This is a genomic window from Microcoleus sp. Pol11C3 (assembly GCF_036701485.1).
GTDB lineage: Bacteria > Cyanobacteriota > Cyanobacteriia > Cyanobacteriales > Microcoleaceae > Microcoleus.
In genome coordinates this window covers 1-57,671 of record NZ_JAUBQW010000010.1, presented here as the reverse complement: position 1 = coordinate 57,671, position 57,671 = coordinate 1, and the positions used below count along the sequence as shown (strand labels likewise).

The 57,671-nt window shown below is 45.3% G+C and carries 50 protein-coding genes (1 of these 50 running past the window's edge); 29 read left to right on the top strand and 21 right to left on the bottom strand.

Annotated features, from left to right (window positions below; translation table 11 throughout):
* On the top strand, positions 1-83 hold the end of the coding sequence (locus QUA40_RS04770) for a calcium-binding protein (RefSeq protein ID WP_333122207.1). The gene continues 1,582 nt to the left of window position 1, outside the view; 83 of the gene's 1,665 nt are visible here — the last part of the coding sequence; the start codon falls outside the window, past its left edge; its stop codon occupies positions 81-83.
* Positions 84-150: 67 nt separating this feature from the next.
* Here QUA40_RS04770 and QUA40_RS04765 read toward each other — a convergent pair whose 3' ends face one another.
* Complete coding sequence (locus tag QUA40_RS04765; RefSeq protein WP_333122205.1) at positions 151-513, bottom strand: hypothetical protein; 363 nt, start codon at positions 511-513, stop codon at positions 151-153.
* A 401-nt stretch (positions 514-914) separates the two neighbouring features.
* Here QUA40_RS04765 and QUA40_RS04760 point away from each other — a divergent pair, with 401 nt between their 5' ends.
* Entirely contained in the window at positions 915-1,757 is an 843-nt protein-coding gene (locus QUA40_RS04760) for a photosystem II manganese-stabilizing polypeptide (protein ID WP_333122203.1), read from the top strand.
* 463 nt (positions 1,758-2,220) lie between these two features.
* Entirely contained in the window at positions 2,221-2,994 is a 774-nt protein-coding gene (locus QUA40_RS04755; RefSeq protein WP_333122201.1) for an RNA polymerase sigma factor SigF, read from the top strand.
* Positions 2,995-3,088: 94 nt separating this feature from the next.
* Here the strand turns inward: QUA40_RS04755 and QUA40_RS04750 are convergent, their stop codons facing one another.
* Positions 3,089-4,255 (bottom strand): pyridoxal phosphate-dependent aminotransferase, encoded by a 1,167-nt coding sequence (locus QUA40_RS04750; protein WP_333122199.1) that lies wholly within the window; start codon positions 4,253-4,255, stop codon positions 3,089-3,091.
* A 237-nt stretch (positions 4,256-4,492) separates the two neighbouring features.
* On the opposite strand from QUA40_RS04750, the gene QUA40_RS04745 reads away from it, so the two are divergent.
* From QUA40_RS04745 to QUA40_RS04715, 7 genes are all read left to right on the top strand, one after another.
* Positions 4,493-5,005 carry an adenine phosphoribosyltransferase gene (locus QUA40_RS04745; protein ID WP_333122197.1) on the top strand — a complete coding sequence of 171 codons (513 nt, stop codon included), beginning with the start codon at positions 4,493-4,495 and terminating at the stop codon, positions 5,003-5,005.
* A gap of 251 nt (positions 5,006-5,256) precedes the next feature.
* Positions 5,257-6,297: an ABC transporter permease gene (locus QUA40_RS04740; RefSeq protein ID WP_333122195.1), complete on the top strand. Its 1,041-nt coding sequence runs from the start codon at positions 5,257-5,259 to the stop codon at positions 6,295-6,297.
* A 118-nt stretch (positions 6,298-6,415) separates the two neighbouring features.
* Entirely contained in the window at positions 6,416-8,986 is a 2,571-nt protein-coding gene (locus tag QUA40_RS04735; protein WP_333122193.1) for a leucine-rich repeat domain-containing protein, read from the top strand.
* A gap of 181 nt (positions 8,987-9,167) precedes the next feature.
* On the top strand, positions 9,168-10,121 hold the full coding sequence (locus tag QUA40_RS04730) for an ABC transporter ATP-binding protein (RefSeq protein WP_333122192.1): 954 nt from the start codon (positions 9,168-9,170) through the stop codon (positions 10,119-10,121).
* A gap of 140 nt (positions 10,122-10,261) precedes the next feature.
* Entirely contained in the window at positions 10,262-10,843 is a 582-nt protein-coding gene (locus tag QUA40_RS04725; RefSeq protein WP_333122190.1) for a hypothetical protein, read from the top strand.
* Between the two features lie 223 nt (positions 10,844-11,066).
* On the top strand, positions 11,067-12,158 hold the full coding sequence (locus tag QUA40_RS04720; RefSeq protein WP_333122188.1) for a hypothetical protein: 1,092 nt from the start codon (positions 11,067-11,069) through the stop codon (positions 12,156-12,158).
* A 567-nt stretch (positions 12,159-12,725) separates the two neighbouring features.
* On the top strand, positions 12,726-14,888 hold the full coding sequence (locus QUA40_RS04715) for a DUF4394 domain-containing protein (protein WP_333122187.1): 2,163 nt from the start codon (positions 12,726-12,728) through the stop codon (positions 14,886-14,888).
* A 204-nt stretch (positions 14,889-15,092) separates the two neighbouring features.
* Here QUA40_RS04715 and QUA40_RS04710 read toward each other — a convergent pair whose 3' ends face one another.
* On the bottom strand, positions 15,093-15,833 hold the full coding sequence (locus tag QUA40_RS04710; protein WP_333122185.1) for a hypothetical protein: 741 nt from the start codon (positions 15,831-15,833) through the stop codon (positions 15,093-15,095).
* Positions 15,834-16,017: 184 nt separating this feature from the next.
* On the opposite strand from QUA40_RS04710, the gene QUA40_RS04705 reads away from it, so the two are divergent.
* The 6 genes from QUA40_RS04705 (at position 16,018) to QUA40_RS04680 (ending at position 21,631) form a co-directional block, all read left to right on the top strand.
* Complete coding sequence (locus tag QUA40_RS04705; protein ID WP_333094178.1) at positions 16,018-16,305, top strand: hypothetical protein; 288 nt, start codon at positions 16,018-16,020, stop codon at positions 16,303-16,305.
* 208 nt (positions 16,306-16,513) lie between these two features.
* Positions 16,514-18,940: an LAGLIDADG family homing endonuclease gene (locus tag QUA40_RS04700; RefSeq protein WP_333122183.1), complete on the top strand. Its 2,427-nt coding sequence runs from the start codon at positions 16,514-16,516 to the stop codon at positions 18,938-18,940.
* A gap of 244 nt (positions 18,941-19,184) precedes the next feature.
* Entirely contained in the window at positions 19,185-20,252 is a 1,068-nt protein-coding gene (nrdJ, locus tag QUA40_RS04695; protein WP_333122242.1) for a ribonucleoside-triphosphate reductase, adenosylcobalamin-dependent, read from the top strand.
* 291 nt (positions 20,253-20,543) lie between these two features.
* Positions 20,544-20,744, top strand: coding sequence for a helix-turn-helix transcriptional regulator (locus QUA40_RS04690; RefSeq protein WP_333122181.1), 201 nt, complete (start codon positions 20,544-20,546; stop codon positions 20,742-20,744).
* A gap of 23 nt (positions 20,745-20,767) precedes the next feature.
* Entirely contained in the window at positions 20,768-21,139 is a 372-nt protein-coding gene (locus tag QUA40_RS04685; protein WP_333122179.1) for a hypothetical protein, read from the top strand.
* 9 nt (positions 21,140-21,148) lie between these two features.
* Positions 21,149-21,631, top strand: a complete 483-nt coding sequence (locus tag QUA40_RS04680) for a hypothetical protein (RefSeq protein ID WP_333122178.1) — start codon at positions 21,149-21,151, stop codon at positions 21,629-21,631.
* Between the two features lie 216 nt (positions 21,632-21,847).
* Here the strand turns inward: QUA40_RS04680 and QUA40_RS04675 are convergent, their stop codons facing one another.
* Complete coding sequence (locus QUA40_RS04675; protein WP_333122176.1) at positions 21,848-23,134, bottom strand: Glu/Leu/Phe/Val dehydrogenase; 1,287 nt, start codon at positions 23,132-23,134, stop codon at positions 21,848-21,850.
* A 328-nt stretch (positions 23,135-23,462) separates the two neighbouring features.
* Here QUA40_RS04675 and QUA40_RS04670 point away from each other — a divergent pair, with 328 nt between their 5' ends.
* The gene (locus QUA40_RS04670) at positions 23,463-24,074 is read left to right on the top strand and encodes a DUF4126 domain-containing protein (RefSeq protein ID WP_333122174.1); all 612 of its coding nucleotides are present in this window, start codon (positions 23,463-23,465) and stop codon (positions 24,072-24,074) included.
* A gap of 201 nt (positions 24,075-24,275) precedes the next feature.
* Here QUA40_RS04670 and hemH read toward each other — a convergent pair whose 3' ends face one another.
* The 4 genes from hemH to QUA40_RS04650 form a co-directional block, all read right to left on the bottom strand.
* Positions 24,276-25,439 (bottom strand): ferrochelatase, encoded by a 1,164-nt coding sequence (gene hemH / locus QUA40_RS04665; RefSeq protein WP_333122172.1) that lies wholly within the window; start codon positions 25,437-25,439, stop codon positions 24,276-24,278.
* Positions 25,440-25,950: 511 nt separating this feature from the next.
* On the bottom strand, positions 25,951-27,075 hold the full coding sequence (locus tag QUA40_RS04660; RefSeq protein WP_333122170.1) for a hypothetical protein: 1,125 nt from the start codon (positions 27,073-27,075) through the stop codon (positions 25,951-25,953).
* Positions 27,076-27,461: 386 nt separating this feature from the next.
* Positions 27,462-28,160, bottom strand: a complete 699-nt coding sequence (locus tag QUA40_RS04655; RefSeq protein ID WP_333122169.1) for a GDYXXLXY domain-containing protein — start codon at positions 28,158-28,160, stop codon at positions 27,462-27,464.
* Between the two features lie 99 nt (positions 28,161-28,259).
* Entirely contained in the window at positions 28,260-29,663 is a 1,404-nt protein-coding gene (locus QUA40_RS04650) for a DUF2157 domain-containing protein (RefSeq protein ID WP_333122168.1), read from the bottom strand.
* Between the two features lie 191 nt (positions 29,664-29,854).
* Here QUA40_RS04650 and QUA40_RS04645 point away from each other — a divergent pair, with 191 nt between their 5' ends.
* From QUA40_RS04645 to QUA40_RS04635, 3 genes are all read left to right on the top strand, one after another.
* Positions 29,855-30,448: a Uma2 family endonuclease gene (locus tag QUA40_RS04645; protein ID WP_333122166.1), complete on the top strand. Its 594-nt coding sequence runs from the start codon at positions 29,855-29,857 to the stop codon at positions 30,446-30,448.
* A gap of 470 nt (positions 30,449-30,918) precedes the next feature.
* Positions 30,919-31,293: a response regulator gene (locus QUA40_RS04640; RefSeq protein WP_333122164.1), complete on the top strand. Its 375-nt coding sequence runs from the start codon at positions 30,919-30,921 to the stop codon at positions 31,291-31,293.
* A gap of 239 nt (positions 31,294-31,532) precedes the next feature.
* A complete protein-coding gene (locus QUA40_RS04635; RefSeq protein WP_333122162.1) occupies positions 31,533-32,858 on the top strand; it encodes an ATP-binding protein in 1,326 nt (441 codons plus the stop codon).
* A gap of 513 nt (positions 32,859-33,371) precedes the next feature.
* On the opposite strand, the gene QUA40_RS04630 is transcribed toward QUA40_RS04635, so the two are convergent.
* Together QUA40_RS04630 and QUA40_RS04625 are read right to left on the bottom strand one after the other, a co-directional pair.
* Positions 33,372-34,082 carry a DUF547 domain-containing protein gene (locus QUA40_RS04630; RefSeq protein ID WP_333122161.1) on the bottom strand — a complete coding sequence of 237 codons (711 nt, stop codon included), beginning with the start codon at positions 34,080-34,082 and terminating at the stop codon, positions 33,372-33,374.
* A 97-nt stretch (positions 34,083-34,179) separates the two neighbouring features.
* Entirely contained in the window at positions 34,180-34,362 is a 183-nt protein-coding gene (locus QUA40_RS04625) for a pentapeptide repeat-containing protein (protein WP_333122240.1), read from the bottom strand.
* Between the two features lie 269 nt (positions 34,363-34,631).
* On the opposite strand from QUA40_RS04625, the gene QUA40_RS04620 reads away from it, so the two are divergent.
* Positions 34,632-36,110, top strand: a complete 1,479-nt coding sequence (locus QUA40_RS04620; RefSeq protein WP_333122159.1) for a bifunctional orotidine-5'-phosphate decarboxylase/orotate phosphoribosyltransferase — start codon at positions 34,632-34,634, stop codon at positions 36,108-36,110.
* A gap of 219 nt (positions 36,111-36,329) precedes the next feature.
* Here the strand turns inward: QUA40_RS04620 and leuB are convergent, their stop codons facing one another.
* The gene (gene leuB / locus QUA40_RS04615; RefSeq protein WP_333122157.1) at positions 36,330-37,415 is read right to left on the bottom strand and encodes a 3-isopropylmalate dehydrogenase; all 1,086 of its coding nucleotides are present in this window, start codon (positions 37,413-37,415) and stop codon (positions 36,330-36,332) included.
* Positions 37,416-37,534: 119 nt separating this feature from the next.
* Here leuB and QUA40_RS04610 point away from each other — a divergent pair, with 119 nt between their 5' ends.
* Together QUA40_RS04610 and QUA40_RS04605 are read left to right on the top strand one after the other, a co-directional pair.
* Positions 37,535-38,377, top strand: a complete 843-nt coding sequence (locus tag QUA40_RS04610; RefSeq protein ID WP_333122155.1) for a Uma2 family endonuclease — start codon at positions 37,535-37,537, stop codon at positions 38,375-38,377.
* 128 nt (positions 38,378-38,505) lie between these two features.
* Positions 38,506-39,711 (top strand): DUF4336 domain-containing protein, encoded by a 1,206-nt coding sequence (locus QUA40_RS04605; protein ID WP_333122153.1) that lies wholly within the window; start codon positions 38,506-38,508, stop codon positions 39,709-39,711.
* 295 nt (positions 39,712-40,006) lie between these two features.
* Here the strand turns inward: QUA40_RS04605 and QUA40_RS04600 are convergent, their stop codons facing one another.
* The gene (locus tag QUA40_RS04600) at positions 40,007-41,800 is read right to left on the bottom strand and encodes a metallophosphoesterase family protein (RefSeq protein ID WP_333122152.1); all 1,794 of its coding nucleotides are present in this window, start codon (positions 41,798-41,800) and stop codon (positions 40,007-40,009) included.
* Between the two features lie 320 nt (positions 41,801-42,120).
* Between QUA40_RS04600 and QUA40_RS04595 the strand changes: the two genes are divergently transcribed.
* Positions 42,121-43,098 carry an acetamidase/formamidase family protein gene (locus tag QUA40_RS04595; RefSeq protein ID WP_333122151.1) on the top strand — a complete coding sequence of 326 codons (978 nt, stop codon included), beginning with the start codon at positions 42,121-42,123 and terminating at the stop codon, positions 43,096-43,098.
* A gap of 155 nt (positions 43,099-43,253) precedes the next feature.
* Entirely contained in the window at positions 43,254-43,538 is a 285-nt protein-coding gene (locus QUA40_RS04590; RefSeq protein WP_333122149.1) for a hypothetical protein, read from the top strand.
* Between the two features lie 253 nt (positions 43,539-43,791).
* Here the strand turns inward: QUA40_RS04590 and galT are convergent, their stop codons facing one another.
* The 3 genes from galT to QUA40_RS04575 all read right to left on the bottom strand — a co-directional run bounded on the left by galT (position 43,792) and on the right by QUA40_RS04575 (position 49,386).
* Complete coding sequence (gene galT, locus QUA40_RS04585; protein WP_333122148.1) at positions 43,792-44,814, bottom strand: galactose-1-phosphate uridylyltransferase; 1,023 nt, start codon at positions 44,812-44,814, stop codon at positions 43,792-43,794.
* 246 nt (positions 44,815-45,060) lie between these two features.
* Entirely contained in the window at positions 45,061-48,030 is a 2,970-nt protein-coding gene (locus tag QUA40_RS04580) for a WD40 domain-containing protein (protein ID WP_333122147.1), read from the bottom strand.
* 9 nt (positions 48,031-48,039) lie between these two features.
* Complete coding sequence (locus QUA40_RS04575) at positions 48,040-49,386, bottom strand: AAA-like domain-containing protein (protein WP_333122145.1); 1,347 nt, start codon at positions 49,384-49,386, stop codon at positions 48,040-48,042.
* A gap of 278 nt (positions 49,387-49,664) precedes the next feature.
* On the opposite strand from QUA40_RS04575, the gene QUA40_RS04570 reads away from it, so the two are divergent.
* On the top strand, positions 49,665-49,874 hold the full coding sequence (locus tag QUA40_RS04570) for a hypothetical protein (RefSeq protein WP_333122143.1): 210 nt from the start codon (positions 49,665-49,667) through the stop codon (positions 49,872-49,874).
* 21 nt (positions 49,875-49,895) lie between these two features.
* Here QUA40_RS04570 and QUA40_RS04565 read toward each other — a convergent pair whose 3' ends face one another.
* The 5 genes from QUA40_RS04565 to lepA form a co-directional block, all read right to left on the bottom strand.
* Positions 49,896-50,231: a hypothetical protein gene (locus tag QUA40_RS04565; protein ID WP_333122141.1), complete on the bottom strand. Its 336-nt coding sequence runs from the start codon at positions 50,229-50,231 to the stop codon at positions 49,896-49,898.
* A gap of 286 nt (positions 50,232-50,517) precedes the next feature.
* Positions 50,518-50,649, bottom strand: a complete 132-nt coding sequence (locus QUA40_RS28940) for a hypothetical protein (RefSeq protein WP_445301122.1) — start codon at positions 50,647-50,649, stop codon at positions 50,518-50,520.
* A 23-nt stretch (positions 50,650-50,672) separates the two neighbouring features.
* On the bottom strand, positions 50,673-50,930 hold the full coding sequence (locus tag QUA40_RS04560; protein ID WP_333122138.1) for a hypothetical protein: 258 nt from the start codon (positions 50,928-50,930) through the stop codon (positions 50,673-50,675).
* An 86-nt stretch (positions 50,931-51,016) separates the two neighbouring features.
* Positions 51,017-51,241 (bottom strand): hypothetical protein, encoded by a 225-nt coding sequence (locus QUA40_RS04555; protein WP_333122136.1) that lies wholly within the window; start codon positions 51,239-51,241, stop codon positions 51,017-51,019.
* A gap of 362 nt (positions 51,242-51,603) precedes the next feature.
* Complete coding sequence (gene lepA, locus QUA40_RS04550; RefSeq protein ID WP_333122134.1) at positions 51,604-53,418, bottom strand: translation elongation factor 4; 1,815 nt, start codon at positions 53,416-53,418, stop codon at positions 51,604-51,606.
* A 328-nt stretch (positions 53,419-53,746) separates the two neighbouring features.
* Here lepA and QUA40_RS04545 point away from each other — a divergent pair, with 328 nt between their 5' ends.
* Both QUA40_RS04545 and QUA40_RS04540 read left to right on the top strand, forming a co-directional pair.
* Positions 53,747-53,974, top strand: a complete 228-nt coding sequence (locus QUA40_RS04545) for a type II toxin-antitoxin system CcdA family antitoxin (protein ID WP_190740850.1) — start codon at positions 53,747-53,749, stop codon at positions 53,972-53,974.
* Between the two features lie 563 nt (positions 53,975-54,537).
* The gene (locus QUA40_RS04540) at positions 54,538-56,436 is read left to right on the top strand and encodes an ATP-binding protein (protein WP_333122131.1); all 1,899 of its coding nucleotides are present in this window, start codon (positions 54,538-54,540) and stop codon (positions 56,434-56,436) included.
* A gap of 470 nt (positions 56,437-56,906) precedes the next feature.
* On the opposite strand, the gene QUA40_RS04535 is transcribed toward QUA40_RS04540, so the two are convergent.
* The gene (locus QUA40_RS04535) at positions 56,907-57,062 is read right to left on the bottom strand and encodes a hypothetical protein (protein ID WP_333122129.1); all 156 of its coding nucleotides are present in this window, start codon (positions 57,060-57,062) and stop codon (positions 56,907-56,909) included.
* Between the two features lie 18 nt (positions 57,063-57,080).
* Between QUA40_RS04535 and QUA40_RS04530 the strand changes: the two genes are divergently transcribed.
* Positions 57,081-57,629, top strand: a complete 549-nt coding sequence (locus tag QUA40_RS04530; RefSeq protein ID WP_333122127.1) for a transposase family protein — start codon at positions 57,081-57,083, stop codon at positions 57,627-57,629.
* Positions 57,630-57,671: the final 42 nt, after the last annotated feature.

Here is a 57,671-nt window from a genome sequence, read left to right as displayed (position 1 = left end):
TGCCGATGCCCGGCCAGACGCCGCTATTCCCGACGGCGGTGCCGAACCCCATACCGGTACCTCCTACACCTTTTGGGTTCTAGGCGCGATCGCGCAGCTCAGTGATGAGTGATGAGTTAATGTAAAACTCACTAAACTCATCACTCAAAACTATTTAACGTCTTGGGGAGTTTCGGCCGAGTCTTGTGGCGACTCGGCTGGAGAATCTTCTAGAGGAGATAATTGTTGGGTGTACCCCAAGAGCGATCGAAGTTTCATGCGGTGGATGTAAGGCCAGCCACCATTGGCTTCAATATTCTTGAGTAGTTTGTAAAGTGCTTGGCGGTTGTCGGGAAAAGACGCTTGAAACAAACCGTCCCGAATTTCCCGGTGCGAAGCTTCCAGCGTCCGCAGCAGGGCCAAAAGCAGCAGACTGTCTCCCTGACAACTTTCGGCTAAAGTCCGAATCGCCTCTGTCAGCGATCGCATTTGAGACTGCAACTTTTCTGACTCTAAATCTTTGCCGTTGTCCATACCGCTGCTTCCTTTGAAATCTACAAGGCGTTTGTCCCCAGCCTTTTGGTCAGCCGACTAATCGAGCTAGTCGCGATCGCCATTCGGGGTCATAAGCAAAGTAACTTAAGTAGGTTGACTTAAGCAATATTAATTTGCAGCCCAAGTCAGGAAAAGAGCACAACCCGTCGTACCATGTGTATTGGGCTGCGATCCGAACATGATTGAGAAATCATAAGTTCATGCTTATTTTCACGGCGCACTAGCTTGATTTTTTGAGTCAATGCCAATGTCGGTGAAGCGAGCGATCAGGATCTAAATGCTGCCCTAAGCGCTGGCCTAGCCTGCCGGCGGGCAATTATATTTTGCTCGAAGTAGGGCTTTTTCTTAATATAATCCGATGTTGGATATTGAGGTTTGCAATGAAATATCGTGCTTTAATTGTTGCACTTTTAGCATTTTGCATGAGTGCGCTGGTTGCTTGTTCTTCTGCTTCTGACACGACGGTGGCGACTACCGAGTTGCTCACCTACGACGAGATTAGAGGTACTGGATTGGCTAATAACTGCCCTAGCTTGGCAGAAACTTCTCGGGGATCGATCCCCCTCGAAGGGGGCGGCACATATAAACTGGCGGGTTTGTGTTTGCAGCCTACAACTTATTTTGTGAAGGAAGAACCAGCAAACAAACGTCAAGAAGCGGAATTTGTGCCTGGTAAATTGCTGACACGGTTCACGTCGAGCATTGACCAAGTTCAAGGTACGCTTAAGGTCGGTACTGACGGAACTCTGACTTTCACAGAAGAAGACGGCTTGGATTTTCAAGCTATTACGATTCAATTACCGGGCGGAGAGCAAGTACCTTTCTTGTTTACCATTAAAGAATTAGTTGCCAGTTCCGATCCCGGAGTGGTTGCTATCAATACTTCCACCGATTTGAGAGGGGAGTTTAACGTTCCTTCTTACCGCAGCGCAGGCTTTTTAGACCCTAAAGGTCGCGGCGTATCGACTGGCTACGACAATGCTGTAGCGCTTCCAGCTACTGACAATTCCAAACTGAATCGCTCTAATGTAAAGCTGGCTGACACCCGCACTAAGGCGGGCAAAATTTCTCTCCAAGTTGCTAAAGTCAACAGCGCCACTGGCGAAGTAGGCGGGATTTTTGAGAGCACGCAGCCTTCTGATACAGATTTGGGAGCTAGACCGGCTCTGGACGTGAAAATTCGGGGTTTGTTTTACGCTCGCATTGAGCCTTCTGTATCGTAAAATTGGCTTTCTGGATTGATCGAACTTGAGTAGTTTTTCACCCTAAAGGTACTGCTCGCTCTTCATTAGCCAACAGTCTTGAGCAACATAACTTAGGACTGTTGACTAATGACTAAATTTATGATTTAATTGTGATCATTGACAAGTTATGAAGTAGGAATTTTTTATTAATTAAAGTATAGTATTCAAAGCGCTTTCAGCTTATAATATTTTTTTTTAAAAAACCTGGTTAAATTGGGGATTGTGCCGAAGGCCTTCTACTTGGTAAAAGTCTGCCTTATGCCGAAAACCTTCGGATAATCCCGCTAAATCCGTTCAGGTTCCGAAAGTTAAACTGGTGTGTCCGCTATCACACCTATTAAGTGCTAGGATTACACTAGCTAAAAGTGAATTGTTTTAGACTAGATTAGAAGCTAGATCTAAAGCAACCTCAGTCCTCTGCTCTACCAACCCTTATGTCACCATGTCTACCACACTGCCGAACGAGCTAAAAAGCGAAAATTTGCAATTGTTGCGCGAGTACCAACTTTCTCGATCGAATGAAATCCGCAATCAGTTAGTTAAACTGAATATTGGACTCGTCAGAAAAGAAGTTTACCACTGGATCAACCAGTGCGGCGAAAGCTACGACGATTTGCTGCAAGTCGGATGTATTGGGTTGATCAGGGCGATCGAGCGGTTTGATGTGTCGAAGGGACACGCTTTTAGTTCCTTTGCAATTCCATACATTCGAGGCGAAATTCAACACTACTTGCGGGACAAAAGCCCTTCTGTGCGATTTCCCCGCCACTGGCAGTCCCTGGAACGCAAATCAGTAGGAGCGATCAAGGATTTGCAGGTGCAGTTAAACCGCAAACCTACGGATGCTGAAGTAGCAGCAGTTCTTGAGGTTTCTTTAGAAGAATGGCAAGAAATTAAGTTGGCCCATCTCAACAGATCGCCTCTGAGCTTGGACGCGCCGGTGCAAGATGAAGATGAGGGGGCTACTTGTCTGGGAGAATTGGTGCCCGATACTAAGTATCGGAGTTTTCAGTTAGCGCAAGAGGATCAAATTCGCGTACAGCAAGCTTTGGCTATGTTGGAACAACGGACTCGCGAGATATTGGAGTTTGTTTTTCTCTACGATTTGACGCAGAAAGAAACGGCTGAACGCTTGGGTATCAGTGCGGTGACTGTTTCTCGGCGAGTTAAGAAGGGGCTGGATTTGCTCAAAGAGATTATGACTAAACAGCTTTAGTTATTAGTCAGCAGTCAGCAGTCAGCAGTCAGCAGTCAGCAGTAAGCTGCTACCGATAACAAATAACAAATAACCACTGACTACTAACTAATTTTTAGATGCTGCGGACAAATTTATCGAGCCTTTCTACGGCTTTTTTAATTGTGCCTAAATCGGTGGCGTAAGACAAGCGAATGTGGTCGTCGGCACCAAAAGCAATCCCCGGAATAACTGCTACTTGCTGCTGTTCTAAGAAAGCGTCGCAAAATTGCAAAGAATTCATTCCAGTCTTGCTGATGTTGACAAACATATAGAAAGCACCGTCTGGTTTGATGCAGCTAATTCCAGGGACAGCATCGAGTAATTCAAATATTACCTGACGCCTTTCGGCAAAAGCTAGACGCATTGTTTCGACAGATTCTTGGCTGCTTTCCAAAGCTGCGATCGCGCCGTACTGTGCAAAAGTACACACGTTTGAGGTACTGTGACCTTGAATGGTGCTGGTGGCTTTGATTAATTCGATCGGCCCGGCCAAATAACCGATTCGCCAGCCTGTCATCGAGTAAGCTTTAGCAAAACCGCTGCTGATCAGAGTGCGAGCGAAAATTTCTTTGCCCAGGGAACCGATGCTGACGTGTTGGGCGTCGTCATATATAATTTTTTCGTAAATCTCGTCAGCAACGACTAAAATATCTCGATCGACTATCACCTCGGCCAAGGCTTTGATTTCCGCCCGAGTGTACACCATTCCCGTCGGGTTAGAAGGCGAATTCAGTACAAATAACTTGGTTTTGGGAGTAATCGCTCCACTCAGTTGTTCCGGTGTAATTTTATAGCCTGTAGAAGCGTCAGTCCGTACAATTACTGGCTTGCCGCTAGCGAGTTTCACCATTTCTGGGTAGCTCAGCCAGTAGGGAGCCGGAATAATTACTTCATCTCCAGGCTCGATCAGAGCCATCATCAGATTGTAGAGGGAATGTTTGCCGCCGTTGGTGACAATGATATTTTCTGGTTGATAGTTGAGATTATTGTCATCGCGGAGTTTACGGGCGATCGCAGCTTTTAACTGCGGTTCCCCAGCCACAGGGCCGTACTTAGTCTTCCCCGCGTCTAAAGCTTGTTTTGCCGCTGCTTTAACGTGTTCGGGGGTATCAAAGTCAGGTTCTCCCGTACTCAAACTACAGACATCAATCCCTTCGGCCCTCATGGCTTTAGCCTTAGCGGCGATCGCCAAGGTTATAGAAGGAGAAACCTCACCCACTCGTGCTGCCAACTTAATCATTGGATTTTAGATATTAGATTTTTGACTTTCGATCATAGGGTGATAAATGTTGATATTCAACCCTGTTGTTAGGGAATTATGACATTTGTTTACATACTACGTAAAGGATTAAGCAATTAAAGAATAAAACTTAAAAAAGTTCTTAGTTTTAATTTTTATTTTAAAATTTTAAAATTTTCACGTTATTATTGTAGCATTTTTGATGCCTCGTTACCATCAACGCCGATCGGCAAGCTTATGGATATCAAATCTCTGATTCGCGACATTCCTGATTTCCCCAAACCGGGAATTATGTTTCGAGACATTACAACTTTGCTGCGCGACCCGCAAGGGCTGAGCTACACCATTGACAGCTTAGCCGAAAAATGCTCTGCAATGTCCGTTGACTATGTGGTGGGCATGGAATCGCGGGGCTTTATATTTGGCGCACCTTTGGCTTATAAAATGGGAATAGGCTTTATTCCTGTCCGCAAACCGGGGAAACTGCCCGGTGCGGTTCATTTTGCTGAGTACGAGTTGGAATACGGTGTCGATCGACTGGAGATGCACCGAGATGCGATGACAGCCGGCAGTCGCGTGCTGATTGTGGACGATTTAATCGCGACTGGCGGAACAGCGGCGGCGACGGCTAAATTGTTGGAGCAAGCTGGTTGCGAGCTTGTCGGTTTTGCTTTTATCATCGAATTGCAGGCTTTGGGCGGCAGGCAGAAATTGCCGGATGTGCCCATCGTCACGCTAGTTGAATATTAGTTATTAGTCATTAGTCATTAGTCATTAGTTATTAGCCTAATTTTTGCACATAATAACTAATATAGGATGTGTGCAATCCGAGGCTTAGAAACCGGGTTTTTTACGAAATCTACAGGCCCGAACGTGTCTTTTCGTCGTAAAAAACCCGGTTTCTCGTCCCCCATGCGTAAGCCCTATAAATGACAGTGCCGACTAATAACTAATGACTGATGACTGATGACTGATGACTAATAACAAATAACTAATAACTAATGAATTCTATTAAATTGAATCGAAATTGGCGAGGGTTGAGTTCTCTGTTTGGTGGCGAGACATTTACTTATGTTTTTAAGCGACTGTTGCAGGCACTTTTAACGCTATTTTTGGCATCGGCTCTTTGTTTTGCAATTATTGAGCTAGCACCGGGAAATTACTTGGATACTTTGAGCCAAAATCCGAAGATTTCGCCGGAGACTCTCAAGCAACTCGAACAGCAGTTCGGCTTAGATAAACCAGCGATTGTGCAGTATTGGCTGTGGCTGCAACAAATTGTGACGCGGGGGAATTTTGGCACGAGTTTTGTGTATCAGCGATCGGTAGCTTCGCTGCTGTGGGAACGGGTACCGGCGACGCTGTTGATGGCGATCGCATCTTTGATTGTGACATGGGCGATCGCCATTCCCTTGGGAATTGTGGCCGCCGTCAATCAAAACCGCACAGTCGATCGAGTTTTGCAAGTAGTCAGCTACACCGGACAAGGATTTCCCAGCTTTATCACAGCCTTGCTGCTGCTATTTTTTGCTCAGAATACTTCGCCTCTGTTTCCCGTCGGAGGAATGACAAGTATCGACCACGCAGACTTACCTTGGTGGGGCCAAATCCTCGATTACGGCTGGCACTTAATTTTGCCAACAGTCGCCCTCAGCCTTACTGGTTTTGCGGGTTTGCAAAGATTGATGCGCGGACAATTGTTGGACGTACTGCGTCAAGATTACATCCGAACAGCACGGGCTAAAGGTTTGCCGGACGATCGAGTAATTTACATTCATGCTTTGCGGAATGCTGTTAATCCGTTGATTACGCTATTGGGTTTTGAGTTTGCTAGTTTGTTGAGCGGTGCGTTTATTGCGGAATTTTTCTTTAATTGGCCGGGTTTGGGAAAGCTGACTTTGGAGGCGGTGAACAATCAAGATTTGTATTTAGTAATGGCAAGTTTGATGATGGGTGCGACCATGTTGATTGTGGGGAATTTGTTGGCAGATTTGCTGCTGAAAGCTGTCGATCCTCGGATTAAGCTGGAAGATTTGAAATAGAAGAATTAACTCAGTAACAGAAGGTACGCAAGGGCAATTTGTAATAGTCAACAGTCAACACTATTCCGATTATCCATGTCCCATGCCCCATCCCTCATTACCCATCTCGGAGTGTTTTATGTCAGAAAAACCACCAAACGAGCCAATGAGTTTTAGTCGCTTTGCAGACTGGTGCAGGCATATTGACAGTCTTTCAGAAGAGGCAAGGCATACAGTTAAAGTGTTGTTAAAAACGGCTGGCACTGATGACGCACAAGCAGCGGAGCAGATACTTTCAAGCATGACAGAACTGGATCTCAGCCACAATAGCATTACCGACATCAGATCGCTCAAATCGCTCACCAATCTGACCACACTCAATCTCAGCGGCAATAGCATTACCGATATCAGCATCCTCGGCTCGCTCACCAATCTGACAACACTGAATCTTGGCAGGAATAAAATTACCGACATCAGATCGCTCAAATCGCTCACCAATCTGACCACACTCGATCTCACGCACAATTATGGAATTACCGACATCAGCTCCCTCGGCTCGCTCACCAATCTGACCACACTGAATCTTGCCAATAACATTACTGACATCAGCTCCCTCGGCTCGCTCACCAAGCTGAGGAATTTGGAGATCAACAGCAATCAAATTACCGATATCAGCGCGTTGCGATGGCTCACTAATCTGAAAACACTGCATCTCTACTGCCAGAGAATTACCGATATCAGCTTCCTCGGCTCGCTCACCAATCTGACAACACTGGATCTCCGCACCAATCAAATTACTGACATCAGATCCCTCAAATCGCTCACCAATCTGACAACACTGTATCTCGGCAACAGTTACATTACCGATATCAGCGCCTTGCGCGAGCTCACCAATCTCACCAATCTGACCACACTGAATCTTGGCAGGAATAAAATTACCGATATCAGTATCCTCGGCTCGCTCACCAATCTGACCACACTGAATCTGACGCACAATGAAATTACCGACATCAGCTTCCTCGGCTCGCTCACCAATCTGACAACACTCGATCTCACGGACAATCATCGAATTACCGACATCAGCTCCCTCGGCTCGCTCACCAATCTGACCACACTGAATCTTGGCAGGAATAAAATTACTGACATCAGATCCCTCAAATCGCTCACCAAGCTGAGGAATTTGGAGATCTACGGCAATAAAATTACCGATATCAGCGCGTTGCGATCGCTCACCAATCTGACCACACTCGATCTCCGCTTCAATCAAATTACCGACATCAGCTTCCTCGGCTCGCTCACCAATCTTACAATACTGCATCTCGGGGGCAATCAAATTACCGACATCAGCTTCCTCGGCTCGCTCACCAATCTGACAACACTGGATCTCTCCTGTAATCAAATTACCGACATCAGCGCCTTGCGATCGCTCACCAATCTGACAACACTGGATCTCTCCTGTAATCAAATTACCGACATCAGCTTCCTCGGCTCGCTCACCAATCTGACAACACTGCATCTGAGGCACAATCAAATTACCGACATCAGCTTCCTCGGCTCGCTCACCAATCTGACAACACTGCATCTCGACAACAATCAAATTACCGATATCAGCGCCTTGCGCTCGCTCACCAATCTGACAACTCTGACAACACTGAAGCTCGAGAACAATCAAATTACCGCTCTGTGCCTGTTAGGCGAACTCGCACAGAAACGTCTTACTCTCTCGACTAGGCCAATTGATGCTCAAAAAGCCACAGAAGCAGTCAAAGTTGCCTATGCCGCTATTGGCTTAGAAGAACCCGAAGTTATTGTTGGCAGCAGTCCCCGCGACGCTTATCTCCAAATCTTCAACTTGCTCGAACGCGACTCACAAAACAGCAATAGATGGGGGAAAAATCTAGACTGGAAATGGATGTCCCCTGTGGGAGACTTTGCAAGTCGGGCGGTGTGGCAGTATGAGCTCGATAGCATGACGATCGAGTCCGAAGCAGACAGCACACTGCGTTCGCTAATGAACGAATTGCTTCGCAGCTATCAGCGAGAATTGCTTCACAGCTATCAGCGAGCGGAACCAAGGATGTGGTATGTTTCTGAAACCCCCACGAGTTTGTGTAGAAAGATCTATGTGACTGAACTTTATATCTCTTCATTAGGCGTCAATCTCTCCCAAAAGGCACAAGAAATACTTCGCTGCCAAAAGCTGCTTTTCGAGGATTGCGGTTGGATATTTCCCTCTGAAAAGATGTGCGTGGTGTGCGATCGCCCCCGCCACCTGCGCTTTGACAGTCAAAACCGCTTGCACGCGGAAGGAGAACCTGCTATTGAGTTTGCGGATGGATGGAATTTTTACTATTATCACGGCGTCAAATTGCCTGAAAAATACGGTCAAATACACCCGAACCAATGGCAATCCCAATGGCTGTTATCAGAAGATAATGCCGAACTGAAGCGAGTGTTAATTCAAGGAATTGGTTACGAGCGCATAATTCAAGAATTGTCAGCAAAACAAATAGATAGTTGGCAGGAATATGCACTATTACAAATAGATAACGGCTCGGATTGGGAGCCGATTTGTTTGTTAAAAATGACTTGTCCGAGTACGGGATTCATTCACGCTTTGAGAGTGCCGTTTTATCTGACATCTGCTAGGGAGGCAATTCGCTGGGTAAATTGGGGTATCGATCCAGAGGAATTTTCCGTGCAGACTTGATATATAGCCTTTCTCAGGTAAATTAGATGCTCGTGGGCATCGGGCATAGCAGATATAAAAGCGTTTGAATTTTTAATTTCAGAACGGGGCTGACAATTCCTTGAAGAACGGGCTAGGCTAGTTGTAGATTTCTATTTTCATGCCAGGAATGCACCGATAAAACTTCATTCACCCTCCAAACATGGCAAAACAACTAGCAATAGAAACTCGCGGACTCACGAAACAATTCGATCGCCATATAGCAGTCAATGACATCGATTTGCAAGTAGCAGCAGGCGAAGTATGCGGGCTCATCGGCCCTAACGGTGCTGGGAAAACTACTTTGCTGCGGATGTTGGCGGCGGCTGAAGAACCGACTATAGGGGAAATATACATCAATGGCGATCGGTTATTGCGCGATCGATCGCACCCAATTCTCAAACAGCGCATCGGCTTTCTTCCCGACGACTTTCCCCTCTACGACGACTTGACTGTTTGGGATTATTTAGACTATTTTGCCCGACTCTACAACCTCCAGCAACCGCGCCGCCGAGAGCGAATCAATTCCGTGTTAGAACTCGTGCAACTAACCAACAAGCGCAACAGCTTAATTTCCACCCTTTCGCGGGGGATGAAACAGCGCCTGAGTTTGGGGAGAACTATTATCCACGAACCGCTGTTGCTGTTGTTAGACGAACCCGTTTCTGGCTTAGATCCGATCGCCAGAATGCAGTTTCGCGAAATTATCAAAACCTTGCAATCAGTCGGGATGACCGTAGTCATATCATCTCACGTCCTCAGCGACTTAGCCGAACTTTGTAGCTGGGTGGGCATCATGGAACTCGGATATCTGGTCGAAAGCGCACCTTTACAAGAACTTTACAAACGTCTGAGTCGCCAGCAAATTTTCATGTCAGTTTTAGGAGGCAATTTAGAAGCACTAACATCCGAATTAAAAAAAATTTCTTGGGTAGAAAGTTGGGAAATAGTACCGGAAACTCAACAGGTGTGCGCTCACTTTTCAGGAAGTCGAGAAGATGCCGCCAATTTATTACGGGAACTCGTCGCGGCCAAGATTCCGCTAACAGAGTTCCACTGCACTCAAGAAGATTTAGAAACCATTTTCCTCAAAATGGGACACCAGCAAGCTTCCTAATTTGCTCGTTTTTTCTTTGCCGGAATCAACGGTTAATTACATCCTTGACGGTTGGATGGGGATGATTTAACCGCAGAGAGCGCAGAGGGCACAGAGGAAGAGAAGGGAGAGAATTACCAATAACTAATCACCAATAAACCATGATACTCAACTTACTCGACCAAATCGGCAACTGGAATCCTCAGTTATTTCGAGAAATCAAAGGCCGCTGGAAAATTGGCAATATGGCACTAGCCTCTGCCCTTTCCCTAAGCGGTCAACTACTGCTGTTCATGTATTTCAGAGCCCAGATACCCGTTCCCCCTGCTAATGGGGAGTACACTAATCCCATCTATCACAGATTTTGCACTTTAAATGAGGCGGCCAATTCCTATGAAAAAATCTGCGTCAGAGATGCCTTCAGCAACTTTGTCATTAACTGGCGGGAGTGGTGGCTAGAGATATTCGTTTGGCTGAGCATATTTAGCGTCTTAGCTTTATTAGTAGCAGGGACTTATCTACTTGTCAGTGACTTAGACAAGGAGGAACGCCGTGGCACGCTCAACTTTATTCGCCTCAGTCCCCAGTCTGCCAAAACAATTTTTCTAGGCAAAATTCTTGGCGTACCAATTTTACTTTATTTAGCAACAATTCTGGCCGTACCCCTGCACCTGTACGCTGGATTAGCTGCTCAAATACCCCTGAATGAAATTTTATGTTTCTACATAGGGCTTGCTGAATAAGTCCACAAATCGAATCTAAGTGCCAAACAGCTTTAAAAATGGGAGATTCGGAGATGGGTGTCCCAAATTTACTCCACAATTTTCCACCGAAATCCAAGGATTTTGAGCCGACAAACGTCATAACCTTGCACTTTTTTGGGTTTAAAAGTCTTGAAACCCCTGGCAGTCATAGCTTCTAGTTTTATTCAGCAAGCCCTACATAGCGGTTGCAGCTAGCTGTGCTTTGTTTTACAGCAGTGCGATGCTATTTGGATTGACAACCAGTTGGTTGGGAGGATTTCAACCTTGGTTGGCTAGCGCTACGGTTTTTGTTGTGTTTGGGATGTCGGTGATCCAGTTAACGCGAACTGCTTGGGATTTGCTAACATTTTTGTCTCCCATTCCTATCCTGAGATATCTGCTTTTTGGAGTTGGTGTTAATAACAATCATGCTTTCAATTGGTTAGTTGCAAATTTAGACAAGTTGCAATGGTTTTACTCGCCAGTGGGTACAAATATTGCGAGTGTTCTTGCTTTGTCTCTCTTGGTTTGTGGTACAGGAACCTATTGGATGTGGCAGGGATGGCAGCGCCGCTTTCCAAATCCCACTGCTACAGTTTTGAGCAAGCGACAAAGTTATTTGGTAGTTATCTGCTGTCAGCTAATAATTTTAGGGTTTGGACTCCAATCAAGTCTCGCATCCTACGGTAATAGCAGCGGTTTACTTGTCGTGAATTTGCTGATGTTCTTAACTTTAATTGCAGCTTTAACATCTGAGAGACAATCTTTGTACGATTGGGCAAGGTATAGGCAACAAATCGTTCCCAGCAGTCAGAAGTTGTGGCGACGCTACCCGCTACTCGATTTAATTTGGAGCGAAAAAAGTCCGGCTGGAGTTGAGATCGCGATTAATCTCCTCAGCTCAGTCATCATTTTAACACCTCTGACGCTGTTTCACAAAATTGAGGCAAAAGAATTTTGGGGCGTAATTTGCTGCCTTAATCTCATTCTAATTTACGCAGCCATCACCCAACTATTCCTATTTACAAAAACCCGAAATCAGGAAATTTGGGCCGCAGGCACTGTCGGTAGCGCTATCTTGTTGCCTCCTCTGATTTTATCTATGCTCTTGCTCACCCCAGAAAAAGCTCCTATTTTTTGGTTTTCTTCAACATTTGCTAGCTTTTGGTCTTCGTCGTCTCTCGTAGCGTCAGGAAATACCATTTTGTTTTCTATACTCAGTCAGTGGACTGTGTTGGTGTTGCTGAATCTAAAATTGCGATCGCAACTAAAACTCGCCGGAAAATCTGCTTCTAAAGCACTGCTGAAAGCTTGAAAAAGCAGCGGAAACTTGAAACTCCGATTCAGGCAGGGATTTAAACCCCTGCCTGAAAGCTTAAGTCATCTGAAAACGACTGTTTAACTAACTTATTATGCCAATTTCGCATTTATAATCCACTTTATATTGAGCGATGGTGGTCGCCGCTACACACACAAAGCCCACCTTGGGAGGCTTTAAGATTAAAGTTGAAAAATAATTTTTGACTGTACAGATCCAAAATTATAGAGTCAGCGTATATTACTAATGAACGCAGTACAAAATTTCATAGGTTCGCACCGCTCAAAATTTCAGCTTGCCTGTTTGCAGTTGAGCTGCGATGGCGCTTGGCTACACACCCAATTATAAAATATGGCTAAGTAATCTGTATTTAGGAGTGAGTTTATTTGAATCCGGGGGCGGGTTTATATATCATTTTAGCTGCGTGTAATACTTTTATGGCAACCCACCCCTACAGCAGAAAATAATAAAAACTATCCTAAAAGTGCGAATTTGTGATATTTTGACTGAGAATACCGCCGCCGTTAGGCCACGTAAGTATCAAATTTAGAGGGTGATTAGAGCATGGCAGAAATTAGAGACACCGCACAAGCAAACTTGCTAGCAGGATCTTCAGAAGATGACCTAATATTTGGTTTGATGGGCAATGACACCATTGCCGGAAACTCTGGTAATGACAGCATTTTTGGAGGTAAGCAAAGCGATTTAATTGATGGCAATTCGGGTCAAGATTCGCTTTTTGGAGATTTAGAGAACGACACTATTAACGGCGGAGAAGGTAACGATTTTTTAGTGGGTGGAAAAGGCAGCGACTCCATATCGGGAAACTCCGGCAATGATGTTTTGTCGGGCGATCGAGATACTGATATCCTGATAGGCGGAGACGGGGCAGACGTATTTGTTTTGAGGCGCTATGCTGAGGCAGATCCTGGTCGTACCAGCGGCGGTGCTAATTTCGCAAATGCTGACGCGATCGCCGATTTTGCAGCGGGTACAGATTTAATCGGTTTGGCTGGAGGTCTTAGTTTTAGCGACTTGAATATTCAGGAAGCTGGAAACGATACTGTTATTCAAGACCGAGTGACTGGAGAATTTCTCGCTACTCTCAGAGGGGTGAGACAAAGTTCGATTAACCAGGCAAGTTTCACTAATAATATTGGCAGCGTTGTTCCCAACCCCCCGCCTTCAGCGCGGACAACGGCTTATGCTTTAACTCCTGCTAATCGGATTGTCGGTTTTAGTCTTTCCAATCCGGGAAGTGTCATCTCAGATTTCCCCGTGACTGGATTGCAAGCGGGAGAAAGTTTGCTGGGGATTGATTATCGGCCGGCTAACGGTTTGCTTTACGGTGTGGGTTCTAGCAATCGCTTGTATACTGTCAATCCGATGACTGGGGAAGCAAGTCCAGTCGGTAACGGGCAGTTTGCTGTTCCTCTAACTCCGGGGGCTGCGGGTTTTGATTTCAATCCGACAGTCGATCGAATTCGGTTTGTCAATCAAGCCGATCAAAACGCCCGCCTCAACCCGGATACCGGGGCACTTGTGGATTTTGACACGCTGGCGGGGGGAATTCAACTCGACGGGAATTTGGCTTACCGGGAGGGCGATCGCAATTTTGGGTCAAATCCAGCGGCTGCTGGGGCTGCGTATGTGAATAACTTTGCAGGGGGAACTTCCACAACGCTGTTTGTAATTGACAGCGATTTGGATATTTTGGTGCGACAAGATCCGCCCAATAATGGAGTGTTGAATACGATCGGATCTTTGGGAGTTGATGCTACTAGCGTTCTCGGCTTTGATGTCAGGAGTATTGGTGGCCGCGATGTCGCGGTGGCAGCGCTGGAAGTTGGTGGCATTTCGGGCTTGTACAATATCAATTTAAGTAGCGGTCAAGCTTCCTTTGTCGGTCAAATTGCCGACGGGAGACAGATTAACGGTTTGGCTTTGCCTCTGCCTACAGCTTACGCTTTAACTGTCAGAAATGGCGCTGAAACAATTGTCGGTTTTAACGAGGCGGGACCGCGGGCGATTCTCAGCGACGTGGCAGTTACAGGGTTGCAGCCGGGAGAAAGTTTGCTGGGAATTGATTTTCGCCCCGCTAACGGTTTGCTTTACGGTGTGGGTTCTAGCAATCGCTTGTACGCGATTAATCCGGTGACTGGGGCTGCAAGTCAAGTCGGTAGCGGGCAATTTGCTGTTCCCCTAACTCCGGGGGCTGCGGGTTTTGATTTCAATCCGACAGTGGATCGAATTCGGTTTGTCAATCAAGCCGGTCAAAACGCCCGCCTCAACCCAGATACCGGGGCAATTGTCGATTTTGACACGCTGACAGGGGGAATTCAACTCGACGGGAATTTGGCTTATGCTGCAGGCGATCGCAATTTTGGCAATCCCGGCGCTGCTGCTGCTGCTGCGTATGTTAATAACTTTGCAGGGGCAACTTCGACAACGCTGTTTGCAATTGACACCAATTTAGATGTTTTGGTGCGGCAAGATCCGCCGAATAATGGAGTGTTGAATACGATCGGATCTTTGGGAATTGATGCTGGTAACGTTCTCGGCTTTGATGTCAGGAGTGTTGGCGGTAACGAGACGGCTTTGGCTGCGATCGAGGTTGGCGGAGTTTCCAGCCTATACAATATCAATTTGACGACAGGTCAAGCTTCTATAGTCGGTCAAATTGGTGACGGGCGAGGGATTAAAGGTTTAGCACTAACTTTGATTTAGATGTTATTACTGGCAAATCTGGGATAGTATAGCAATCCTAAATGATTCAGATAAATTTGTAGGGGTAGTGCCCCCGTGCCTACCCCCTATCTATCGGGCAACCACGGGGGAATTGCCCCTACAATAATTATGCAAATGATTTAGGATTGCTATAGTAAGGTACGCAATACGCACCTTAAAAATAGGGTTGAGGCATAAGTCCTGTTAGTCAAACAAGTTTTGGAAAGCATACCAACCATCGCCGAGATAAAAAATATTTTGATCGCCGTTGTTGCTACCGGGCGCAAAGCTAAAATTTATCGCCTGGAAACCACCGGCTTTGCGAGATAAATCCCGAACGAATCCCTGATGCGCCCACTTACCCTCTATCTCAATTGACGTGACATTGGTTGTTGTCGGCAAGATTGCCAGATTATCTGGGGCAGGTTCAGATTGGTCGTACACTCTATAGACACCAAGAATCTCAAAAATTCCTATTTTTTGACTCGGATTAAACTCCAATACTTTGTTTTGAGAGGTTGCAACTTTTACGCTATCGGCTATTTTTTCTAATGCCGGCTTATAAAGCGTAAAATTGAACCATAATAAAAGATGTGTTGCCCAAATTAGTGAAAGAATCCATGCTAGCAATGGAGTAATCCACCAACGAAACTGTTTCAGCCATAGACGTGCATTGATGAGACTGTACGCCCAAATTAGCAAGATTGACAGCCACAGCAACCAAGCTAAACTATCCCAACTCCAATTAGAGAATGAAAATAATAGAATTAAAGGAAGGTACAAAATTAATTTGACAGGAGCTAGGATAATGTTAATTATATCTATAGGGTCAAGAATTTGATAGCTTGGCGACAAAAAGCAGCATAAGGTAGTAGCGAAAGAGAAAAACGCTATGCTATTGAAAATCTTCCCGCTTGATACTTTTAATCTTGAAATAATTTTCACTTTTTATTATTCCTGAAGTTGTTGATATTTTCTCTATTTTAAACTATAATAAATTTAGGAGTTACGCACAAACTCTATCTGTAGGGCTGGCCATAAGCACTTTACCCCCTACAAATAGTGCAAAAATTGCACCTTTGCGTAAATCCCTACTATTCATCGCCAATCTGAACAGCTAAAACATAAGATGTTATCTCAAGTTTTTTACTTGCTGCGTTCTCGTGCTGACGGCAAATATATTAGCGCTTGTCCCAATCCAGATTCGGCAGTGAGTTACCTGCTGATGTTTCGCGAAGACTATGACGCTTTGAGCTATCTCAACGCCCACGCTGCTGATGTTGCTGATCGATTCGGAGTAGAATCGATTTCCGGTTCTCAGGTAAAAAAGCTACTCGAACGTTGGGGCTTTAACGGTGTGGGGGTTGTTCAAGACCCGCTGTTACCCAATATTGAGTTTTTATTGACAAAGGATTGACACTTGACAAGATTTGCGCTTCACCCGGTTTCAGGAAGAAATCGGGTTTTTTCGTCATGTTTTTAGGATCTCGCCCGATCGAGCTTGTACAGTTCTGTGCCCCATATCTAGTGCAAATTGTCAAATATATTAACCTTTTACCCTAAATCTGAATCCTGTTGTATATTCGTAGTCTGTTGATTTATTCCGACACGTCAGTACACAACCTATGGTTCGAGAATTAGAGCGATCAAGTGCCAGCGAGAAACGCAACCTGTCCGATTTCCCCGAAACAGCACCCGCAGCCAATCCAGTATTTTTTAGGACTTACAGCCGCCGTACCGAGACGGGAAGGGAGACTTGGGAGGAAGTGTGCGATCGAACAGTCCAGGGGCTCCAAAAGCTGGGAAACCTCACCCCCGAAGAAACACAACTGTTGCACCGGATGCAAAACCAGCTCAAAACCCTCGCTTCAGGCCGCTGGCTGTGGGTAGGTGGCAGCAAATGGATCGAGCAACCAGAGAATTTTTCCGGCGCATATAATTGCTCCTCAACAAATATTCTCGACTGGCGTTCCTTTGGTTTGTTGATGGATTTGGCAATGATGGGCTGCGGCACCGGGGCAGTCTTGGAACCACAATATATCAACCAACTGCCGCCGATCCGCAACCGCTTAACCCTAACCATGCAAGGCGAAATCGGCTCTACACCCGCCCAGTCGCGCCGTCAAGAAACAGAAGTAAAAATAGCAGAAAAAACCGCAACTATTTATGTCGGAGATTCTCGCCAAGGTTGGGTAAACTCCTATCAAACTTTGCTGGAATTATCCACAGATGAAAGATTTGCAGGAGAAGTTCAAGTTTTCATCGATTTGAGCGACGTTCGCCCGGTGGGAGAACCTTTAAAAGGTTTTGGCGGAGTAGCAAATCCGGTGAAATTGCCCGACCTTTATCAGCGCTGCGCCGCAATTTTGAATAAAGCTTTAGGGCGGCAGTTAAATTCAGTTGAATGCTGCGTCTTGATTGATGAAGCAGCGGTCACGATCGTCGCCGGCAACATTCGTCGATGTATTGCTTACGGAGCAAGAGTTTCAGCCATTTCAGGCATGAAGCCAATCCAAGATATTCAGATTGGGGAGTTGGTGTTAACTTCATCTGGTGAATATCGTCCTGTACTCAATAAATTTATCCAAGGCAATCAGGATGTTGTAGAAATTCGCACCCCAGCAACTTCAATTCGGTGTACTGCAAATCATCGCGTTGCTGTCTATGACGGACTGCGATCTTATACTTGGAAATATGCAGGCGAATTGCAAAAGGGCGATCGGCTAATATCCGTCCCTCACTCGAAAGGACTGCCTAACTCTACAACAGATTGGGCATGGCTTATCGGTTTTTTTATTGGCGACGGTCACGCCGATTTAGAATCCACTAAAAGACGAAATGGTGGTGGTGGAGTTGTTAGCTTTGCCATTTCAACCCAGCGTTTGCAGGGAATCTTAGGAGAGAAGATTCTCAGAATTCTCAGCAATCTTGGGTACTCTCCAACCTTGAATATTCAAGGCAGTCACGCCAATATCAATGTTTATCGCAAAGAATTTGCGGAAACTCTCGGACAGTACAAGAAACCTTGGCAATCTCCGATAATTCCAGAGTTTGTCTGGCAAGGAAATCGGGAAATCCGAGCTGCTTTTCTAGCAGGATTGAGTGATGCAGATGGTACTCCTTCCCGAAATGTTTTGGTCAACTCTAACAAGTTAGAATTTTTACGAGAAGTGCAAAAGCTAGCCCTCTCCTTGGGAATTGCTACTACCTTGCATGAGCGCGAGCCAAAAACTTTGAAAGGCAGAGATAAAATCTATGACGGTTGCCACTGGATTCATATTCAAGGCTTGCAATCTCAAGCTGTAACTGTGGGTTTGGTGAATCAATTTGCAGTACGTGATGGCTTTACTATCCGTCAAGGTAAAAAGAATGGATTATCCTTACCTTATCAGTTAATTCAACAAGCCTCTGCCGCAGGTTGGAAACCTTTTGTAAAATCTCATGCCTCTCGGTTAATTGCTCATCCAACGGGACGAGGACATAGAGATGCAAATTGGGATGCTTTAATGGCAGAGGATGCGGTAAATCCTCACTGGTTGCCCATAGAAGTTCTGTTTGTAGCACCGGCTGGTGAAGCTGAAACTTTCGATATTGAAGTCGAAGGCGATCATGAGTTTATTGCTGATGGCTTGCTAGTGCACAACAGCGCCGGAATGCGTCAGTTTGAATCGGGTGATGAACTAGGCGCAAATGCTAAAAACAATTTGTGGCAACAAGATGAAAGTGGAAACTGGAGAATAGATCCAGAACGCGATGCCCTTCGTATGGCAAACCATACGCGAGTTTTCCATACCAAACCTACACTAGAAGAATGTATTGATGCTGTCCGTAAACAGTATTACAGCGGCGAAGGTGCGATTCAATGGGCTGGGGAAGCTGTAGCTCGATCTAACGTTGATTTACTTTCAACACCGAGTCTTAGAAGTGAGTTTTTGAAAGCTTACGACGAAGGAAAAGCTAAAGAGTGGTTGCAGGAACGCCATCCTAATATGACTGCTGGCGAGTTAGAGCATCGGTTAGTCCGTGTGGGCTTAAACCCGTGTGGTAAGTAATTTTGCCTCACGTAAAAAACCTCGCAAAATCGGAGAAGACTGAGATGTTAACTCCGAGGTAAGTAAGGGAATTAAAAATCCTTTACCACCGTAGAGCGTACCGGGTGAACCTTCTTTTTTGAAGAATATAATCCTGGCAAGAGTGCGGGGCATTTACAACTACAGTAAATGAAAAAGTACGCCGAGCTACAGGGAAAACGGAATCTGTAGAACTAGAGGATAAAAAGCCTTTAGGGTAACAAAACTGGAAATCATCGGCTCTAATTTCCATTGTAATTTGGCGGAGGTTCACCTCAATCAAATTGACCCTTACAATTTCAAAGAACAGGAGGAAGCTTTCAAGGCTGCGGCTCTATCTGTCGCGGTACTTCTCAATCACAAATTTCTTGAGCCCCGCTATCAATACAGCCGCGAACTAGACCCGATTGTCGGCGTATCTTTCACGGGATTGTTCGATTTCTTTGTTCATGCTTTTGGCGTTGAGTGGCTGCGCTGGTGGGTGGAAGGCCGCCCGCAAACTCCGCAAGGAATCGCTTTTAAACAGCGGGAAGAAGAGTATTTGAGTGGTTGGCGCGAGATTGTCGATCGGGTAGTATGGGATTATTGCGATCGCCATTCCTTAAAACGCCCAAATCGCTGCACAACTGTTCAACCATCGGGTACTAAATCTCTGCTGACAGGTGCTTCTCCCGGCTGGCATCCGCCGAAAGCCCAGCGTTTCATTCGCCGAATCACTTTCGGCAAAAACGACCCCGTAGCCCTCGCCTGCATCGACTACGGATACAACGTGATTCCGTCTCAATCTGACAAGGATGAAAACGGCAATTTGCTGAACAATCCCTTCGATGAACGCTGTACAGAATGGCTGGTAGAAATACCTGTTGCGGTAAGTTGGGCTGACTTGCCCGGTGCTGATGAAATTGACATTAACAAGTTCTCGGCTGCCGCACAAATGGACTTTTATATGCAGGTGCAAAAGTTCTATGTCAGACATAACACTTCGGCCACGATTGAACTGCGAGAAAATGAAGTGGAAAGTTTGGGTACGCGGATTTATGAAGCGATTCGCGATGATGAAGGCTACATTTCCGCAGCGCTTTTGGCTCGGTTTGATGCTCTTGAAACTTTCCCGCGTCTACCCTTTGAACCGGTGAGCAAGGAAATTTACACCAAGATGGTGGAAGAAAGTTTAGCGCGCCGCCAAATAGATGTTTTTCATGCGGCACTAAGTCGCTATGACTTGGGTGAAATGATGGATTCGGGGCCGGCGGGCTGCGATTCCGATAAGTGTTTGATGCCGGAGACTAAATAGATTTAGCGATCTTGGCTTAAGTATGAGAAATCCCCAGGCTTTGGGGATTTTTTTTTTTGAGTTGCACAAAAATTATAAAGCCTTGATTGAGGCTGTTCTGGACATTCCTAAACGTAACTGGCCTAATTAAGTAGGGTGCTTCAGTGAGTAAAACCATAATTTTTCGTAACAACCTAAAAACTGACGCACCTTAAAAGTTAAGAGAAATATGACAGTTGCGTAAGTCCTCGTCAGAGGATAAATTTTGGTTAAATAAAGTTAACCATAGGAATTCTGAAATCGGTACAGCGAATGAGTAGTGTGGGGGGAAAACTCAAACAGCGACGCCAATCGCTGTCTTTGAGGCAGCAGCAAGTTGCTGATGAATTGGGCGTGACTGTAACCACTGTGAAAAATTGGGAAGCGGGCAGACATATTCCAAAGCTGTATCTCGAACAGACGAAAGCATTGTGCGACCTCTTGAAACTTTCCTTAGATGAACTGGTAGATTAACTTGCGGTTGAAGAAACTGCTGCGTGAAATACCAGTATTGTATAATTAAATTAGCCTGGTTTTTAGAGTTTGTAACTAATAGCAGCATGATCAGAGGCGCGCTTCCAGATGATATTCCCACCAATTTACAAGAACAAATACTGCTGCAAGACGCTAAGGCTCAACCTGCCATCATGATTCAAGGTGGCTCCAGGAGACCGCTAGGAGATGCTCCCAGATTGGTTGCCAACTATGGCGGTCAGCCTGAAGATTGGTATAAAATGGCTAGTAACCAAACCGCTATTATCGAGGGATATGTCGTTGAAATTCATTGGTATAGAAATGCCTCCACACTGCAAAATGTGGAGTACAAAATTAAACGTACATACCCTAAAATAGCACCTAAAAACCAGTGAGGTTAATATATGAAAATTCGCTGCATTGCCAACAAAGGAGCTGACCTGCCGGAAAATTACCTCAATCCACCGCTAGACATTACCAAAGAAACTGAATTTAAATTGACAGTCGGTAAAGAGTATACTGTCTATGCTATCTCTGAATGGAAAGGAAATTTAGGGTACTATATTTGCGATGAGCGCTATACTTATTATCCTCTAGAGAATCCAGCGCCGTTATTTGAGATAATTGATGGCAGATATTCTCGGTACTGGCAAGTGCAATTAGCAACTAACGGTTTGTTAGAGATTGCTTTTGAGCATTGGTTTTCGATACCTTATTTTTACGATAAGCTAACTGACGGGGAACCAGAAGCAGTTTTGATTTTTGACAAAATAAAAGAACTCATGGACTCTGAAGCAGCAATTCCTCAACCCCAACCTTTCTCTGTTGAGGAATTGCTGGCGATGCCTCCTTTGTCGCCGGATAAACTAGCAAAAGTTCCTGGTTGAAACAATCTCGGTAAGGTGCGCCGAGGGACACCCTACATTTATTTGAAAATCTCTTTTCTCTTTTGCGGTACTAAGGTTGCGGTTAAATAAACTGTGGCGTGCAGACCTAAAATTCCCCAATTCCGAGCTAAGTTTTGCCAAGTCAGTTCGTAGACTGCACTCTTCTCGAATAACTGCGGTAAGATTGTGCGATCGCACAATCTTACCGCACTTTTCTCAACCGTTTATGTAATAATCCCGCGTTCCCTTCGCATTCATCGCTTCTCCGAGTCGATTTAACCCGTAGACATAAGCAGCAGTTCTCATGGAAACTGACAATTCCTGAGATTTTTTCCAAATTGCCTCAGTTTCTTCGACCATTTTATGATTCAACCGCTGGTTGACTTCCTCCAGCGTCCAATAAAGTCCGCTGCGGTTTTGCACCCACTCAAAATAACTAACCGTTACGCCTCCGGCATTGACTAAAATATCAGGGATTACCTGAATTCCCCTGGCTTCTAAAACCACATCAGCAGCAGAATCAATCGGCCCGTTAGCTACTTCAAAAATAAACTTAGCCTTAACATCATTAACATTGGCTTCTGTTATTTGATTCTCCAAAGCTGCTGGAACCAGCACGTCTACATCTAATGCTAAAATTTGCTCATTTGTCAAGATTTCGTGTTCGATAATATTGCAAACAGAACCTTCGCAGTAAACAGCTTTGATACCTTTGTTAGAGTCTTTAAAGCTTCTAATACTGGGGATATCCAACCCTTGTTTAGCATAAATTCCCCCTTGGGAATCGCTGACTGCAACAACTTTGTAACCTGCTTTCCAGAGCAGTTCTGCTATTTCGGCACCGGCATTACCAAAACCTTGTACTGCTACAGTTGTATCTTGAGGATTTAGCTCAAATTTGGGTAGAAGAGTTTGTACTACAAAAAAAGCACCCATTGCGGTTGCGGTATCTCTGCCCAAACTGCCACCAATTGTCACTGGTTTACCAGTCACTACCGCTGGAGAAAGCTGTCGCTTAATAATATTGTACTGATCCATCATCCAACCCATAATCATGGGATTGGTGTACACATCCGGCGCGGGAATATCGACATCCGGGCCGATGAAATCTGCGATCGCATCAACATAGCCCCGGCTCAACCGTTCCAATTCCAGTTTGGACAATTCCTTGGGATTGAGAGTAATTCCGCCCTTAGCTCCTCCGAATGGCAAGTTCAAAACTGCACATTTAAAAGTCATCCAAAATGCTAAGGATTGCACTTCATCAAGGGATACTCCCGGATGATAGCGGACTCCTCCTTTAGACGGGCCTCTGGTATTGTCGTAGCGCACCCGATAACCTTGAAAAATTCGCAGGGAACCGTCGTCCATCCGCACGGGAATCGATACAATTAAACTGGATTTGGGATATTTCAGCCGTTCGATCGTATCCTCGGAAAGCGACACATATTTTAAGGCTCGTTCTAATCGGCGACTGGCATCGGCAAATAATGAATCAGACATAAGAAGTTAGTTGTTAGTTGACTGTTGACTGTTGACTATTGACTGTTATCAGAGAGAAGAAGGCTTCGGGTGCTTAAGCTAATTTAATCACAATCCAGGTTGAATTCTGTCAACTGTCAACTGTCAACTGTCCACACACTGCCTTGTGTCGATCGACTTTTCGAGCAGTCCCAAGCAGCGATTAAGCAGATACACTTACAATAGAGGGTGATATTGAAGCTAAAGGCGCACTTTGAGTTCGATCGCTCAAATCAGTGCCAGCCATCAGGGGAATTAAATTTTGAAATAGATCGAGGCTTTAGCTGACGTTAGAAACTGAATTATTATTATGGTTGGACTCCTAGCCGCACTCTCTGCGTCTGCGGCAGGGGGTATGAGAATTGCCATGCCCCTGCTGTTAATTGGTTTGTTGCGGATTGACAAACTTTGGTCGGAAATACCTCTATTATCGGGGGTTCCCCCCCAAGTGGCTATCACCATCTTGGTGAGTTGGTCGCTGTTAGAGTTATTTGCTTCTAAAACCTTTGTAGGACAGCGGGTACTGCAAATTGTGCAAATTATTTTCAGCCCCATTGTAGGAGCAATTATGGGAATTGCGATCGCTCAGGTAAGTTTGATCGAGGAAATTATTGCTCACCCTTGGATGCTGTGGATAATTGGTATTGTCGGAGGTTTGTTGGCTTTAGTGCTGCAACTGGTACAAGCTGGATGGTTTTATCGGCTGCGGGGTTTGCCGATTTGGGTGATTTTCCTCCAAGATGTTCTGTGCATTTCCTTGGTTTTGTTTGCCTTTGACGCACCACGGCAGGGAGGGTTAGTTGCTATGATCCTGCTGTGGCTGGCAATTCGCAGTTCTAAAGAGTGGTATCGCTGGTACAAAAGTCAGGGAATACCGGGCGATAGGGGAAATCCCCGCCGCCGCAAGCGCGATCCTGATTAATTATTGATTAGTTATTGGTGATTAGTCATATCGTTTAGGGTTGTTTCGGAATGATTTACCGCAGAAACCGCAGAGGGCGCTGAGTCTCCAGAAGAGAGAGATGAATAATTCCGATACCAACGGATTTGATATCATTAGTCATTTGTAACTACAGTCAACAGTCAACTGTCAACAGTCAACTGTCAACAGTCAACTGTCAATTTAAAGCAATCCGATCGAATGTAGCGGGCCCTGACCCGTAATTAACTCCAGCAATAGTGCCACAAAACCAATCATCGCCACACGACCGTTCCAGACTTCCGCCCCCGTGGTCAAACCCCACTCCCACTGCTCTTGAGGGTACATTTTCACTGTCTTGGAAGGGCGTATAACATCCGAGAATTTAACGCTGGGAGATTCGATCGACTCGATGACTAAATCGGCCAAGGCTTCAATAAACACCGGATGAGTATTGAGGGCAGGCACTCGGTAGAAATTTTCAATCCCCGATTCTTCTGCTAATTCTCGATACTCCATATCAATTTCTTGCAGAGTCTCGATGTGTTCGGAAACAAAACTAATCGGAACTACCAACAAATCTTGCACTCCATTTTCTGCCAATTCGGTAATGGCATCTTCGGTGTAAGGCTTGAGCCATTCCACCGGGCCAACCCTACTTTGATAAGCTAGAGTGTGTTCGTTCGATCGATCCAAATGTTCCATAATCAGACGAGTGCAATCTTCAATCTCGCGCTGATAGGGGTCTCCAGCCTCTTCTACATAGCTGAGGGGGACGCCGTGGGCGCTGAAAAAGATGTGAACTCGATCGGGATTCGGATTGTGGTCTAGTTCTTGGGCTATCAGTTCCGACATTGCCTGAATGTAGCCTGGCCGCTTATACCAAGAAGGAATCGCGGTATATTCGATATCCTTGAGGGCTGGATCTTTGCCCCACATTTCTTCTAGCTGCCGGAAGCTAGAACCGCTGGTGCTGATGGAAAATTGAGGATACAGCGGCAAGATTGTCAAATGTTCAATGCGATCGCGCTTAATTTTGGCGATCGCCTCTTCAGTAAAAGGATGCCAGTAGCGCATCCCCACGTATACTCGAGCATCCTGTCCCTTTTCTTGCAAGAGTTCTTGCAGCGAAGCCGCTTGTTCCTCGGTAATCCGCCGCAAAGGAGAGCCGCCCCCGATTTGGCGGTAGTTTTCCTGGGATTTTTGAAAGCGCAGGGTCGAAATCAACCAGGCGAGCGGTTTTTGCATCCACGGAAACGGAATGCGAATGATTTCCGGGTCAGCAAACAAGTTGAACAGGAAAGGACGGACATCCTCGATTTGATCTGGCCCGCCCAAGTTTAATAGCAATACTCCCACACGACCCATAGCGGTTACAGCTCTCCCATCGTCTCAGTTCTGTTACTTATCTTTATCATATTACTTAATAATATCTTAAGTCGATAGCAAGGTATACATAATTTTGACTTTGGCAAAAATTTTGAGAGATTTAAGTTATCAGTATCAGTGGCTGTAAGATGCGATCGCGCGTCTGGCTGCTTTGAGCGTAGGTGGCGATGCTCGTTTGGATCAGCGAGCTTTAGATTTTAGAGGCGACCCCACGGATGAATCCGTTTGCAGGTCATCGGATGCGGATTTAGTCAATTGCGATCGACCAAATTTTGTAGGGGCGAGTTTCACCAACAATAACTGCCTAAAACCAACAATCTTATAAACTCGCCCCCACCCAACGGATCGTCTACATGAACTCTGACTTCGATCGAATCGGAAAAATGTACATTTCGATTTACGGTTGGGTAGGGGCGGGTTTTATATATCTTCAATCATTGGCAATTATGGTTGGTGAAACCCGCCCCTACAGCCACCTAATGACTAATGACTAAAAAAACTTTTTTGCTTCTGCCAAAGCCGCCTCAAACTTGAGCAATACATCCTTTTCTGTGTGAATAACTTTCTCTTGTTCCAGCAGCGGGCGGCCAAAGCGAAAAATGCCGTCCTGTTCTACGTGGTCTACATAAGGCAGCGTTTCTGGATGCGGCAAAAATTTTCTGCCGATTGTGTACGGCGTGTGGAAAGAAAAACTAAAATCGGGAAACTTGTCGCTCTTGATTTCCAGGTAGTACAGCGAGTAATAATCTTTGGTTTCGGAGTACACGCATTCGCGGCATCTATTTACCAGCTTGCGGTTCTGATAGAAAAAATCCCACTTATCCCAATAGTAGTCATCTTTCATCATTTCCTGGTGGTCGTCGCACAGTTCGAGATATAATTTGTCAGCATCCGCCGGACGGTAGAAGTAAAGCATGGCGTAAGGCATTTCAATCAGTAACTTGACTGCTTGATTTTTTCGCTGGTACCATTCCTGCTGGTGAGTTTCGTAGATTTCCTTATATTTATTAATTGCTTTAAAGCTGTTGAGCTGATTTTCTTTGGCCCAGCGCGACGCCCAAACAGTCCAGTAAGCTAGCTGGAAAGTTGCTGAAATTTCCGCAGAACCTTGTTCTTTCCAGTCGGCAATGATTTTTTCCCACTCGGAACTAAAAGCTACTCGTGATTGTTCGTTTTCTTCGGGCTTTTCTGTATTAATTGGGGTGGGTATTTGGCGATTATTTTTAATCAGCCCTTTGGGTTCTTTGCGCCAATTATTAATATCGGTTTGCGTGAGACTTAAGATGAATCTTCTGTCGTGAACGGGATATTCTAAATGGATTCCTGATTTGCGGAAAGAGCGGTATTCTAGAACAGGGAGTTTGTCTTGTTCGATCCACTGCTGGCGTTCTGCTGGCGAACACTTGAGTATTGTTTCTAATTCTACGGGATCGACTGCTAATTCACTTTTGAAGGTCTCCCAAAATCTTTCTTGTTCGGCTGGATTTGCTTCTAGGAGGGATACAATTCGATTGACGAGATGATCGGTTTGGTCTTGGCAATTGTCGGGAAGTCCTAAGAAGTCGAGGAGTTTGGTCTTGAGTATGCGTCTGGCTGAGATTAGCTCGGCTAACATGAGAAGCTCCAGTAGAGTCATGACTTGCGCCCTTGAACTGGCAAGATTTGCACAAGTCTTATATATCTTAATAGATTCTCCTGGGTTGTCGGCAATTGAAATTTTCGCGCGAGGGAAGCTATCCCGCGCGTGCGAGCCCGTTGCGGTAGGGAATCGCCCAACAGCAGCCCCCTCCCTAAGCTAAAATACTCAAAGCTAGACCAAAAAGCCGATTCCCTACGGGATAGCTACGCTTCACGACCTTTTGGCCTGATTGGCTAAAACTCATATGTTGCACCATTCTCAATTACTTGTTTAGGAACCGGCAAGATGCCTGTTCCACAAGAAAATTTATATTTTGTGGAACAGGCATCTTGCCTGTTGCTGACAATGGTGCAAAATATCAGCTAAAATCGATAATTGCGATCGCGCACCCACAAACTCACAGGCACAGCATGGCCTGTTTTGTCAACCTTTACTTCTACCAAAAAAGATTGTCTCTGCTTCCTTTGAGCTTCGCTAATCTCCTGATTGACTTTTTCCCTTTCATCCTCTGGCATATAATAAGTTTCTAAGCCGTATTCCATCCGCCAACTGTTATATTTGCCCTTAATTGCGATTTGGTTGGCGGGCAAATTGCCAGGATTTTCTAGACTGACGCGGACGGGTTTCCAAGCTTGGGGGCGACCGGGATTAGTCGCAGCTTTTGGCGCTTCTAAGATTACATAAAAACTGGTTTGTGCCTTGACATTGTGTGTATTTTGTGGACAAGCAGCCCCGGGCGGACAAGGTGTGTTTTCGGCAGGTAAATCTTTCCAGCCGGGGAGTTTTTGGAGATTTGTGCGATCGGAAATATCATATCTCAAAACTTGGTAATATCCGCGCAAAAAGTCGTAAGGGTCTACTGGTGCTGTTTGCAGGACAACTGTTTTGCCAGTCATAAAAGTGTAAACTGCGGGAGCGGGTACGGCGGCAATTAGTCCGATTTGCAGCAGCAAAGGAACCCACAGCCGCCAGGCGGGAAGGCGTTTTGCTTCTGGGGGAAGCTGAAACACATTTGTTGTATCTGGATTTTCAACTAATAAGTCAATGTTGTTTCTGTTCATATTAGGTATGGGTTATATTGTTTAGGGTTGTTTCGGAATGATTAAACCGCAGAGAACGCAGAGGGCGCTGAGTCTCCAGAAGAGAGAGATGAATAATTTCTATTCATCGGGGATTTTTGCGAAGTGGCGCTCGAACCACAAACCCGCAGCAATAACACCGATTCCGCATAAAACAAATACAAAAGATTTGAGCAACAATTCTGTGTTATATTCAAATACTCGGCTGATGATTTGCAGGGTGATTAATACCATGCCTCCCCAAAAATTCTTGCGGTTTCCTAATGCTAAACCTTCTCGGATTAAGCCGACAGCGAGCAGAAAAGATAAAACATTAAACAGGAAAGTCGCTAATTGCGGAATGGGAGTAAAACTGAGGTGAAAAAACGGTATTAAGGCGCTGGCGAGGATAAAAATGCCGATCGCACTTGTGGTCAAATCCACTCGTTTTTGTTTGGGACGGCGGAGTTCCAAACGTCCCAAGCGCAGCCACTCAAACACCGTGAAACCGCCCAAAACAGCCACATTTGCCAGCAAAACCCCATCTGGCTGAATTTGCTCAGGATTCGGCGAATCTTGCCAAAACCAGTGGAAAGAAAGAACATAAAACACACCGGCGAGAAACAGCAGTGCTAAACTGCGGGCGGTAGGTTGAAACAGCTTGCTGCGTACCTTCGGCCAGATTGCATCGTCGTATCCCCACAGCAAAGCGGGCGGCAAAGCACAAAAAATTGCAGCAGCCCAGCTTGGATTTAACCCTTGGACAATAGAAACTTGTAGCGAAAAAATTATCGCGATCGCACCTAGGGCAAAAATAGCACGCGATCGACACCAATAAGCCAGCGGCACAAACATTATACTGGCGGCTATCGGCATTTGTCGCACCAAAACTTCCAGCCAAGAAAACTCGACTTTGGAAGACCAATCTAAGACAGCAAGCCAATAGCCCAAACCGATTAAAAGTGCGGACAAAACGCCCAAGGAAGTCAACCGCAAACTGTAAGCCATTCCGAGCACACCGATTCCCCAAGCAACGAAAAGTCCGTAGGAAGAACCGCCAATATGGAACATTTGCGCCATCAATGCCATATTTGCTCCTAAAATCAGAGCTCCTAACAGCAACAATCCTTCACCTAGGAATTTGTTTCGCCCTTTTGTTGCGGGCAAAATATTTGGATTTGAGCTTTGGCTTCGGGATGGGGGAATTCGCCACAGATAGAAACCCGCTGCATTGACTGCGACGAAAAGACTTAGCAGCAGTGCGACTCTCACTTCGCGCGACCAAACTTGCCAGTTTGCGGCTACAAAGGTGATGACTCCTATACCGAGGAGAATGCCGCCGAGACTCATCAGAATGCTGAGGAAACGGTTGCGGGAGGCGGTTTCGAGTGTGTTGAATTGGTAGCGTTCGGAAAGTTGTTGGTAGAATAAAGTGTCGATGAGTCCTTCTGCTTGCCAGAGTTTGGCTTGATCTCGCAACTCGCGCCGAAATTTATCTGAAATCATTTTTAATATTCCAGAGGATTTGAACTGTGATAGTTTTTAATATGTCACTTGTCGGTTGATTGTCGATGGAGGCTGGGACACCTGCTAAACTAGCACAGCAGATTTGATTGATATCCTGCGGCTGTTGAAACCGTTTCTACATAAACAAACTCCCAGCCGAAAGGAACGAATAAATCAAGGAATCTAATATTATGGTACAAGCTCAATCTAAAAAATTAACTTTTGACGAGTACCTTAATTACTCAAATGATACGGGTCAACGCTATGAGTTAATTGATGGGGAGTTAATAGCTTTGCCACCAGAATCTGAACCTAATAATTTCATTGCTAACTATCTATTTTTCTATCTGGCTAGCAGCGGGCTAGTGCCACTTAGACTGATTAAAACGCATAATTGCGAGGTTCAAGTTGCCGTTTTGCGATCGGAAGATGCCGCCAATCGCTACCCCGATTTGATAATTCTGGAACCTGAACATATTCCGCTGACAGCAATCAGGCTAACTATCACTTTCGATATGCTGCCTCCTCGGTTTGTTGTGGAGGTAGTCAGTCCGGGTAGAGTGGGCAGGGATCGGGATTACGATCGCAAACGAGCTCAGTACGCAGCGCGGGGCATTGTAGAGTATTGGGTTATCGATCCAATAGAAGAATTGGTGACGGTTTTGCGGCTTGAGGAGGGGCAATATGTTGAGGTTGGGGTATTTCGGGATGGAGGGGCGATCGTATCTCCGATGTTTCCACAGCTAAGTTTGACGGTTCAACAGATTTTGAGTGGAGAGGTTTAAGGGCGGATCAATAGCTAATTGGTTAGCATTCATCTAACCACCTACCGATTAGTGAAAATCTCCACTCTCAACCTGATTAAGGCTATGTTTCAATCCCTAATAGAGTTTTAGTTTGATTGCGGCAGCGCTCGATTTGCGTCGAGATGCAATTTGGAGTAACCCGTTTCAATCCCTAATACCAATTTTTTATGAGGCCCCGTAGAATCCGATCACCCTGGCGCCCCCCGCGTCCGGGGGGGGACAAGAGTCCGATCTTTCGTCCCCCTACTATCAGGGAGATGCGAGGGGGATCGAGATATGTGCAACTTCACATTAAATTAGTATAACCGCTCGTAACTGTCCATCGTTTTGCTGCCTAGTATTTGTAAGCAGCAAAACCTGAGCGGAACCAAGACGATTTACCTCTCAAGGTAGATGTCGGTGAATCGTGTCTTTGAGATTCTGAATGTGAAATGTAACTATTTATACTAATGCCGCATCTTTTGTTGGTAGACGACGAAGCCCCACTCTGTGAAAGCCTTGCTTACTCACTGAGAAAGGAAGGCTATGAGGTCACTACAGCACCAGATGGACACAGCGCGATCAAACAATTCCACAAGCAAGTACCCGATATCATTCTGCTCGATCTGATGATGCCAGAAGTTGATGGGATGGAAGTGTGTTGGCGTATCCGGGCTTTTTCTAATGTGCCTATACTGATGCTAACGGCTAAAGACCAAGATATGGATAAAGTGTTGGGCTTAGAGGCAGGGGCAGATGATTATGTGACCAAACCCTTCAATACGCAGGAATTGCTCGCACGGATTAAAGCTTTGCTGCGTCGCCATCATCCGGAATCTGCTTAAAAGCGGTTAAGGCATCCTTCAAGGGTTTGATAGCTCGGTTGGCTCAATCCGTGACCAATGGCGCTAGGTTAGGATCACTTGCAACGGATACACCATTTATACCAGCCATGTTTGAGCGGATGAAACTTTTTGCCCAAGACTCCTTCACGAGCAGATGGTTAGCATCTCTTCGGTGGAATTCAATCCACACGAAGCTCTTGGCTACCTACCTGCTCCTGATCGTCTTAGGAACCTCGCTTATGTCTGGTTACATCCTATGGACGTTTTATGCCTTTTTCATGCAGTCTCGTCAGACAGATTTAGAAAACTGGGCAACAGCACTGAGCGAGAGTGTTGCAGATGTCCTCGAAGAAAAAGATACGCAACGGGTGCAGATCATTGTCCGGCGCTATGGGGCACCCGCCAATATCACACTCCGTGTCTTTGATGCCCAAGGTTCGCTGCTAGCAACCTCTGACCCTCAAACAGATCGACAAATCACCAATTGGGTGCCGATACCTGGCGTTTCAGAAGCACTAAACGGTCATTCGGTGCAGGGCATTGCTAAAGGGGTTGTATCAACGGACGATCGCCTCTATATTGCCAAACCGATGACTCGCAACGGTCAGCGGTTGGGGATATTACGCATCTCGATTACTTTAGAACAGTTTCAGAAACAGTTTGTAAGGGTGATCTGGACAATTTTAGCCGCCCTTGGCATTACCATTCTTCTCTGTACCTTGGTCAGCGATCGATTAGCCCGGAGTCTCTCTAAACCCATTGAGGTGATGCGAAACTTTGCGATTCGTGTGGGTAGAGGACAGTTTGATGACAAACTCGTGATTCGTCAAAGCAATGAACTAGACCAACTCGCAACGGAACTGAATCGTATGAGTGAACGGTTGAAATCATTGGACAACGAACGCAGAGCCTTCCTAGCGAATGTTTCCCATGAACTGCGGACTCCTGTGAGTAATGTTCAGGTCACCATTGATGCGCTGGAGCGTGGCGCTGTGGATGAGCCGGAGTTGCGCGATCGCTTTTTTCAAACCATTAAAGAGGAGACGAAGCGACTTTCGGGCTTGATTCACGATTTGCTCGATTTAGGACGCTTAGAAGCAGGTGTCACGCTATTAGAAATCCAAGCCATTGCCTTAGAAAGTGTCATCAGCCGTGCGATTAGAGCAATGGAAGTTCGTATGCAGGCTAAAAACGTGACTATAGAAGTTGATATTGCTGACCTTCGGATTATGGGCGATTCGGAACGCTTATTACAGGCTTTTTTGAATCTCTTAGACAATGCGATTAAATACTCTACCCCCAATGCTCGTATTTTCATTGCTGCCTCTGGCAACAAGCAACAGGCTCGGATTTCAATTCGAGACCAGGGAAGCGGCATTCCTGAAACCGATTTACCTCGCATTTTTGAACAGTTTTACACCACGAGTCGCTCTAGTAAGAATGGGGTAGGTCTGGGTCTAGCGATTGCCAGACGCATTATTGAAGCGCATGGAGGCAGCATTACAGCCAGTAGTAAACCCGGTCAAGGGGCTGTATTCACCTTTTCTCTACCCTTAGAATCATAAGTAGTTGATCCCGTTGTCTGGTTCCGTGTCACTTCTTCCACCTGACTCACAGCAGTATTAGTCAAATGGATAGGAAAACCCGACTCTGCCAAATCAGACAATCTAGATTTAATTATCTTTTTATTTAAAGAAAAATGTTGTGCTAATTCTTTGTCAGGACATTTGCATTTTTTATAATTATTTAGTAGTCTCTAATTTAATGTGAAGTTGCACATATCTCGATCCCCCTCGCATCTCCCTGATAGTCGGGGAACGAAAGATCGGACTCTTGTCCCCCCCCGGACGCGGGGGCGCCAGGGTGATCGGATTCTACGCGGCCTCATAAAAAATTGGTATTAGGAGTTAACTTAGGCACACCGTGATTCCTTGATACGTTCGCCGAAACTGTTTTTAAACCGACTATTTATTTTCCCACGAATATGGTCTGTTTATTTCCGCCGTGCTGTCCTACGCAACTGATGCAGCCGAAAAAAATTACCCCATCAAAAAAACACCTATCCACTTCCGCAAATTTTATCCATCAACCCGATTCAAATTCCAGTCGTAAGGCAAAAAAACGAGCGCCCATCCATCACCCACAGCCGCCTCCGGCCCCAAATAACCGCCCACATACTCAGCCACCGAACCCGCCGCCTTTACAAAATCCTCGCCGTACCACTTAAAAATCTTGCTCAAATAAAGCGTCTTTTTCTGGGCATCATATCGCACCTTATCAGGATTGTGAATAAAACGGCTCGCATCCGCTTCTAGTTGAGTCCGTACCGACTCCGGGAAATAAGCCCCCCGGCGCAGCAGCGGGCACCCGACAGAAGCGCAAACTAATGCAAAATGGATGCGCGGTTCCGCAAATTCCGGCCGCAAAATTGCGTGTTCGATTTGATTGAGACTGTACTTTTTGCCGCCAATAATCGTATTTGAACGAGTGAAAAAATCCAAAAAACTCAGCCAGTTGGGAATTCCCAAAACTTTGGGACGGATGGATGCGATCGGGTATACTTCCAGAACTTGAGAAATTGCGATCGCATTGTACGCATTCAGCCACAAGGCCAGCCGCGCATCCGCATCAGTACCATCCGCCAAATCCACATCAGCCAAACTTTCCAGCCACGCCCTCAAAACATCCGCCCCCTCAGTTGTCCAGCCCCGATAATTGACGCGGCCCAAATCGTCAACATAGCGTTGCAGCAACTCGTCCCAAATCGTAAAGTCGATCGTACCGGTCATTTATTACTATCCATAATATAAGGCGGGCATGGCTTTAGCTTCTGCTTCTATTTAATACTACCGTCAACCCAAATAACACCTGCAACGGTAGCATTTTTTAGATTAGCCCCGTCAAACGGGATCTGGTTAAATTAGCATCGCTCAAATTAGCGCCTTGTAAATTAGCTTGTCGCCAAGCAGCCCCGCTCAAATTTGCCCCGGATAAATTAGCATCTCTAAAATTTACTTCTCTCAAATCTGCCCCTGGCAAATTCGCATTTGCTAAACTCGCCTGCTGCAGGGAATGCCGATAAAATCCCCGCCCGGAAACTGGTTAGTTTACCACAACTAATTGACTTGCTGCAGCTTAGCTGCAATCACTGGTCTAGCCAACCCGACAATCATTCCCCATGAAACTGCTCCCAAAGTTACAGATTTCCTGCTCTTTACATTCTACAATCTTAAAAGATTCTTAATTTCAATTTCAACGGGGATCGGTTTCTTCCGGCACAACACCAATCCCACTTTGAGCTGCAATTTTTTTAATTCCCCTTACCTTCCTAACAAATTATGACGGATCGAACCGACTTTTTCGATAAACTGTTAGCGGCTGTTGAAAGCAATCAAAGTTTGCTGTATTTAGCCCTCGACCCCGACCCGGAAACCTTGCCCCCGCTGGTTTCGATGACTGGGGAGGAAACTCAAATTTTTGTAACTGATTTGTTTGACAAGCTAAAAAGTGCGATCGACCAAACAGCAGATTTAATCTGTGCCTGCAAAATCACCCTCGGTTTTTACCAATCTCTCGGTATTCCCGGTTGGGCATTGCTGGAACAAATTTTAACAATTATTCCCCCTCACCTGCCAGTAATTTTAGATGCCAAACACTGCGATTTAAATACCAGCACAGTATTTGCCAAAATTGTATTTCAAGACTGGCGAGTTGACGCTATTACCTTAAGTCCCTATGCCGGATTCGACCAAGTAGCGCCTTTTTTGTTATACGCCGGAAAAACTGTTTTTGTACTCTGTGCCACCGCCAACCCCTCAGCCGAGGCTGTGCAAGAATACCCGACGCCCGAAAACCCTTTGTACTTGCAATTAGTCCGACTCTCTCAAACTTGGGGAACTCCCGAAAAACTCGGTTTAGAAGTAGGAGTAATGCCGGATATGTTGGCGCGCATCCGCCAAGCGGCTCCTGAACGCCTAATTTTAGTCGAAGGAGACATTCCCGTAGAAAATGACCTCACAGAAGAAAACGACCTCGCACAACTGCTGGCGGCCGGTTTAAGCAAGAATGGTGAAGATTTATTGTTGCCAGTCCCCCCGAATTTATTAGCGGGGAAAGAGCCGCGCCGAGAAATTGAGAAATTGCGGGATAGTATTAATAAACAGAGGCTGCAGGCGATCGAAGGTAGTCCGACTTGCGAATTGTGGCTGCCCGATGTTTGCTTTTTGCAACCGGAACCTCACCGCGATTTAATCTTGCAACTTTATGACATCGGCTGCGTAGTTTTTGGCGACCACGTACAAGCATCGGGCGCCGTATTTCCATATTACATCGACTTGCGGAAAATTATCTCAATTCCTCAGATTTTCCATCAAATTGTCAGCGCTTATGCAGACATTCTCAAGGATTTAAAATTCGATCGCATAGCGGGAATTCCCTACGGTTCTTTACCCACAGCAACCGGTTTAGCATTGCGGATGGAACGCCCGATGATTTTCCCCCGCAAGGAGGTGAAAACTTACGGTGCGGGCAAATTAATTGAGGGGCATTTTAATGCAGGAGAAACGATTGTCGTAGTCGATGACATTTTGATTAGTGGCAAAAGCGTGATGGAAGGCGCGGCTAAGTTAAAATCGGCTGGGTTGAATGTGGAAGATATCGTGGTATTAATCGACCACGAACAGGGAGTTAAAGATAAGATGCAGGCTAATGGTTATCGCGCCCATTCTGTGTTAGCGCTTTCGGAAATAGCTGAAGTTTTGTATCGAGCAAATCGCATTGATACCGAGCAATTCAATCTTTTGACTGCGGAACATTAAACCCCAATTCCTGTAGGGGCGGGTTTTACCAACCATAATTGCCAAAAATTAATAATCTTATAAACCCGCCCCCACCCAACGGTAAGCCTCAATGTACATTTTTTACCTGCGATCAAAGTCAAGGTTGATATAGGTTATTAGTTGTGTGGGGGCGGGTTTATGAGGTTGTGTGTGTGCGTCGAATATTATTCGTAAAACCCGCCCCTACCAGACCATCAATCAACCTTGCAGAACTTCAATTAAAGCATCGCCCATCGCCCGACAGCCGACGAGTTTCATGCCTTCTGACATGATATCACCAGTGCGATAACCTCGATCCAAAACTTCGACAACTGCTTGCTCGATTTTATTAGCAGCTTCCGGCTGATTTAAGGCGTAACGTAGCATCATTGCTGCGCTTAAAACTTGGGCGATGGGATTAGCTTTATCTTGTCCGGCGATGTCTGGTGCGGAACCGTGCACGGGTTCAAAAACTCCCGGCCCGGTTGCTCCCAAACTAGCAGAAGGCAGCATCCCAATACTACCAGTTAGCATCGCCGCCGCATCGGAAAGAATGTCGCCGAATAGATTGCCGGTGACAATTGTATCGAACTGTTTGGGCCAGCGAATTAACTGCATGGCTGCGTTGTCAACATAGAGGTGAGAAAGTTCGACATCAGGGTATTCTGAAGAAAGGGCAATAATACGATCGCGCCACAGTTGCGAAACATCCAAAACATTCGCTTTATCAACGGAACACAGCCTTTTCCCCCGCTTCCTGGCAGTCTCAAACGCAACGCGCCCGATTCTGTCAATTTCTGACTCGGTGTAAGCCATCGTATTAACACCGCGTTTTTCGCCTGTTTCCGTCTCAAAAATGCCTTTCGGTTTGCCGAAATAAATCCCGCCTGTGAGTTCGCGGATGACCATAATATCCACCCCTTCGACAACTTCCCGTTTCAAACTAGAAGCATCAACTAATTGCGGTAAAATAGTCGCAGGACGCAAATTTGCAAACAATCCCAATCCGGCGCGCAGTCCTAATAATCCCGTTTCTGGGCGCTGTTCGCGGGGCAAATTATCCCACTTGTAACCGCCAATAGCTGCTAACAATATTGCATCGCTGTTGCGGCATTTTTCCAGAGTTTCTTCGGGCAGCGGATTACCTGTTGCGTCAATAGCAGCGCCGCCCATTAAAGCTTCTTGAAATTCAAAGCCGATGTCCAATTGTTGACCGACAAGTTTCAGGACATCTACCGCCACAGCGATAATTTCAGGGCCGATGCCGTCTCCTGGTAAAAGAGTGATGCGGTAGTTTTGAGTCATATCGATTTAGGAGTTTTGATTTGAGATTTGAGCTTGAGAGTTAATGGGAATTCTTTGGAAATGCAAGACATTCTCACAAGGCTATAATCATATCAGGATAAGCAACCTCAGAATTCATTATGACATTCCCGACTTACCCGCCTGCTCAAGCTGAACCGCCTCTAGACCCCCGGCAGAGTTTGCCAACAATGTATGATTTACCTAGCGAAGACCCAAAGGAGCCCGGTTTGCCAGATACGTTTCATTTAGATCAGCCGCAACTCTTGGAATTCACGTTTTTGCCGCCGGGATGGGATGCGGAACAAGTCTTTACAGCCAGTGATCTAAATTTGTATTACGATGCAACACAACCGCGCTGGCATAAACGCCCGGATTGGTTTGCTGCGGTGGGTGTGCCAAGGCTTTATCAAGGGCGCGATATGCGTTTGAGTTATGTAGTTTGGCAAGAACGGGTAAATCCGTTTGTGGTGGTGGAATTGCTATCGCCGGGAACTGAGGATGAAGATTTGGGGCGGACTGTTCAGCAAGTAGGGGAACCGCCGACTAAGTGGCAAGTTTATGAACAAATTTTGCGGATTCCTTACTATTTTGTGTTCAGTCGCTACACGGATGAATTGCGAGCTTTTCATCTTGTAGGAGGCCACTATGAACCGGCAGAATTAATTGATGGGCGGTTATTTATTCCTGAGTTGCAGTTGAGTTTAGGTTGGTGGCAAGGCAGTTATAAGAGTATGAATCGGTTGTGGTTGCGGTGGTTTACGGCCCAAGGAGGGTTGATTTTGAGTCCGGGTGAAAGAGCGACGGCGGCGGAACGGCAACTGATAGAATCTCAACAGCAAGTAATTGAAGCTCAACAGCAACTCACAGAATCTCAACAGCAACTGACAGAATCTCAACAGCGCGAGGAAAGACTAGCGGCGCGGTTGCGGGAACTAGGCATCGATCCTGAACAGTTGGTTTAATAGTTTTCGTACCCAGCAGGCCTGGTGAAACCCCTTTTCAACTCCTCGAATCCGTGCCACAAGATTGAAATAAGATAAAAATAGTTCGATCGCACGCACGTACAAAAAAATCGGCAAGGAGTCGCGCAGTGGCAGAGGGCGAGGGCATACCAACATCAGCACAGATTGATTCTCGGGACTATTCTTGGGCCTTTTGGCCAGTCGTCCCCCTCTATCCCTACAGCAAGCGGCGCACCATCCGCAAGGAAATAGTTAAGGACACAATCTGGACTTTTGACCAACTACAAGGCATTTTCTACGTTGTCGTCCCGATTCGGATGACAGTAATTAAACTAGAACCCGAAGGCCTTCTCGTCTACGCCCCCGTTGCACCGACTCCTGAGTGCATCCGCTTGGTAAAAGAGTTAGTAGCAGAGCACGGCGAGGTGAAGTACATCCTGCTGACAACGGTTTCCGGCATCGAGCACAAGGTTTTTGTCGGCCCCTTTGCGAGGTGTTTTCCCGAAGCGCAGGTGTTTGTCGCCCCGCAGCAGTGGAGTTTCCCCGTGAATTTGCCGCTGAGTTGGCTGGGTTTGCCCGCCAAACGCACCTCTGTACTGCCCTTTGACAGCAGCAACACCCCCTTAGCCGATCAATTTGACTGGGCAATTCTCGGCCCCCTCAACCTTGGTTTGGGCAAATTTGCTGAAGTTGCCTTATTTCACAGGCGATCGCACACGCTGATGCTAACAGATTCCATAGTTTCCATTCCCGAAAATCCGCCCGCGATCGTCCAACTCGACTCGTACCCGCTGCTGTTTCACGCCAAAGACAGCGCCTCGGACACGGTGGCAGACACCCACGAAAATCGGCGCAAAGGGTGGCAGAGAATCGCCTTATTTGCCATGTATTTTACGCCTAGCGTGCTGGAAGTGCCACCGTGGTCGGAGGTATTTGCCAGCGCGCGCAAAGCGCCAGAACGCTCTAGAAAAGCTTATTTCGGGTTGTATCCGTTCAAGTGGAAAACACATTGGGAGCGATCGTTTGAGGCTTTGCGGGGAGGGGGGCGGTTGTTTGTCGCGCCGATTTTGCAGACTTTGATTCTCAACCGCGCCCCGAGGGAAACTCTCGATTGGGTGGATAAAGTGGCGAGTTGGGACTTTGAAAAAATTGTACCTTGTCACTTCGATGGTGCGATCGACTCCCGGCCGCGTGAATTTCGGCAAGCATTCTCATTTCTGGAAAAACACTCGCCTGTTAATTCCTTACCCGAAGACGATTTTAAATTGCTCAGGCAGATTGATGCGGGTTTGAATAAAATTGGTGTTGTACCACCGGCTAAAGACAAGATTTAATCTTACATCTTGTACCATTGTTAAGAACAGGCAAGATGCCTGTTCCACAATAAAATTGAGTTTTGTGGAACGGGCATCTTGCCCGTTGCTAAACTGCTAATTAAGAAGGGTGCAACATCTCAGTTTAATCTTACATCTTGCACCATTTTCAAGAACAGGCAAGATGCCTGTTCCACAAAGAATGAATTTCTTTCTTGTGGAACGGACATCTTGCCCGTTCCTAAACTGCTAATTGAGAATAGTGCAACATCTCAGTGGACTCACATATCTGTAGGGACACGGCAATGCCGTGCCCTTACCCGTCGCAATTAAACTCATCAAACTTCACCACTTCCGACTCCGGTTTCCGCGTATCAAAATAGTAGCTGCTAACCGTACCCTCCCCCGTATCAAAAATAGTAAAAGCCGTAATATCATTGCTATCAATATACGGCAGCGGCCGCCCGTCTTCTCCCAACAAAGGTGCAACAGTCGGCACCACAGGTTCCAATCCGTTCGGATCTCCAATAGCGCTGTAATCTTCCCGATATGCAGGCGGAACAAATCGGCGCTTTTCCCCCGCAAAAGCACCGTAACTGTTGCCCACATTAGAAGTTTCCAAAAAGTGCATCCCGCTGGAACTTACAAATCGATTCCACAAGTGCGAATGTCCGTAAAATACCAACTGCACCCCCGCTTTTTCTAGTAGCGGCACTACATCCCGAATCAGATAATCTTGCTGTTTCGGATACTCGTAACGCACCATTTTAATCTCGCCATCGAGAGCGCGATCGACTATTTGCACTGGATCAGTATAAGCAGGTACAATATTGTCACCCAGAGAATGCGGCGGGTGGTGAAACATCACAATTTTATATTTTGCCTGCTGGAATTCCGCACTCTTTAACTCTTGTTGCAGCCAAGTATATTGAGCGCTGCCCTTTACAATCGGCTCAAAAATATGCTGTCCGTATCCCCATTTTTCGGGATCATTAAAATCTTCGTCTCGTTCGCGATACCTGCCTCTGGCACCCGGATCTAAATTCGGAGTCCGCCAGATATTCGTAACATACAAAGTTACTAACCGCACGTCCCCAAAAGTCACAGCATAGTAATTTTTCCCTCCCGGTAAATTGAAAATTTCCTCATAGGTATCGCTATTAAAACTATTGTTTTTTAGCCATATTTCCCGCACTGAAGAGTCATTATTGGGATTTAAAGATGCAGCACGCTGAGCGTATATTTTCTCGGCATCGGCGCGGGGAAAAGGATCATTAAATTGGTCACCGAGTAGGCTGTTGGTTGCAAAGCGACCCATAATTTCGTGATTGCCAATGGCGGGGAATAAAGGCGCGTGTTGGATCAGTTCGCCTCCGCTGTAAACGGTTTTGATGCCGTTTTTCTCCAGTTCGGAAAATGCGCGACCTTGCATAGCGGGAAAGAAGGCGCGGCCTCGGTAGTCGTCGAACCATTCAGAAGCGCGATCGGGTATATTAACTAAATCCCCAGCCATGAAAACCGCGTCAACTCTCCCAATTGTTTCAGCTACTTTCTGGAGATTTGCCGCTGTCATCGGCATCAATTGATGGTCGGAAGTGAGGAGGATTTTAAGCGCAATTCCTGCTGCTGGTGTCGGAGAAAGAGTGAAAACTTTACTGCTGACAGATGCGCCGTCTTTCCTTTCGCTGGTGACTCGATAAGGAATGCGAACACCGGGCATTAAATTGGAGACTTCTGCTTCGTGGCGCCAGATGTCGCGGACAATTGGATTGCTGTCAATTATGTTGTGTTTGATTTCATCGGAAATGCGCGAGTCTTTGTCTTCGCGAGTGCGGCTTAACTTGGTAGTATTTGCCGTCATAACTTGATTCAAATTTTCGCCGTAAGCAACAGTGTTGCGACTACCAGCAAACTCGGTAAACCAGACAACTCGCACCGAGTTTGCTGTTGGGAGTTGCAGAAACGGATCGGTTAAAAGCTGAGGTTTGTTAAGGTAATATTGCATCATGAAACCTAGCAATAGGACAATCAAAATCAAAACAGCAAAAAACCAGGGATTGCGAGAATAACCTTGACAATTTTCTACTTTATTGGGCAAAGGTGTTAACATAAGTCATTAGTCATTACTTGTAGGGGGGGTTTCACCAGCCAAACAAAACTCCCCCCAAATACAGATAAACCCGCTGCGCCAACTTTAAATTTTAAACTACCAACGTTATCAAAAAGTTAAGAAATTAGTAAAAGATCTCACATCTAACAAACTTCAACCATTTTTTAACATCTTCCGATCTCTCCATTCTCTTTCTCTGCGCCCTCTGCGCCCTCTGCGGTTAATAAAAAAAAATTCTCAAAAATAATTGAGACTTGCGATATAACATTCTTAACACCCTTCCTTCAATCTAAAATCTAAAATCTAAAATCTAAAATCCCATGACGCGCCACCTTCTCAAGGCTAACTGCAAAACCGTACACTTGGGCGGTTTCTCTCCGAATATCGAACCTGCTTTAAGGGTGGATTCGGGCGATCGCATCGACATCGAAACCTATTCAGGATATTATGTTGCTGACAAGGCGCCGCCGGAATTTCTGACGCCGGAATTTTTAGATATTTGTCAGAATTTGCCTCCCCACCGCAAAGTTGGCCCGGGGCCGCACTTGCTGACAGGCCCGATTTATATTAACAATGCGGAACCGGGAGACGTTTTAGAAATTCACATTGAGGATGTTTACCCAAGTTTACCAGTCGGATTTAATGCAATTCGCGCCGGATGGGGAGCATTACCTGACTATTTTCCCGAACCTAAATTGCGGTTTATTCCCCTAGATTTACAGCAAAAAACTGCGGAATTTCCCGCAGGTAGCCGCCTTGGGATTCCCCTGCATCCTTTTTTTGGAATTATCGGAGTCGCCAATGCAGAAATTAACCGTTCTTCTATTCCTCCAGAGCGCTACGGCGGTAATATGGACAATCAGGAACTCCAAGCAGGAACGCGGTTATTTTTACCTGTTTTTATGCGCGGCGGTTTACTGTCCATCGGCGACGGACATTCGGCACAAGGAGACGGTGAAGTTGACGGTACTGCCATTGAAACTTCGATGAACGGGACTATTCAAATCATCTTACGCAAGGATTTATTTCTGATATTTCCGTTTGCAGAAACGCCCACTCATATTGTGATTATGGGATTCGGTAGAACATTAGATGAAGCCTTTGAGATGGCGGTCAAACAGACGGTTTATTGGCTGCAAACTTTTGCGGGTTTCAAAGAGGAAGATGCTTATGTTTTGTGTTCCCTGGCCGTAAATTTTCGGATAACGCAGGCTGTCAACAATCCTCAAAAAGGAGTTCACGGAATGATTCCCAAGTGTATTATGCTCGATGTGAACATTATTGACCACCGAGCTTGAGGTAAAATGATAACACGCGATCGACAAAAAAATTAGGATCGCGATCGCACAATCTACACAAATTTGTCACTGCTGTTGTAGATCAGGATCGCAATGCTGTTGACAATTAAGCTTAAAATGGATAAGTTACCAGTTCTACCTAAATCGGACTCAACATGAAAAACCAGACGGACGATGTTGCCAAAAAAGATTTAGTCGATCAAGCTTTTGAGAATACAGCAATCCCCGATCCGACAGCGTGGGTGCACGAACATTATTTTCTGGCTAATTTCGCCGATACTCTGGCCCACATCCAAGAACATATGTCTGAAGACAGTTGCGAAATCGGCGAGAATAGTGACTCAGGTGAGGGGATATTATCGATCGATGCCAAAATTAGAGATATGTTGAGAGCTACTTTTAGCGACGACGGCTGGCAGTATGTCGAAAGTTTATTGTGAGTTTGGTACAATCCCTAAGTATTTGTACCTTCATAAGTTGAGCTCGTAAATGATACCACTTTCACAAAAGAATGCAACTGTATCCGGGTGATCTAAACCCTTAGATCATTCTTGATCCCCAATTTTTTAATCTCAAATATCAAATCTCAAATAATATCACTTTCCTCCCCCAAGACAGACTCGCAATTCAGACTGCCTGCGTGTATTTCCACCCCAATTTGAAGTAAATTTGACTGTTGTGATGTAGGATACTTTAGATGGGGGGGAAATTACTGTCGCTAGGAATTTCGATCGATCGCAAAAACGCTGCACTTTCTTCCGGCAAAGCAGTATTGATAAACATCCCGCTGCCCAACTCAAATCCAGCTTGCTTGGTAACTCTGGGAACAATTGCGATATACCAGTGAAAGTATTTTGTTGCCCGTTGGGCGATCGGCACTGATCGAATATTATAGTTGTAATCGGGATTGTTCAATCCGAAATAAAACTTAGCCAGTACAGTTTTCAAAGTATCAGCAAGACCCGTAATTTCTGCATCAGTAATTTCATCAAACGAAGAGGAATGCCGACGCGGAAAAATCCAAGTGTGAAATGGTGAAAGTGCAGCGTAAGGGATAAAAGCCACAAAATGTTCACTCTCACAAATCACTCTTTCCTTCGCCGCTAATTCATCTTCCAAAGTGCGGCAAAACAGACATTCTCCCGTGTCATCAAAATATCTAATAGCTTCGTCGATGCGGCTGCGAAATTGGCTGGGTACAACGGGCGTCGCTGCTATCTGCGAGTGGGGGTGTTCGAGAGAAGTTCCGGCAGTTTCCCCGTGATTTTTGAAGATAATAATTGTTTCAATGTGGGGATTTTTTCTAATTTCTACATAGCGCTGGCGGTATACTAAAAGTATGTTTGCAACTTCTTCCACACTCAACAAAGCTGTCGTCAAATCGTGTCGCGGGTGTTCGACAATTACTTCGTGAACGCCGATTCCCGCCATCGTGCGGTGAATTCCCGATGATATCCTCATCCATTCTGCTGTCGGGGAGAGGGCGGGATATTTGTTGCGAATTGCCCTGACTTTCCAGCCAGCGCCATCGCCTAAACGGCAAGTTTCTAAGGTTCCGTCTTCCTCATTTCCCACGCAAAACGGGCAATCGGCGCGGTGCGGTGGCACTACTGCTGCCAACTTTTTTTTGTTTGCGAATTGATCCGGTCTTGTCGCCCGTTCGGTGGCGATGATAACCCAATCTCTGGTAATTAAATTTTGTCTAAGTTCAGACACTTTCTTACCTTCAGTTTCCGGGTCAAATTGTCTCTTATTTTAGATACATGATTTGTGATTTGTCATCGCTTTTTTGTAAAATCTTAATAAATCTTGACTTTTAAATTTCCGGCTTGTAGTCTGCTAGATACCCGAATTATTCAATAATTCTGGTGTCTAAAGTGGGTAAAGCTAATAGCAGTTTGAACAAGTGAAAAAGAATCGTAAAATCGTTGCTAAATTCAAATCATCCGCCTGCATCAGCGGTTAAATTGTCTCACCAAGCCATTTCCTCCCCCTCGCCAACAACTCGTCCAAACTTTCGATCGGCCAAAACTGCACCTTTCCATCCTGCGAACCCGTTATTAAAAACTTCCCGTCCCGACTAAAACAAATACTCAAAATCGGACTTTTCAACTCCACAAAATCTGTCTCACCTTTGAGCAAATTGCCCTTATAGCCGCTAAAGTCTGCAAGTAAACTCCCCTGCAAGTCCCACAATTTGGCTGTCCCGTCTTGTGATGCAGTGGCGATCGTATCTCCTGTGGGGCTAAAACTGACACTTCTTACCGAGTTATTATGTCCGGTGAATGTTACCAAGCAGTTGCCCTGCAAGTCCCACAATTTGGCAGTTTTGTCCTCTGAGGCAGTAGCGATCACATCCCCTCTGGGGCTAAAACTGACACTCATTACCGAGTCCTTATGTTCGGTGAATGTTACCAAGCAGTTGCCCTGCAAGTCCCACAATTTGGCAGTGTTGTCAGATGAGGCAGTAGCGATCGCATCTCTTGTCGGGCTAAAACTGACACTCCATACCGAGTTATTATGTCCGGTGAATGTTACCAAGCAGTTGCCTTGCAAGTCCCACAATTTGGCAGTTTTGTCAGATGAGGCAGTAGCGATCGCATCCCCTCTGGGGCTAAAACTGACACTATTTATCCATTCATTATGTCCGGTGAATGTTACCAAGCAGTTGCCCTGCAAGTCCCACAATTTGGCTGTTTTGTCATATGAGGCAGTAGCGATCGCATCTCCTGTGGGGCTAAAACTGACACTTGTTACCAAATAATTATGTCCGGTGAATGTTACCAAGCAGTTGCCCTGCAAGTCCCACAATTTGGCAGTTTTGTCAGATGAGGCAGTAGCGATCCTATCTCCTGTGGGGCTAAAACTGACACTTGTTACCGAATAATTATGTCCGGTGAATGTTACCAAGCAGTTGCCCTGCAAGTCCCACAATTTGGCAGTTTCGTCATCTGAGGCAGTAGCGATCGCATCTCCTGTGGGGCTAAAACTGACACTTCGTCCGGTGAATGTTACCAAGCAGTTGCCCTGCAAGTCCCACAATTTCGCAGTGTTGTCAAATGAGGCAGTAGCGATCCTATCTCCTGTGGGGCTAAAACAGACACTTGTTACCCAGTCATTATGTCCGGTGAATGTTACCCAGTCATTATGTCCGGTGAATGTTACCAAGCAGTTGCCCTGCAAGTCCCACAATTTCGTGGTTGTGTCAAATGAGGCAGTAGCGATCCTATCTCTTGTGGGGCTAAAACAGACACTTGTTACCCAGTTATTATGTCCGGTGAATGTTACCAAGCAGTTGCCTTGCAAGTCCCACAATTTCGCAGTGTTGTCAGAGGAGGCAGTAGCGATCCTATCTCCTGTGGGGCTAAAACTGACACTTCTTACCAAGTCATTATGTCCGACAAACGGGGGTCGTTCGCGGATTTTAGCAAGAATCTTCTGCAAAACTAACAGAGGGTTCGTAACGGGATATTCGGAAAGCGGGGGATTATCTGGTATCCACTTCTTTAAATCTTCTCCTGCTTTGATAGCTGCCCGCAAGGCTTCTCTTTGGTTTCCATCCGACTGAAAAATCTTTAAGGCATTGCGTCCAGCTTCTTCGATTTTGAAAACTTCCCTGAATTGTTTACGGAATTCTCTTAATGATTCATTACTTTTCTTCAGTTTTTGCAGTTCATCAGCTCGACAAGCATCTAAAAAATCATTATCCTCATCGCTTAAACGTTTCCCCACTTTCCAGTGCAACGCATCATCCAACGCTTGGCCGCGCAACAGTCGGGAAGTATCTTGACGATTTGAGGCTATCCAAGCGGCGAAGTTTTCCTGGTACGGGCGGAGTTTCGCTAATTCTTGCTGTACCCAATCGGGGTTAAAAATTGCGGCGTATATCGGGTTATAAACTTGTAGATATCCATTGCGTTTGACGACCAATCCTGAGAGTTGTAACCTTCTTTGATCGAGACTATTATCAGCACAGATTTTCTGCTGCGCATCCGTCAATATTTGCTGATAAATACCGAGCAGTAGCGCCGTGCGGTCTTGATAGTCAAGCAGCAAGCGATCTCTAATTGTCTTTAAATGTTCTAGTTCGTCATTCGCTTCCCAATTATCAATGACGTACTTTTGCACTAAAGCTTCCACATCAGAAGTCCCACGGGCAGATTGATAGACCATCAGTCGGCACAGTCTTTGCATCAAAAAAGGTTGCCCCTTCGTCCACTTAAAAACCTCAGCTAATATCTTCTCTGATATTTCCTCCGAGCGCTCTAGCATTAAGCCAGGGATTAAAGCAGGTCGAGCTTCATCAAAAGTAAAGCCTGTTAAATCAATAGCTTTGCCAATATTAAAAGGTGTTCGGTCTTTATCGCGAATCAGATCGGCTGGCGTGGCAACTCCCAAAAGACAAAATGCAAGGCGCTTATATTCAGAATTCATTGCTCTTTTGTTATAAGAAGCCCGAATTAAAAGAAAAAAGTCATCTTTCCAGCTCAGCTTTAAAATCGAATCAATTTCATCAATAAAAATAACAATATTTGGGGAAATTTCTGTTAGTAAAATATCTTCAATAAACTGACTCAATCGTTGAGATGGCGACAGCAATTGTCGTTGCTGCCACCAACTGTCAGCATCCACCTTTCTTGAGAGTGCGCCACCCCGAACTAACTCAGAAATAATCCCAAAATACCAGCAGTCTGAACTCTCCCTACCGAGAACTGTTAAATCTATCGCCATACATTTAAAGCCTGCTTTTTCGCGCAAGCGTTTCATCGTTTTTACTAGCAAGCTAGATTTGCCCATTTGCCGGGAGTTCAACACATAACAGAATTCTCCTGCTATCAAACTTTCATAAAGTTCGCTGTCTGCCTGACGCTTAACATAGGTAGGATCTTCGTACTTTAAAGAGCCACCAACTTGATATTGATAAACCGCCATAATATGGTTTTACTCCCGACTATAATCTCGAAATTTTTCTGCAAAATATTCCCGATATAACCGACAGCTAGGAGTGATACCATGGTGATTTTGCTTGACTAAGCCCGTACTCAATAACTTAAATTCTAGCACCTGTTCTAATTTGACCGCACTGGGTGCACAAACAACTTGTTGGAGAGCCGCTTTGAGTTCAGAATAATTTTGCAAATTTGCCCAGTGACTCTGCAAATACTGGCGGTAAATTCCCACATCTGTAGGTGCATTTTGCAAAACTTCTGCTAAAGATAGATTGGAATCCTTCAAATGATAAAGCGCCTTGCGTACCAGATAAGGATAACCGCCAATCAGTGCCATGAATGCGGCAACTTCATCAGTTCCCCAAGATAATTGATGGCGGCGGGCTAAATCTAGAATATTTTGCTGGCTAAATTCTGTCAACTCTCCTTCAAACCCGACATTAAATGGTGATTGATTATAAGGTAATTCCACGTACACATTTGTAGAATAAAGCAGCACCATTCGCAAGTTTTCCCATATTTCCGTGTTCCGAGTTTCTTCAAACCAGTTTCGTAACATACTAAAAAAACCTTCTGAAATTTCCTTATAACAAAAAATACAGTCTATTTCTTCTAAAGCCAATACTAAAGGACTATCTATAGCTTCTAAAACTTCATATTGAAAGTATTGTTTGCAATTCACAATAATGCCTCCACCAGCCTGCAAATATTTATCGATATTAGATTCTAGTTTTAGCTGTCGGCTGATATTCAAGCAAAACCATTTAATAAATTTATTTATATCACTATAAATTTCTTTTTCACCCACTTTAAAATCTAAACGCACTAACTGATAATCATTGGTTTTTGCGCGATCCATAATGCGATACAACAAAGAAGTTTTTCCCATTAACTTGGGAGCTTTAATGCGAATCATCGATCCCCGCTCTAAAATTTGTTGATAACAGTCAGATTCCATTCTAGAACGCTCTATATAAAACTCAGAATTTAATCGCACTGGGCCTTCTGGCAATTCTAATGCTTTTGGAGCTTCAGGGGTTCTTTCCCCGAATTTATTTAATAACTCTGGGCAAACTAAGTCACGTTTATATTTGACAAATAATTCAATCAACTCGTCACGTTGCGTATATCCTACACTCGGCTCATTTTTGATATTAAATGACTGGCAAATATTTGAAATATGATCGCTGACACACGACCTCGTTACTTTTGGGGTGAGAGAGTTAGCGATTTGTGGGTCTGGCTTATTTTGCAAGAACTCCCTTAGCACTAGACGCTGTTTTTTTGTAAGCTTGTCTGTATAGATAGCCTCAAACTCCTGTTTTGTCATCTTCTCCATTCCACCTCTGCCTCAATCCTGCCTAATTTCTCTTAAATTAGCATAACTTAGAGCTTTAGGATAGCTGTTCATTCAATCCCTAGTTGATTTTCACAATTTTCTAAGCCAAAAGTGATTTGTGAGTTTTTTCTCACAAACTCTTTCACAAATCATTCAATCGCAACTCACAATCTCTTCAAGATTTTACTTAATAACTAATTTGGGAGGCTAATTTGACGATCGCCCGCGAACATAAAAAATCCAGATATCGTAGGAAATGTAGATAGAGATTAAAAAAAATGAAACCAGAAAAACCGAAAAATAGACGGAACTTTTGCAAGAAGCAGTCTAACTCAGATATCAAATGGTTCTTAGAGAAAGTTTTTGTACCCATCCTCCTAGTGACGATTCCTTTAACACCAAGTACGATCGCACTTTTGCGGACTGAACAACCGCCAACTCCTGTACAAAAGGTTCCACCGATCGATCGCACAATTCCACCGTCATAACATCGGATGCGATCGCCCTTGTTAAGCCAACTGCAACTGCACATACTGCAACTTGCAAATCGCTTTCAACACTTGCGCCAACAAGAGCGATCGTTCTCGGTCAATCAAATTCAATTCCGGTAAAATCTGATAAGTACAAGGATTTCCCCGCGTCATCCGCACAAACTGATAGTTACGTCCATTCGTCGTCAATCCCCAAACAGACGATTGCTGCTGCAAACTTTTATAAGCATAAGTCAGCAATTGCGGCAAACCGGCCCAAGGATCGATCGCACTATTTTTCGCCTCAACTACCAAAATCCAAAACTGTGCCGCCGCGAGTTCTGCATCCGGCTGATTTACGGCTAAGACATCCAAGCGCCGTTTAATTAAAGTATCCCCATCCTCAACCTCGATCTGGATGCTACCGTATTTCAGGTTTATTAAGTACGGTAGCAGCAGCTTGTAAACCAGTTTTTGAAGTGCTTAGTATTCACTCCTTCAAGCGCAGTAGCAATTAAAACATCAACCATTTTAGTAGTGGTTGGCGAGAACTGACGTAAAAAAGCTTTCAGTTGCGATCGCCATAATTCTATCGGATTAACGTCCGGAGAATAGGCGGATAAATTGAGGATAGTGGCGCCGTTTCCGTTTGAATCAAGAGTTAAATCACTGCCCGCTTGTGGGCTGGGAGATTATCCATAATAACGACTGCACCTTTCCCTAAATTTGGCACTAAAAAATGTTCAATGCAAACGGAAAACGCGTTGCCATTCATCGACCCATTTATGGTCATTATTCTTACTACTTTTTTTAAATTTATTGCTCCGAGAACTGTAATTTTTGCACCCAATTAAATGGTTTTAAATCGTACACTATACTACCATATCTTGAACGAGCGCGGGTGAGTGTTAAACCCAATAAAACGCCGATTTTATCGAAAAAAACGAGGTTGTCAGGATCAATATTTTTCTCTTTTTTCCAATATTCATACCTCAAATTTTGCACTCTTTCGGTGGCAAACGGGCTAATACGTATGGTCTTTTTTTCCGCCTCAATTTTTTTTTTGTAGTTCACGACATATCATACGCTTAGCTGACAGCTTCCTTGTAGTTCATAAACCCATGTTCACAATATTCTGACAACGTGCTATCAGGATATTTTTATCCCATGTGAGTCAATTCAGTCCTGCGCGACTTTAACACACTTTTAAGACTTCCACCCTGTTTTTTAGGTTGAACGCGACCAGTCGTTTGTTTTTGTTTTAAGATTTTTTGAAGAAACCCTTTACTCACATCAAATTTGGTGACTACTTGCCTAATTGATGTATCACCTTGTTCATAAATTTTAACTCTTTTCTCACTCGTCTCTATCGAATAAGGTTTCATTTTTTTCGCTTATTTACTAAATTCGCTGTGTCATATATACATGGAATCTGCTGTATGGCTTATTTTCTAAAAAATCTGACTTAATACCCAGTTAATTAGGATTAGTGAAGCCCAATATTTTTGCAACTGATTTAGGATTGCTATAGTAAATTTAAGTAATCATTATATCTTTAATTCTACCTGACATCTTACACCATTTTCAATTGGCTTTTCAGGCACTGGCATCTTGCCCGTCCCACAATAAAATTGACTCTTTGTGGAACAGGCAAGATGCCTGTTCTAGATCACTGCAAACAACTACCAAAAAACTCACTCTTTGTGGAACAGGCATCTTGCCTGTTCCTCACAAAAGACCACACAGATTACGAATCCCGATCGAGCTTCAGCACAGCCATAAAAGCCTCCTGCGGCACATCCACAGTACCCACAGACTTCATCCGCTTCTTACCCTTCGCCTGCTTTTGCAGCAACTTCTTCTTCCGCGAAATATCACCACCGTAACACTTCGCCAACACATCCTTCCGCAAAGCCGGAATGTGCTCCGAAGCAATCACCTTAGCGCCAATAGTCGCTTGAATGGGAACCTTAAATTGATGACGAGGAATCAACTCCTTGAGTTTTTCCGTCAATCCGCGGCCCACATTGTAAGCCTTATCCCGGTGTACGATCATCGCCAAAGCATCAACCGGATCGCCATTAATTAAAATGTCCATTTTCACCAACGGATTTTCGCGGTAGCCAATTATGTGATACTCCATGCTCGCATAACCGCGCGATCGCGATTTCATCTGGTCAAAAAAGTCCGTCACCACCTCCGCCAAAGGCAACTCATAAACCAGCGTAGTTCGGCCTTGACTCAGATACTTCATATCCATAAAAATGCCCCGCCGACTTTGAGACAGTTCCATCAACGCCCCCACATAAGTTTCCGGCGACAGCATTTCTACCCGCACATAAGGTTCCTCAATTTTCTCGCGATACTGAGGATCAGGCAAGTGGCTGGGATTGTCAATTGTTAACACTTCTCCTTTAATTGTTGTGATTTGATAAACCACAGAAGGAGCCGTAACAATCAAATCCAAATTGTATTCTCTCTCCAGTCTTTCTTGCACAATTTCCATGTGCAGCAAACCCAAGAAACCGCAGCGAAAACCAAATCCCATCGCACTCGAAGTTTCCGGTTCGTAAGAAAGCGCCGCATCGTTGAGTTCGAGTTTTTCTAAAGCTTCCCGCAAATCTGGAAATTGGTCAGCATCAATCGGGAACAAGCCGCAAAAAACCATCGGTTTTGCTTCTGTATAACCCGGCCAAGGCTCCGGTGCAGGCTTTTTGACCAAAGTAATCGTATCGCCCACGCGAGCATCAGCTACGGCTTTAATTGCCGCGCCCAGATAACCAACTTCCCCCGCGTGCAGTTCATCTACTTGAACTTGAGTCGGTGAAAGGATGCCCAATTCATCGATGACATATTCCTTACCCGAAACCATCAACAAAACTCGATCGCCCTTTTTGACACTTCCGTCCATCACCCGGAAATACACAATTACCCCGCGATAAGCATCGTAATAACTATCAAAAATTAGCGCCCTGAGCGGTTTATCAACAGTATCCTGCGGCGGCGGCACCAATTCGACGATCGCCTCCAAAATCTCATCTATACCAATTCCTTCCTTAGCCGAAGCCTCAATTGCCCCGCTACAGTCCAGACCGATAATTTCTTCAATTTCCCCTTTTACCCGTTCCGGTTCTGCCCCCGGCAGGTCAATTTTATTTAAAACAGGAATAATTTCCAAATTATTTCCCAAGGCAAGGTAGACATTTGCCAAGGTTTGTGCTTCCACACCTTGAGATGCGTCTACCACCAGCAGCGCCCCTTCGCAAGCAGCGAGCGATCGCGACACCTCGTAAGAAAAGTCCACGTGTCCGGGAGTGTCGATGAGATTGAGCACGTACTCCTGACCGTCCTTGGCAGTGTAATTCATCCGAGCCGCTTGCAGCTTGATCGTAATGCCGCGTTCGCGTTCGAGCTCCATATTGTCTAAAAACTGCTCCTTCATCTCCCGTGCTTGCACAGTCCCAGTCGCCTGCAACAGGCGATCTGCCAAGGTCGATTTTCCGTGGTCGATGTGAGCAATAATCGAAAAATTACGAATGCGAGATACAGGGACGTTAGTCATGTTTTTTATCGAAGAGCTAATCGGCAAAGGATACTTTTTGTTGTATGATCACACAAGCAAGAGTAGAGTGCTTACTTCAACCTCTTACTGGGGATTGAGATGAAACCACAACTGAGGCAAACCTCAAGAGTATCAGTTATTACCCTTTCAAGTGTCCGATCAAGCCCGGACACCCAAAAGGAAAAAACTTTTCTCCCTCTCATTGTACAGAAAGCGGTTAAGCGGTTGAGGAAAGGTTGGGTGCAAATCAGGGACTTCAAATATCTAGTCCAGTCGGTTGTCATCAAAAGAATTGAAACTTAAAAATTAAAACTAGGATTTTTTAACTATGAGCGAATCAAGAATACCATCCCACAGTTCGTCAGAAAAAGTCGAACTGTCCATCCATATCGATCCTGAACTGCTAGACCAAATTAAGCACTTGACGAATGACCCCAGCAAAGTCATTGAAACAGCAATCAAGCAGTGGCTCAGAGGCGAGCGCCGCGAAGACGAGCTGGCTCTGGGTTTGCGCCGCAACCCTCCAGTCCCGCCCCGCGGTGAATGGAACGACTGAGGTGCTCTGGCCCCAGACGGCGCGCGCAAATCTGCAGGCTGTGAAATTTAGATCGCGCGGGCGATCGCCTGCCGATTTCGTGGCTAAAGCTACAGGTGGTGGGCGAGTGAACTCGGCTAAATCACAACCTCGGAACTATTCCAGGTGAGGGAAAAATGCGTGAGCCATTCCCTGACTAGAGTTGTTCGCAGCCTCATATTTTGGCGTAATTTTCACACTTGATAGTTAATCGGTGCAGATTCCTAATTTCTCAATCTTAATTTTTATCTTTAAATTACCCAAAACGGCTGAGAACGAATAGTTTTGAGTTTTGAGTTGAGTTCAGAATTAAATAATTAATATTTGATGAGTTCATTAATTACTCAAAAGTCAATAGTAGAAGCCTAAAATTATTGCAAATTGTGAGTTTTGAGCGATTAATGTTTTAATTAAAAAGCCAACAACTTTTTAAGTGGTTAACAACTCACAAATTAACAGTAGAAGCCCCAAACAAGGGGGAGTATTGAGTCTTTTATAAAAAACTCAATACTCCAAAATCCGAACTACTTTCATCCCCTACTCTGATGGACTCTAACACAGATTTCCGGCGATCGAGCCTCGCCTCTACAGTTTTTTTTCAAGAGTTAGGGGCAGAATTAGTATTTACCCAAGACGCAAGGGGTCAATATCTATCTTTTTACTGGCAAAAAGCCGAGCAGTACAACCTTACAGCAGAACAAATTGTCGATCGCCCCCTCAGCGAAACCCTGCAACCCATCCCCCCTGCGCCTTATCTCGATATCCTGCGGCGGGCGCTCGAAACCCTCGTACCCCAACGGTTCAGCTATCCATTTGGCCACGCCGGACAATATTTTCTCTTCGATTTGACACTCACTCCGGCGATCGACTCAAACGGCAAAGCTGCAAAAGTCTTAGTTATGGGAAGGCTGCTGTCTGACAAACCCACAGACAGACGGCCCGAATCCCCAGAATCCAGGCTCTATCGAGCTTTGCCATCCCCCTGGGACGCCCGCCAACAAATGTCGCTTCCAGCGAGCCGTATCCCCGGTCGATCGCTCCCTCCCTACTCGGAAATCGACCGTAAAGTCATCTCCCAAATCGCTCAAAACCTGCACAAAACCCTCGATTTAGACACAATTTGGCAGCAAACTGTTAACAGCTTGGGGCAAGTTTTGAACGCGAGTCGCTGCATCATCTGTTCCTACCAAAAAGACAGCGAAAATCTCGAAACATCCCCCTTCCTTGCCTCGGAAAATCAGCAAAAATCGAGCGCCACAGCAGCCGAATTACAACACTCAATAGCTAGCGACCCCTCGCCCCCGCTTTCCCCAGATCAAATCGAAAATCTCCAATCGAGAACTTTTAAAGTAGTAGCTGAGTACCGCCAAGAAGCTTACTCTTCTATGCTGGGACTAGAACTGCGCGCAGCCGAACAGCCAGGGTGGATTCAAACTTTAGCCACCTTAAAACCAGTAGCAGTCGATTACGCCTCCCCCGCCGCCGATCCCTTCCACCGCCATTCCGTGCTCGTAGCAGCTACCTCCTATGAAGACCAACCCAATGCACTGATATGTTTGCACCGCTGCGGCAGTTCCCCGAAATGGAGTCATGTAGAACTCGAATTCGCCCGCGAGTTAGTTGCTCAAGTCGGCAGTGCGATCGCCCACGCTACACTTTACCAAGAATTAGAACAGGCCCGCGCCGAAGCCGTAGCTCTTTCCCAACTTAAAAGTCAATTTCTTGCCAATACTTCTCACGAACTCCGCACCCCCCTCAACGGCATCCTCGGCTTCCTAAAACTGCTTATGGACGGCATGGCAGATGACCCCGAAGAAGCGCACCAATTTATCGAAGAAGCTTACCGTTCCGCAGTACATTTGTTCAATGTGATTAACGATATTTTGGATGTCGCTAAAATCGAAGCTGGCAAAATGGAGTTAGACCTCGCTCCCGTCAAACTCGGTGAACTGTTGCAACAAGTTGAGAATTTTACACGGGTTCAAGTCGAGCAAAAGCGATTGCAATTTCAAATCCAAAAACCCCCTGTGGAAGACGAAATTATTGTGTACGGCAACTACCAACGCCTGCTTCAGGTAATCTTGAATCTCACGGGCAATGCGATTAAATTTACCGGGGAAGGGGGAATTCGCATCAGTGTCGAAATTATTAAGAAAAAGGTGACTGTTGACAACCAGCAGTTCCCCGGAATGGTGAAAATCCGAGTTGCTGATACTGGCATTGGCGTTTCTCTAGACAAGCAGGATAAATTATTTGAGTCGTTTTTTCAGGTGGACGGCAATCGTACCAGACAATACGGCGGCACCGGTTTGGGATTGGCTATTTCTCAAAAACTGGTAGAAGCAATGGGGGGTACAGTAAATTTTTACAGTATGGGGGAAGGACTGGGATCGACTGTTACTTTTACTGTGCCGCTTTATCAAGAACCACTGTTTAAAAATTAATCATCCGTAATCAATCATCAGTAATTGGTCATCGGAACGTTGAAGGAAGTAGGAATCAGGAATCAGCACAAATTAACAAGCAATAAGGAATCAGGAAGCCGAACAAAAACTGCTAAAGCGGTTCTCAACTTTTGTGAGGTACTCCCCAGCTTTCTTATCATATCAAATCCGTTGGCATCGGAATTATTCATCTCTCTCTTCCCTTTCTCTGTGTCCTCTGCGGTTTAATCATTCCGATACAACCCGAATGGATATCAATTACCAATTACCCATTACCCAACTGTATCTTACTCACTTAAAAATTGCTATATTCGTGTATCCGTGAGTTCCGTTGCGTGAATAAAGGTCATCGAGAATTAGTAATTATCTTATAAACACAGTTAGGGAGCATCTCATAGTTGTAAAAACACTTCTTTTTGCTCCTTCCTTATGACTCTTTCCTCCTGGCTCCTGCCTCAAAACTCCAATTTCTAGCTTGGCTGCAAAAGTGAAATGCTCCCCACAGTTCGATCGCCCACCAGCGTATCAATTTTGACTTTTATCCGTCGCCAAGCTCCCTCATTGGCTCTCCTGACTTTATGGTGTAAAATGTATTGACCAATACATTTGTCGTTATGAGCTTCCATCTAGACCATTTATTAGCCTTGCCTGAAGTTAAGGTTGAAACTTGTACTCAAGTTGAGGGAAAAATTTTCTTGGGACTGAGCATTATATCTGAAGGAATTGTTTCTCATCATTGTCAAAAATATACCGAAAAACTGCATCAAAATCGACCAATTTCAGTAAGAGATTTGTCTGTTTTTGGTCGTCCTGTTTATTTGAAAATTCCACGACGGCAGTTTTACTGTCCTAGTTGCCAACGGTATCCCACGGAAATAATAGATTTTCTGGGATTGAAAAAACGGCATACTAAACGATACGAACAAAATGTTTATGAGCGTGTACAACAATCCAGCATGGAGCAAGTCGGACGAGAAGAAGGACTAAGTTATGACGAAATAAAAGGAATATTTGACAGTGCAATTAATCTCCAAAAAAAAACGAGCTGGGAACCAGTTAAGCGAATTTCTTTGGATGAAATAAGCATGCGGAAAGGTCAAGGAAATTTGGTAACAGTTGTTGGCGACATTTCTTCGGGTAATTTAATTGAAATGATTGATATCATGTCCGGGAACACGCCCATAGTAAAATGAATAAGTATGCCTTCAGTCGCCAGCATCCACGCTCTCCCATGC

Bases quoted from the DNA above. Each gene is read 5' to 3' on its own strand.
- QUA40_RS04755 (WP_333122201.1), top strand. From the start codon at position 2,221: ATGTCTACCACACTGCCGAACGAGCTAAAAAGCGAAAATTTGCAATTG.
- QUA40_RS04535 (WP_333122129.1), bottom strand. From the start codon at position 57,062: ATGGAAGCTCATAACGACAAATGTATTGGTCAATACATTTTACACCAT.
- QUA40_RS04580 (WP_333122147.1), bottom strand. From the start codon at position 48,030: ATGGCGGTTTATCAATATCAAGTTGGTGGCTCTTTAAAGTACGAAGAT.
- QUA40_RS28940 (WP_445301122.1), bottom strand. From the start codon at position 50,649: ATGACCATAAATGGGTCGATGAATGGCAACGCGTTTTCCGTTTGCATT.
- QUA40_RS04570 (WP_333122143.1), top strand. From the start codon at position 49,665: ATGAAACCAGAAAAACCGAAAAATAGACGGAACTTTTGCAAGAAGCAG.
- QUA40_RS04700 (WP_333122183.1), top strand. From the start codon at position 16,514: ATGGTTCGAGAATTAGAGCGATCAAGTGCCAGCGAGAAACGCAACCTG.
- QUA40_RS04600 (WP_333122152.1), bottom strand. From the start codon at position 41,800: ATGTTAACACCTTTGCCCAATAAAGTAGAAAATTGTCAAGGTTATTCT.
- QUA40_RS04655 (WP_333122169.1), bottom strand. From the start codon at position 28,160: ATGAACAGAAACAACATTGACTTATTAGTTGAAAATCCAGATACAACA.
- QUA40_RS04640 (WP_333122164.1), top strand. From the start codon at position 30,919: ATGCCGCATCTTTTGTTGGTAGACGACGAAGCCCCACTCTGTGAAAGC.
- QUA40_RS04715 (WP_333122187.1), top strand. From the start codon at position 12,726: ATGGCAGAAATTAGAGACACCGCACAAGCAAACTTGCTAGCAGGATCT.
- QUA40_RS04680 (WP_333122178.1), top strand. From the start codon at position 21,149: ATGAAAATTCGCTGCATTGCCAACAAAGGAGCTGACCTGCCGGAAAAT.
- QUA40_RS04595 (WP_333122151.1), top strand. From the start codon at position 42,121: ATGACGCGCCACCTTCTCAAGGCTAACTGCAAAACCGTACACTTGGGC.
- QUA40_RS04705 (WP_333094178.1), top strand. From the start codon at position 16,018: ATGTTATCTCAAGTTTTTTACTTGCTGCGTTCTCGTGCTGACGGCAAA.
- QUA40_RS04725 (WP_333122190.1), top strand. From the start codon at position 10,262: ATGATACTCAACTTACTCGACCAAATCGGCAACTGGAATCCTCAGTTA.
- QUA40_RS04675 (WP_333122176.1), bottom strand. From the start codon at position 23,134: ATGTCTGATTCATTATTTGCCGATGCCAGTCGCCGATTAGAACGAGCC.
- QUA40_RS04620 (WP_333122159.1), top strand. From the start codon at position 34,632: ATGACGGATCGAACCGACTTTTTCGATAAACTGTTAGCGGCTGTTGAA.
- QUA40_RS04740 (WP_333122195.1), top strand. From the start codon at position 5,257: ATGAATTCTATTAAATTGAATCGAAATTGGCGAGGGTTGAGTTCTCTG.
- QUA40_RS04730 (WP_333122192.1), top strand. From the start codon at position 9,168: ATGGCAAAACAACTAGCAATAGAAACTCGCGGACTCACGAAACAATTC.
- lepA (WP_333122134.1), bottom strand. From the start codon at position 53,418: ATGACTAACGTCCCTGTATCTCGCATTCGTAATTTTTCGATTATTGCT.
- QUA40_RS04745 (WP_333122197.1), top strand. From the start codon at position 4,493: ATGGATATCAAATCTCTGATTCGCGACATTCCTGATTTCCCCAAACCG.
- hemH (WP_333122172.1), bottom strand. From the start codon at position 25,439: ATGGGTCGTGTGGGAGTATTGCTATTAAACTTGGGCGGGCCAGATCAA.
- QUA40_RS04610 (WP_333122155.1), top strand. From the start codon at position 37,535: ATGACATTCCCGACTTACCCGCCTGCTCAAGCTGAACCGCCTCTAGAC.
- QUA40_RS04670 (WP_333122174.1), top strand. From the start codon at position 23,463: ATGGTTGGACTCCTAGCCGCACTCTCTGCGTCTGCGGCAGGGGGTATG.
- QUA40_RS04750 (WP_333122199.1), bottom strand. From the start codon at position 4,255: ATGATTAAGTTGGCAGCACGAGTGGGTGAGGTTTCTCCTTCTATAACC.
- QUA40_RS04660 (WP_333122170.1), bottom strand. From the start codon at position 27,075: ATGTTAGCCGAGCTAATCTCAGCCAGACGCATACTCAAGACCAAACTC.
- QUA40_RS04645 (WP_333122166.1), top strand. From the start codon at position 29,855: ATGGTACAAGCTCAATCTAAAAAATTAACTTTTGACGAGTACCTTAAT.
- QUA40_RS04575 (WP_333122145.1), bottom strand. From the start codon at position 49,386: ATGGAGAAGATGACAAAACAGGAGTTTGAGGCTATCTATACAGACAAG.
- QUA40_RS04635 (WP_333122162.1), top strand. From the start codon at position 31,533: ATGTCTGGTTACATCCTATGGACGTTTTATGCCTTTTTCATGCAGTCT.
- leuB (WP_333122157.1), bottom strand. From the start codon at position 37,415: ATGACTCAAAACTACCGCATCACTCTTTTACCAGGAGACGGCATCGGC.
- QUA40_RS04765 (WP_333122205.1), bottom strand. From the start codon at position 513: ATGGACAACGGCAAAGATTTAGAGTCAGAAAAGTTGCAGTCTCAAATG.
- QUA40_RS04590 (WP_333122149.1), top strand. From the start codon at position 43,254: ATGAAAAACCAGACGGACGATGTTGCCAAAAAAGATTTAGTCGATCAA.
- QUA40_RS04540 (WP_333122131.1), top strand. From the start codon at position 54,538: ATGGACTCTAACACAGATTTCCGGCGATCGAGCCTCGCCTCTACAGTT.
- QUA40_RS04650 (WP_333122168.1), bottom strand. From the start codon at position 29,663: ATGATTTCAGATAAATTTCGGCGCGAGTTGCGAGATCAAGCCAAACTC.
- QUA40_RS04690 (WP_333122181.1), top strand. From the start codon at position 20,544: ATGAGTAGTGTGGGGGGAAAACTCAAACAGCGACGCCAATCGCTGTCT.
- QUA40_RS04555 (WP_333122136.1), bottom strand. From the start codon at position 51,241: ATGAAACCTTATTCGATAGAGACGAGTGAGAAAAGAGTTAAAATTTAT.
- QUA40_RS04630 (WP_333122161.1), bottom strand. From the start codon at position 34,082: ATGACCGGTACGATCGACTTTACGATTTGGGACGAGTTGCTGCAACGC.
- QUA40_RS04760 (WP_333122203.1), top strand. From the start codon at position 915: ATGAAATATCGTGCTTTAATTGTTGCACTTTTAGCATTTTGCATGAGT.
- QUA40_RS04545 (WP_190740850.1), top strand. From the start codon at position 53,747: ATGAGCGAATCAAGAATACCATCCCACAGTTCGTCAGAAAAAGTCGAA.
- QUA40_RS04735 (WP_333122193.1), top strand. From the start codon at position 6,416: ATGTCAGAAAAACCACCAAACGAGCCAATGAGTTTTAGTCGCTTTGCA.